Genomic DNA, 55123 nt, shown 5'->3' with positions numbered 1-55123 from the left:
GGAACGGCCCGTCCGCGGCGAGCGCGACCGCGTCGCGCAGCACCCCCTCCGGAGCGACTCCGTGGCGCCCGAAGAAGGCGACCGGATCGCGGCCCTGGTCCTCCAGCACGCCCTCGTGGCTGAGCGTGTCGATGACGACCTCGGCCCCCGAGTCGACGGTGAGCACGGGGGCGTCCGCCGCGCACGGCAGGCGCCCCCACAGCACCGAACCGGGCTCGGCCGGCAGGTAGTCCACCCCCGGCGGCACTCCCTCACCGGGCTGCACCGCCCACTCCGTCCACCGCATGCACGTCCGCCTCCCGCGCGGCCCGTCCGCGCCGTCCGACCCTAACCGCGCCGTGTTTCGAGCATGTGCACGCGTGTGCCACGATTCTCCAGACCCGCCCCCGACGACAGGACTCCCGTGTTCCGACGCCTGCGCACCCGCTCCGAGGGCGCGACCCTCGGCCTGATGCTCGCCCTCACCTTCTCGACCGGCATCATCGACGCCGTCGGGTACCTCGGGCTCGACCGCGTCTTCGCCGGCAACATGACCGGCAACGTCGTCATCCTCGGCATGGCCCTCTCCGGCGCGGCCGACCTGCCCGTGGTCGGCCCCCTGATCGCGCTGGGCGCCTTCATGATCGGCGCCGTGATCGGCGGCCGGGTGCTCCGCCCGGTGAAGAAGGGCTGGACCTCGCGCTCGACCTGGCTCTTCGCGGTGGTCGGCATCCTGCTCGGCGTCCTGGCGATCGTGCTCGCGGTCGTGCCTGAGCACCCCGAGCCGCTCGCCTTCACCGTCACCGGCGTGCTGGGCGGGGCGATGGGCCTCCAGGCCGCGACCGCCCGCCACCTCGCCGTCAAGGACGTCACGACGGTCGTCGTCACCTCGACGATCACGGGCCTCGCTGCGGACTCCCGCCTGGCGGGTGGTTCCGGTCAGCCGTGGTTCCGCCGCGCGGCGGCGATCGTCCTGATCGCCGCGGGTGCCGGAGTCGGCGCGCTCGCCCTGCTGGTCGGACTCTGGCTCGGCCTGGCGATCGCCGCGGTCATCACGCTCGTCGCGACGCTGCTGGGCGAGCTCGTCGTCCACTCCCGGTACGCTCCGGCGCCCGCCGACGCCGCCGCCTGAGGCGGCGCCTCCCGGCGCGTCAGCGCGGCAGCTGCTGGCAGTGCGGGCAGAGGTGCGAGGAGCGGTTCATGAACGGCACCCGCTCGATCGCCGCGCCGCACCGGGCGCACGGCTTCCCCGTCTGCCCGTAGGCGTGCAGGCTGTGCGAGAAGTAGCCGGAGGCACCGTTCACGTTCACGTACTGCGCATCGAAGCTGGTGCCGCCCTCGGCCAGCGCCCGTTCGAGCACCGAGCGCACCTCGGCGAAGAGGCGGCGGATGCGCGCCTCGCCGAGCGACGAGCTCGGCCGCTCCGGGTGCAGCTCCGCCGCCCACAGCGACTCGTCCGCGTAGATGTTCCCGATGCCGCTCACGAGCGTCTGGTCGAGCAGCGCCCGCTTGATCCCGCTGCTCCTCCTCGCCAGCGACGCGACGACCGAGCCCAGGTCGAAGGAGGGGTCGAGCGGATCGCGGGCGATGTGCGCGACCTGCGAGGGCACGGCGCGCAGCCAGCCGCCTCCGCGGGCCTCCACGCCCGCGTAGCCGCCCGGCGCTCCGTCCGGGGTCGGCACCAGAGCGTCGACCGCCATCGAGCCGAAGATCCGCTGGTCGACGAAGTGCAGGGCGAGCTCGCCGTGCTCGGGGTGCTCGATCCCGATCCGGATGCGCGCCAGCCGCGGCAGCGCCGCATCCGCCGTGCGCAGCAGCACCTGGCCGCTCATGCCGAGGTGCACCAGCAGCGCCTCGTCGCGGCCGGCGGGCAGCCAGAGGAACTTGCCTCGCCGCACCGCCGCTTCCAGCGTGCGCCCGACGAGCAGGCGCTCGAAGGTCCCGTGCGGATGCACGTGCCGCTTCAGCGAGCGCTCGTCGACGATCTCGACGCCGGTCACCAGGGAGCCGGTGACCGCGGGAGCGAGGCCCGCCCGCACCACCTCGACCTCGGGCAGCTCGGGCACGGTCAGTCCGAGACCGCGGGAGCGGCGGGTGCGCCGGGGGCCGCCAGACGCGTCCACGCGTCGAGCGCGGCGGCCATCTCGGCCGCCTTCTTGCTCGTCCCCTCGCCGCGGGCGGTGACGAGTCCGCCGACGATCACGGTGGCGACGAACACCTTGTTGTGGTCGGGGCCGGTGGCGGCGATCTCGTAGCGCGGGGCCGGCGCACCGCGCTCGGCGGCCGCCTCCTGGAGGCTCGTCTTCGGGTCCATCGAGACGCCGAAGCGGAGCGGATCGGCCCGCAGAGGGGCGATCAGGCGCAGCACCAGGTCGCGGGCCGCGTCGGGCCCGGTGCCCAGGTAGACGGCGCCGATGATGGCCTCGACGGTGTCGGCGAGGATCGACGCCTTGTCGCGGCCGCCGGTCAGCTCCTCGCCGCGTCCGAGGCGGAGGAACTCGCCCAGGCCGATGCCGCGGGCGATCTCGGCGAGCGCGACGGTCGAGACGAGGCTCGCCCGGCGCTTGGCCAGGTCGCCCTCGCTGAGGGCGGGGTACTCGGTGTAGAGCATGACGGTCACGGCCTGCCCGAGGATCGAGTCGCCGAGGAACTCGAGGCGCTCGTTGTGCGGGATGCCGCCGTGCTCGAAAGCGAACGACCGGTGCGTCAGGGCGAGCTCGAAGAGCTCACCGTCGAGGCTCACGCCGAGCGTGGCCTCCAGACGCGACCGGTCGTCGCTGGAGGGTCGTGCGGAGGTCTGGTTCACCATGGACCGCGGTCCGTTCGTCGAGGGGCGGTGCGCCCCGCGCCGTGCGGACCAGGAGCGGGATCAGACGTCGGCGACCTTGCGGCCCTTGTACTCGAGGAACAGCGCGGTGCCCGCGGAGTCCTCGACGACCTTGGCGCGGTGGGGAAGGCTGTAGACGACCTTGCCGTTCTCGATGGTCTTGACGAGGGTGGGGACCTCGGCCTTCCACTGCGAACGACGGGCGTGGGTGTTCGCGCGGGACTTCTTCCTCTTGGGAACAGCCATGATTCTCTCTTCTCTACCTCTAGTCGGATTCAGTGAGGGCGGTCGCGCCCTCACCGCTGTCTGCGGAAGCTCTGTCGGTGGAAGCTCCGGGCGCTGCGGCCCCGCCGTCCCCCTCGCTCAACCCTGCGAGCGCGGCCCACCGGGAGTCGCGCGGCGCCTCGGGTTCGGGCGTGGAGGAATCGGCCAGCCGCTCCCCCGTGACGGGGTCGAGGCCCGGACAGTCCGGCCGGCAGACCGGCTGGAACGGCAGCGACAGAACCACCGCATCCCTGACCAGAGGTTCAAGATCCACGTGGTCGTCGTGAACCTCATAGTCGAAAGCTTCGTCAGAAGAGTACGCGAAAAGTTCCTGGAACTCGACATCGACAGGCAGGGAGATGTCGGTCAGGCACCGGCTGCACTCGCCGTCGGCCCTCGCCGACACCTCGACACTGGCCAGGATCCCCTCGTGCACGGACTCGAGCCGGACGTCGAGATCGACGGCCGATCCCTTGCGGACCGCGACGATCCCCTCGCCGAACTGCTCCGGCGCCTCGAGCTCGAGGCGGTGCTCGCGCATCTCGCCCGGTCGCCTCACGAGGTCGCGCACGTTCACGGTGAACGGCGTCTTCTTGAAAGTAGTCACAAGGGTCCAGCCTACCCCTCCCGGCCCCCTCCGGGGCCGGAGGGGCCGGGAGAAGCCGGGAGGGGCGGAGTCCGGGCTCAGGCGCCGCCGGCCTCCAGCGTCACGTCGATCGGCGCGTAGTCGGCACCGCTCGTGTCCACTCCCTCGTCGGCGAGCTCCGCGAGCGCCTCCTCGACGTACTCGTTCGAGTAGGCGGTGGCGGGCGGGTCCGCGCTGATGATCGTCGCCCCCGTCTCGTTCTCCGTCTCCTTCGCGATGTCGACCGTCTGCTGCCACGCGGCCTCGTCGATCATCCCGACGCCGCTCGTCGAGGGCCAGATCAGCTTGTTGACCTCGTTGGTCATCCAGAGCTGGTGGCTGGTGCCGAGGGTGGATCCGGCCGCGGTGACGATGTCGGCCGCCGCCTGCGGATCGTCCTTCGCGAAGATCCAGCCCTTGATCGAGGCCTTGATGAAGGCGACCGTCTGCTCGGCGTACGCGTCGTCGTCGGCGAGCCTGCCCGCGTCCGCCCAGATCGCGTCCTGGAGCATCGCGGTGCCCACGTCGTTCCAGCTGATGACGTTCAGATCGTCCGGCTGGTACAGCTCGCCTGTGGCGGGATTCACGGTCTCCAGGACCTGGGCGTACTCGTTGTAGGTCATCGCCTGGGCCGCGTCGATGTCGCCCGCGAGGAAGCCGTTCATGTCGAACTGCTGCTGCACCAGCGAGATGTCGTCGAGGGAGACGCCGTCCTTCTGCATGCCGGCGAACAGCTCCCACTCGTTGCCGTAGCCCCAGCTGCCCACGCTCTTCCCGGCGAGGTCGGCGGGCGAGGTGATCCCCTTGTCCTTGAAGGAGATCTGCGTGGTGGCGCTGCGCTCGAAGATCTGCGCGACGTCGGTGATCCCGGCCCCCTGCTCGATCGAGCCGAGGACCTTGGGCACCCAGGAGATCGCGTAGTCCGCGTCGCCCGAGGCGAGCACGTCCTGGGGGACGATGTCGCCGCCTCCCTCGGCGATCGTCACGTCGAGGCCCTCGTCCTCGTAGTAGCCCTGGTCGAGCGCGGCGTAGTACCCGGCGAACTGCGCCTGGGCCACCCACTGCAGCTGCAGGGTGACCGGCGCGAGGCCGCCGGAGCTGGAAGCCGACCCCGGGTCGGAGCCGCCGGAGGCGCTGCAGCCGGTGAGCGCGAGGCCCACGGCCGCGAAGGCGGCGGTCGTCGTCAGGGTGATGCGGGTGCGTCTGGTCACGGGTCCTCCTGGTGCGGTCTGCGGGGTCGCCGGTGCGGCGCGCCCCGTGGTGCGGCGGTGCAGGTGGTGCTGTGGTGCAGGTGGCGCTGATGATGCGGGCGGTGCGGATGGTGCGTCGGGTGGAGTCGGGAATCGGGAATCGGGAATCGGGAGGATCGAGGAGGGTGCGGGGACGCGCGGCGCCGCGCTCAGCGCAGCCGGCTGCGCCGCAGCGCGAACGCCTCGAGCGCGGCCGTCACGCAGTAGAACGCGAGGCCGACGAGCACGGCGCCCAGGACGTAGGCGTAGGCGAGCGCGTAGTCGCTGCCCGAGGCCGCCGTGGTGATCGACTTGCCGAGCCCGCCCACGGGTCCGCCGAAGTACTCGGCGACCAGCGCCGAGATCACCGCGAGCGAAGAGGCGATGCGGAGCCCCGTGAAGACGTAGGGCACTGCTCCGGGCAGCGTGATCGTGCGGGCGGTCTGCCAGGGGGTCGCCGCGTAGGCCTTCAGCAGGTCGCGGTGCACCGGAGCGGCCTGCCGCAGCCCGCGCAGCGTCGTCACGTACACCGGCACGAACACGGCGAGCGCCGCGACGAGCTGCCTCGCGGTCTCGGCGTTCGCTCCGAACATCGTGTAGAGCACCGGAGCGAGGGCGACGATCGGCACGACGGCGGCCGCGGCCACGATCGGCGCGACCAGTCCGTCGAAGACCCGCGCGAGCGCCGAGAGCCCGGCGACCACGACCGCCAGCACCGCGCCGACCAGCAGGCCGACCAGCGCGTTGCGGCCGGTCACCGCGCTGCCCTCGGCGACGGAGCCGAGGTTCGCGGCGAACTCCTGTCCGATCGCCAGCGGCGACGGGAGCACGAACGGCTGGATCGCCAGAGCGGTGACCCCGGCCTGCCAGAGCAGGACCGCGGCGATCCCGAGCACGAGCGGCGCGAGCACGCTGCGCGCCAGCGCGGTCGTGCTCACCGGTTCTCCACTCCGCGCGGCACGGCGGCGGGATCGCCGTGCAGCAGCTCGCGCACGGCGCTCACGTCGCGGAAGAACGCCGTGTCCTCCCTGACCGCCGCGTCGCGCTCGGATGCTCCGGGGAGTCCGACCGGGAGGACGTCGCGGATCCTGCCCGGCCGCGGCGACATCACCACGACGCGGTCCGAGAGGAACACCGCCTCCGGGATCGAGTGGGTGACGAAGACGACGGCGGCGCCGGTCTCGCGCCGGATCCGCAGCAGCTCCGTCTGCATCCGTTCGCGGGTCATCTCGTCGAGCGCCCCGAACGGCTCGTCCATGAGGAGCAGGCGCGGGCTCTCGGCGAGCGCCCGCGCGATGGCGACGCGCTGCTGCATCCCGCCGGAGAGCTGGTCCGGGTAGGAGTCGGCGAAGTCGCCGAGCCCGACCAGTGCCAGCAGCTCGTCGACGCGCGAGCGCCGGGCGGTCGCGGCGACGCCGTGCAGCTCCAGCGGCAGGGCGATGTTCGCCCGGATCGTGCGCCACGGCAGGAGGCCCGCCTGCTGAAACGCGATCCCGTAGTCCTGGTCGAGCCTCGCCTGCCGGGCCGTCTTGCCGAACACCGCGATCGAGCCGGAGTCCGGCTCGTCGAGGTCGGCGATCAGCCGCAGCAGCGTCGACTTGCCGCAGCCGGACGGGCCGATCAGCGAGACGAACTCCCCCGCGGCCACCTCGAGCGAGACGTCCTGGAGCGCCGTGACGCTCGCGGCGCGGGCGGTGGTGAAGGTCCTCGTGACGGAGTCGACGACGACCGCGGATCCTGCAGGGCTCATGCGGGCTGCTCCCCTCGGCGGTACGGACGGAGGAGGGTGCCGAGCAGAGCGACGGAGCCGGCGGCCGCGAGGCCCACCAGCACCGCCCCGAGGATCGGCGCCCAGGGCTTGGCGGGGTCGCCTCCGGCAGCGGAGGCGAACTCGATGATCATGCGGCCGATCCCGCCGCGCAGGCCGATCGAGACCTCGGCGACGATCGTGCCGACGACGGCGCTGACCGCTCCGAGCCGGAGGGCCGGCAGCAGGTAGGGCACGCTCGCCGGCAGCCTCAGGCGCACCAGCGTCTTCCACCAGCCGACGCCGTAGACGTGCATCAGCTCGACCTGGTGGGCCGTCGGCGAGCCGAGCCCGCGGAGCGCCCCGATCGAGACGGGGAAGAACGCGAGGTAGGAGGCGATCAGGGCCACCGACATCCAGTTCTCCCAGGTCACCGGTCCGAGCTCGAGCTGCGACCCCCAGCGCCGCACCAGTGGCGCGATCGCGATCAGGGGCACCGTCTGGCTCAGCACGATCCAGGGCAGCACCGCCGACTCCGCCGTGCGGAACCGCTGCATCAGGAGAGCCAGGAGCAGCCCCACGACCGTGCCGACGACCCAGCCGACCGCGGCGATCCCGAGCGAGAAGGCGCTCGCCCCCACGACGGCCGACCAGAGCGCCGGGGCGTTCCGCGCTCCGGTGACCGGCTCGCCGAGCCGGGCCGCGATCTCCCAGAGGTGGGGCATCGCGATGGCGCTCGTGCGCGGGAGCACCGTGACTCCTCCGACGACCACCCCGGCCTCGGGCCCGAGCGCCTTCCAGCCCTCCCACACCAGCGCGAGCAGGAGCAGCCCGGCGGCGCCGAGCACGAGCCCGCGCGCGAGGGCCGGTCTCATGCGCGGGCCACGATGTGCTCGCGCAGCTCCGGGATGATCCGCTCGCCGTACACGCGCAGCGTCTCCTCCTTGTTGTCGTGCTGGAGGTAGCCCGCGAACTGCGTCACGCCGATGTCGGCGAGCGCCCGGAGCTTCTCGACGTGCTCGTCCGCCGTGCCCAGCACGCAGAAGCGCTCCACGATCTCGTCCGGCACGAAGGCGGTGTGGCTGTTGCCCGCGCGGCCGTGCTCGTTGTAGTCGTAGCCCTCGCGCCCGGCGATGTAGTCCGTCAGCGCCTGCGGCACCGCTCCGGAGGCGCCGTAGCGGCCCACGATGTCGGCCACGTGGTTGCCGACCATCCCGCCGAACCAGCGGCACTGGTCGCGCATGTGCTCCCGGTCGGTGCCGATGTACATCGGCGCCGCGACGCAGAACTGCAGCGACCCGGGATCCCGGCCGGCGTTCGCCGCCGCCTCCTTGACGGCGCCGATCATCCAGCGCGCGATGTCCACGTCGGCCAGCTGCAGGATGAAGCCGTCGCCGACCTCGCCCGCGAGCTTCAGGGCGAGCGGGCCGTAGGCGGCCACCCACATCTCCAGGGACGAGCCCCGACTCCACGGGAACTGCAGCGTCTGGCCGTTGTACTCGACCGGACGGCTGTTGGCGAGCTCGCGGATGACGTGGATCGACTCCCGCAGCGTCTTGAGCGTCGTCGGAGCTCCTCCGGTCACCCTCACCGCCGAGTCGCCGCGTCCGATCCCGCACACCGTGCGGTTCCCGTACATCTCGTTGAGCGTCGCGTGCAGCGAGGCGATGACCGTCCAGTCGCGCGTGGCGGGGTTGGTGACCATCGGGCCGACCGTGATCCGGTGCGTCCTCTCGAGGATCTGCGAGTAGATCACGTAGGGCTCCTGCCAGAGCAGGTGCGAGTCGAAGGTCCACGCGTAGTCGAAGCCGTGCGTCTCCGCGAGGACGGCGAGCGCGACGGTGCGCGAGGCGGGCGGGTTGGTCTGGAGGACGACTCCGAAGTCCATGGGGTTCCTTCTGCTCGATCAGGTGCTGGCTCGGATCGGGTGCCGGCTCAGATCAGGTACTGGCTCAGACCGCGCGGGATGTACGCCCCGTCGCCCTTCGTGCCGACGTAGGAGCCGTCGTCGACGACGACCCTGCCGCGGGAGATCACCGTGTCGACGTGGCCGTCGATCTCGAAGCCCTCCCAGGCCGAGTAGTCCATGTTCATGTGGTGGCTTCGGCCCTCGCCGATCCCGATCGAGGTGTGCCCGCTCGGGTCGTAGACGACGACGTCGCCGTCGGCCCCGGGCTGGATGACGCCCTTCCTCCCGTACATCCCGAACATCCGCGCCGGGGTGGTCGAGGTGAGCTCGACCCAGCGCGGCAGGGAGATCTGCCCCGACACCACGCCCTGGTACATCAGGTCCATCCGGTGCTCCACCGAGCCGATGCCGTTGGGGATCTTCGAGAAGTCGCCGATCCCCATGTCCTTCTGGCCCTTCATGCAGAAGGGGCAGTGATCGGTCGAGACCATCTGGATGTCGTTGGTGCGCAGCGACTGCCACATGTGGTGCTGATGCCCCTCCGCCTTCGAGCGCAGCGGCGTGGAGCACACCCACTTCGCGCCCTCGAAGCTCGGCGCGCCGAGCTGCTCCTCGAGCGAGAGGTAGAGGTACTGCGGGCAGGTCTCGCCGAAGACGTTCATGCCGCGGTCGCGGGCCTGCGCGATCTGCTCCACCGCCTGCTTCGCGGAGACGTGCACCACGTACAGCGGCGCGCCGGTGAGGTCGGCGATCATGATCGCCCGGTGCGTCGCCTCCTCCTCCGCCTGCCAGGGTCGAGAGGTGCCGTGGAAGTACGGCGCGGTGTTCCCGGCGGCGAGGGTCTGCTTCACCAGTTCGTCGATGAGGGCGCCGTTCTCGGCGTGCATCATCATCATCGCGCCGTTCTCCGCGCCCTTCTGGAACGCCCGGAGGATCTGCCCGTCGTCCGAGAGGAACACGCCCTTGTAGGCCATGAACAGCTTGAAACTGGTCACCCCCTCGCGCATCAGCTCGTCCATCGCGACGAGCGAGGAGTCCTGCACGTCCGAGAGGATCTGGTGGAAGCCGTAGTCGATCGCGCAGTTGCCGGCCGCCTTCTCCTGCCACGCCTGGAACCGGTCGACGACGCTCTCGCCCGGGTACTGCACCACGAAGTCGACGATCGACGTCGTGCCGCCCCAGGCCGCGGCGCGCGTGCCGGTCTCGAAGGTGTCCGAGGCGGAGGTGCCGCCGAACGGCATCTCCATGTGCGTGTGCGCGTCGATCCCGCCCGGGATCACGTACTTGCCGCGCGCGTCGATCACCCGGTCGACGTGGGCCGCCAGATCGAAGCCCAGCAGCGTGGAGCCGGGGGCGAGGACGGCGGCGATGGTCTCGCCGTCGATCAGGACGTCAGCGGCTCCGGTGCCGGTCGCGTTGACGACCGTCCCGCCGGTGATGAGGGTCTTCATCGGTCTTCCCCGTCTCGGTCTGCGGTCACGGCTTCGGGATGCTGGTGTACGACTCCGGCCGGCGGTCCCGGTAGAACTGCCAGTCGTCGCGCATCTCCTGCACCATGTCCATCTCGAGGTCGCGGATCAGGATCTCCTCGGCCTCGCCCGAGCCCCGCTCGCCGACGAACTCCCCGCGCGGATCGATGATCTGGCTGGTGCCGTAGAAGTCGACCGCGAGGTCGCCGTACTCGTTGTCCTCCCGGCCGACGCGGTTGGGCTGCAGCACGAAGTAGCCGTTCGCCACCGCGGCCGCCGGGCCCTCGACCTCCCAGAGGCGGTTCGACAGGCCGGGCTTGGTGGCGTTGGGGTTGAAGACGAGGTGGGCGCCGTTCAGGCCAAGCTCCCGCCAGCCCTCCGGGAAGTGGCGGTCGTAGCAGATGTGGACGCCGACCTTGCCGACGGCGGTGGCGAAGACCGGGTAGCCGAGGTTCCCGGGCCGGAAGTAGAACTTCTCCCAGAAGCGGTCCAGGTGCGGGATGTGGTGCTTGCGGTACTTGCCGAGGATCGTCCCGTCGGCGTCGACCACGACCGCGGTGTTGTAGTAGACGCCGGTCTGCTCCTCCTCGTAGATCGGGAGGATCATCACCACGCCCAGCTCCTTCGCGAGGGCCGCGAAGCGCTGCACGATCGGCCCGTCGGCGGGCTCGGCGTAGCGGTAGTACTTCTTGTCCTGGGTGATGCCGAAGTACGGGCCGTAGAACAGCTCCTGGAAGCAGACGATCTGCGCGCCGTCGGCTGCGGCGTCCCGGGCCATCCGCTCGTGCTTGTCGAGCATCGACTCCTTGTCGCCGGTCCAGGTCGTCTGGGTGATCGCTGCGCGGACGATGGTCATCGGTACCTCCATGCTCGGGCGTCCCTGTCCGGCTCCGGTGTGCTCCGCCGGGCGGTGCGGAGCCGGGGACGTGGACCCACTGTGGTCCCCGCCGGGCCCGAAGGCAATGACGGACCGTCCGGCTCCGGGGACAGGGCTTCATCGTCGGGGTTCGACGTTTCCCCGGTGTTTCCGGCGCGGATCCGCAGCATTAAGGCTCGCCGGGGGAGGAATCCGTCGGTGCCGCTAGCGTGGTCGGATGCGCATCACGATCCTGGCCGGAGGCGTCGGCGGCGCCCGCTTCACCTCGGCGGTCCGCGAGCACCTCAGCGATCTCGAGGCCGCCGGCGGCGAGGTGAGCGAGATCACCGTCGTCGTCAACACCGGCGACGACATGTGGCTCACCGGCCTCAAGGTCTGCCCCGACCTCGACTCGATCACCTACGCGCTCGGCGGAGTGAACGACACGGAGCGCGGCTGGGGGCGGGCCGGCGAGAGCGAGCGGGTCTCGGCCGAGCTCACCGCCTTCGGCGTCGGCTGGCCGTGGTTCACCCTGGGCGACCTCGACCTCGGCACCCACATCGCCCGCAGCTCGATGCTGCGCGACGGCCTCACCCTCTCGGAGGCGACCGCCCGGATCACCGCCCGCTGGCCACTGGGGGTCCGCCTGCTGCCGATGTCGGACCAGGACGTCGAGACCCACGTCGAGGTCGACCTTCCCGGCGAGGGCGTGCGGCTCCTCCACTTCGAGGAGTGGTGGGTGCGGCTTCGGGCGTCAGCGCCCGCGCGCCGCTTCGTCCAGCAGGGGGTGGAGAGCGCCCGCCCCGCCCCGGGCGTGCTGGAGGCGATCGCCGACACCGACGCGGTGCTCGTCGCCCCCTCCAATCCCGTCGTCTCGATCGGCACGATCCTCGGAGTGCCCGGGATCGCGGACGCCCTCCGCCGGACCTCCGCACCCGTCGTGGGCGTCTCCCCCGTCATCGGAGGCGCGGTGGTGCGCGGCATGGCCGACGCCTGCCTCGCCGCGATCGGCGTCGAGACCTCCGCCGAGGCCGTCGGCCGGCACTACGGAGCCCGGAGCGGGGGCGGCCTCCTCGACGCCTGGCTCGTCGGCGAGGAGGACGCGGACGCGGTCCCGGCGCTCGAGTCGGCGGGGCTCCGCGCCCGCTCCGTGCCGCTCTGGCTGACCGGCCGGGACGCCTCCGTGCGGCTCGCCGCCGACGCTCTCGCAGCCGCGAGGGGCTGAGCGGAGCCTCCTCCCCCGGGTCGCGCACCGCGTGTCGCAGCGCGGATGCGGTCACGCCTCCCACGGGGCGCCCCGTTCCCTTGTACGGTCGGAGGCGGACGAACTCCCCGATTCACCCCCGCATCGGATCCGGAGCCCCTCGGTCGCGCGCCCGACCGCGTCCTCACCACGTCTCCGAGCCCTGCGGAACCGCGTGCCGTCCCGTCAGGAGGACACCATGGAGCCCAGCTCGAGGATCAGCACCGAGCGGATCGAGCCCGACATCGTGGTGATCCGCCCCGTCGGCCGGCTCGACCTGTCCACGGCGTGGGAGCTCGAAGCGGTCCTCCAGCGCGCGCTCGAGGCGGGAGAGGTCCGCGTGGTCGTCGACCTGGCGGCCGTCGAGTTCCTCGACTCGTCCGGGCTCGGCGTCCTCGTCGCCGGACTCAAGGAGGCGCGGAAGGCGGGCGGCGAGCTGCGCGTGGCCGCCGCCGGCGAGCAGCCCGCCATGGTGCTCGGCCTGTCCAACCTCGACCGCCTGCTCGGGAGCGCCGAGACCGTCGAGGAGGCCTACCGTGCCTGAGCGCTCCTTCGTCGTGCGCACGCCGCCCGAGGACGGCGTCACCGCCGTCCACGAGGCGCTCGAGGAGCTGTGGCTCGAGGAGCCGGGCGTCGCGCCGGTCGACCGGATGTCGTTCGAGACCGCGCTGGTCGAGCTGACCTCGAACATCGTCCAGCACGCCCGGTCGTACCGGCACATCATCTGCCTGGTCGAGATCCGCGTCGACGCGACCGAGCTGCGCGCCTCGCTCAACGACTCCGCCGAGGAGGCGCCCGCCGAGGTCGCCGATCCCCGCGACATGCCGGACGAGTGGGACGAGGCAGGCCGCGGGATCCCGTTCATCCACGCCCTCGTCACCGAGTTCTCCTACCGCCGTGTCGACGGGCAGAACCTCTGGGCACTCGCCCGGACCCGCACGTGAGCGAGCCGACCGAGCGCGCCCGCCTCGCCGCGATCGCCGAGCTCGGGATCGGCCTGAGCACCCCCCAGGAGCGCTTCGACAGGATCACCCGCATCGCCCGCCGGCTCCTGCGCGTCCCCCTCGCCGAGATCAACATCCTCGAGGAGTCGACGCAGTTCACGAAGTCGCCCCAGCGCTCGGCGCGGGCGAGCAGGATGCTGCGCGCCGACTCGATGTGCGACGTCACGGTCCAGCAGGGCGACATCCTCGTCGTCGAGGACGCCACCGCCGATCCGCGGTTCGCCGACCGCGGAGTCGTCACCGGATCCCCTCACGTGCGCTTCTACGCGGGCCGCCCGCTCGTCGTGGGGGACGGCCTCCGCGTCGGCACGATCTGCATCATCGACAGCGAGGTGCGCGGCTTCTCGGAGGAGGAGCGCGAGATCCTCGAGGACCTCGGCCGGTGGGCGGAGCGGGAGCTGCGCGAGATCGCCTTCTCCGGACGCGCGAGCGAGACGCAGGAGCGGCTCTGGCCCCCGCGCCTCGACCTCGGCGAGTGGAGCCTCGACTCGCTGACCACGCCGCTGCACGACGTCGCCGGCGACTACACGGCGTGGCGTCGCAGCGGGGACGACCTCTCCCTCGAGCTGGTCGACGTGATGGGCAAGGGGGTGTCGGCGGCGATCGTCGCCTCCGCGATCCGCTCCGCGTTCCAGGCGCGGCCGGAGCTCCCTCCCGCGGCAGCCGTCGAGGCCGTCAACCGCCAGCTCCTGCCCGACCTGACCGCGACCGGGATGTTCGCGACCGCGCTGATCGCCCGGGTCGACCTCGCGAGCGGCGCCGTCGCGTTCGTGGACAGCGGCCACGGCCTCACCCTCCTGCTGCGCGCCGACGGCACCACGGAGCGGCTCGCCTCCACCGGCGTCCCGCTCGGCATCGCCGCCGACGTCTCCTGGGAGGAGGAGCAGCGCGTGCTCGCCCCCGGCGACGCGCTCTTCTCCTGCAGCGACGGCCTGCTCGACGTCTTCGGCGGGCGCCTCGACGCGCTCGACCGTCTCGCCGAGCTGGTGCGGAGCAACGACGACCCCGCTCTCTTCGAGCGTCTGCATGCTCTCGCAGACGACGCGCACGACGATGTGACAGCGTTGGTGCTGCGGCGCTCCGCAGCGCCCGCCCCCTCCTGATCCTGATCGAAAGGACCTCCCCCATGCCTGGTGCACTCGTCCTCGCCGGCGGCGGCCTCGCCGGAATCGCCTGGGAGCTCGGCGTCCTCCGCGGCCTCGCAGACGCCTCCCCCGAGGCGGCCCGCCTCCTGCTCGATCCGTCGACGACCTTCATCGGCACCTCCGCGGGCTCCGCGGTCGCCGCGCAGCTGAGCACCGGCACCGGCCTCGACGAGTCGTACGAGGCCCAGCTCCAGGAGGAGTCCGCCGAGATCGGAGCGGACGTCGACGGTGAGCGCCTCCAGGCCCTCTTCGCCGCGGCCGTCGAGGGCGCGACCTCGCCCCAGGACGCGCGGCGCCGCATCGGCACCCTCGCGCTCGAGGCCGAGACGCTCCCCGAGGACACGCGCCGGGCCGTCATCTCGGCCCGCGTGGGCGACGCCGATTGGCCCGAGCAGCGTCTGCTCATCACCGCGGTCGACACGGCCACCGGCGAGCTGCGCGTGTTCGACCGCGAGAGCGGCGTCGGCCTCGTCGACGCGATCTCCGCCAGCTGCGCCGTCCCCGGGGTCTGGCCACCCGTCAGCATCGACGGCGTGCGCTACATGGACGGCGGCGTGCGCTCCGGCAGCAACGCCGACCTCGCCGCGGGAGCCGACTGGGTCCTGATCGTCACTCCGCTGCCGGGAGTCGGCACGCCCGGCGCGGGCCTGATCCCGACCGGCGAGCTCGACGCCCTCGCGGACTCGCGGGTCGAGGTGCTCTACGCCGACGAGGAGTCGGTGCGCGCCTTCGGCCCGAACTCGCTCGACCCGGCCGTCCGCGCCGCCTCCGCCCGCGCCGGACGTGCTCAGGGCGCCCGGCTCGCCTCGCGGATCGCCGCGCTGGTCGGCGCCGAGTAGCCGGTCTCAGCGCCGCACGCTGTAGCGCGTGAAGACCGTGCCGTCGGCGAAGCGGTGCTCCTCGCGCAGGTCGAGGCGCGCATGGAACCCGCACGGGAGGAAGTGGGTCCCGCCGCCCACCGCCACCGGCACCGTGTAGACCTGCACCTCGTCGACGATCCCGGCGAGCAGCGCGTGCCGGGCGAGGGTCGGCCCGCCGATCGAGACGTCGTGGTCGGCGGCGCTGACCTGCGCGGCGACGACGACCGGGTCGAACCCGCCCTCGACGCGGGTGCGGCGGGTCTCGGCCGACTCCAGCGTCGTCGAGTACACGACCTTGTCGGCCGCCCGCCACATCTCCTGGAAGTCGCGGATGAACGCGAACTCCTCCGCCAGTGCCCAGGTCTGCTCCCACGCGCGCATGACCTCGTACATGCGCCGCCCGTACAGGTACGTGCGCACCCGCCCCTCGCGCTCCGTGATGAAGCGGTGCACGGCGGGTCGCGGCTCCGCCCAGGCGAATCCGCCGTCCGCGTCGTTCACGTAGCCGTCGAGCGACGCGATCGAGCTGTAGATGAGCGCGCCCACGTCGGCCTCTCTCCGTGGCCGGCTTCGGGACCGCCCACGGGCGCGACCGTAGGCCTCCCGCCTCCGTCCGGCAATGTCCGCCGGGGCCTCTGGCGCGGATCGACGGGTCGCCGCTGCTCCTGGTGGCGCTCCCGGCGGTCGGCGCCCCCTCCCGGACCGCGTACCGTGGTCGTGCCGCAGGGAGCGGCCGTGAAGGGTTCGGGATGAAGATCAGCCAGCTGCGCCACTTCGTGGCGGTCGCCGAGGAGCTGCACTTCGTGCGCGCCGCCGAGCGCCTCGGCATCTCGCGGCAGAAGCTCGACTCCTCCGTCGCCGCCGTCGAGCTCGACCTCGGCAAGCCGCTCTTCGAGCCCGGTGCCGCCGCCACGACCCTCACCGCGGCCGGGCGGCAGCGCCTCGCCTCGGCCCGCGAGGAGCTCGCCGCGCTCGGCGACGAGCCGGAGGCGGCCCCGAAGTCGGGAGGCAAGGCCAAGGCCTCCAAGGGGACCGGGCGCGCCCCGATCGTCAAGGGCCAGCCGAAGCCCTACAAGCGCCGCCAGTCCCGCTGACGCGCAGTGTCCGATCGTCGGATGTGGTGGGCCCTACCGGGCTCGAACCGATGACATCCACGGTGTAAACGTGGCGCTCTACCAACTGAGCTAAAGGCCCCCGTCGCGGGAGCACCCGCGGACGATCGACTCGATCCTACGGCAGGCGGAGCGGCCCCCTGCGGGCACTAGCCTCGGCACATGACCGCCGACAGCGACTCCCGGGCGAGGCGGCGCGCCGAGAGCCGCTGGCCCGCCTCCGCCGCGATCCTCGTGGCCGTCGCCCTGAACGTGGCCGGCCACAGCGCCGACACCTCGGTGGTCCGCCTCGTCGCCGCCGGCATCACGCTCGCGCTGCTCGTGCCGCTGTTCGTCGTGAACCCGCACCGACTCGACAGCGAGACGCGCTGGTCGCGCGGGGTCTCCATCGCCCTGGCGGTCGTGCTCGCCGTGGCGAACCAGGTGAACGTGGTCGCCGTGGTGATCGACCTCGTCGACGGGACGGCCGACGGCCCTCCGCTGCTGCTCACCGCGCTCCAGGTCTGGGTCACCAACGTCGTCGCGTACGCGCTGCTGTTCTGGGAGCTCGACCGCGGCGGTCCGGTCGCCCGCGGAACGCTTCCCCGCACCGAGCTGCCGGCGGCCGACTTCGCCTTCCCGCAGGACACCTACCGCGACACCGCGCCCGAGGTCGCCGCGACCTCCTCCGAGCGCGCCGACTGGCGGCCCGGCTTCGTCGACTACCTCTCGGTGTCGACGACGAACACCATGGCGTTCAGTCCGACCGACACGATGCCGCTGTCGAGCCGGATGAAGCTCCTGATGATCGCCGAGGCGTTCACCGGATTCGTCCTGCTGGCCCTCGTGATCTCGCGGGCCGTCAACATCCTCAGCTGACGACCGGGGCGGTCCGCCTCCGGAGGGTCAGACGTGCGCGGGGGCGAGCGCGTCGATCGCGGCGCGGTAGGCGTCGATCGAGCGCGCCTCGCCCGGGGCGGTCATGAACGTGTCCCGGATGACGCCGGCCTTGTCGATCAGGAAGGTCGCGCGGGTCGCGTAGCCCTTCGCCTCGGTGAACACGCCGTACTGCTTGGCGACATCGCCGTGCGGCCAGAAGTCGGAGAGGAGCGTGAAGTCGTAGCCCTGCTTCTCGCCCCAGGCGCGCAGCGTGTGCTTGGAGTCGACCGAGATGCCGATCAGCTCCACGTCGGCGTGCTCGAAGAGGGAGAGGTTCTCGCGCAGCGCGCAGAACTCGCCCGTGCAGGTGCCGGAGAAGGCGAGGGGGAAGAACACCAGGGCGACGTTGCGCCGCCCGTGGAAGTCGCCCAGCTGGATGCGCTCGCCGTACTGGTTCGCGAGTTCGAAGTCGGGAGCCAGGGTCAGCTTCTCGAGAGCCATCGGTCCGATGTCCTTCCGTGCGCACGAGAGTCGCGCGAGCACGAGGGGCAATGCTAGACCCGCTCCGCGCAGACTCCAAGGAACGGCCCGTCTCCCCCGATCACGGGCCGGTCGACGCGTCCCGTCTGGCGCTCTCCTACAGTCGTCGGCGCCCATTCCTCGTGGATCACCACAGTGCGATTCCAGGTTCGGGGCACGGGAATCGCTAGGCTGACGGAGGTGCCCGCGCGCGGCTCGTCATCCGAGCCCCGGATCCGCGGATCCGCACCGCTTCATGAGAGTGATGTCTCGGGCACGATCTGCCCCCAGAGAGAGGTCGAGGGTGACTGTTAACGATCAGGACCCGTATTCCGTCGGTCACGTGGACTCGGACCCCGAGGAAACGTCGGAGTGGAACGAGTCGCTCGATGCGCTCGTCGAGGAGCGGGGCCGGGGTCGCGGGCGCGACGTCATGCTCAGCCTCCTCAAGCGCTCCAAGGAGCTCCACCTCGGCGTGCCGATGGTGCCCACCACGGACTACATCAACACCATCGCGCCCGAGAACGAGCCCGACTTCCCGGGCGACGAGGACGTCGAGCGCCGCTACCGCGCGTGGATCCGCTGGAACGCGGCCATCCTCGTGCACCGCGCGCAGCGTCCCGGCATCGGGGTCGGCGGCCACATCTCGACGTACGCGTCGAGCGCCTCGCTGTACGAGGTCGGCTTCAACCACTTCTTCCGCGGCCAGGACCACCCGGGCGGCGGCGACCAGGTCTTCATCCAGGGCCACGCCTCCCCCGGCCCGTACGCGCGGGCCTTCCTCGAGGGACGCCTGAGCGAGCACCAGCTCGACGGCTTCCGCCAGGAGAAGTCGCACCGGGGCGGCGGGCTCTCCAGCTACCCGCACCCGCGGCTCATGCCGGAGTTCTGGCAGTTCCCGACCGTGTCGATGGGCCTCGGCCCGATCAACGCGATCTACCAGGCGCAGGCGAACAAGTACCTCACCAACCGCGGCATCAAGGACGCCTCCGACCAGCAGGTCTGGGCGTTCCTCGGCGACGGCGAGATGGACGAGGTCGAGTCGCGCGGTCAGCTCCAGGTCGCCGCGAACGACGGCCTCGACAACCTGAACTTCATCGTCAACTGCAACCTCCAGCGCCTCGACGGACCCGTCCGCGGCAACGGCAAGATCGTGCAGGAGCTCGAGTCGTACTTCCGCGGCGCTGGCTGGAACGTCATCAAGCTCATCTGGGGCCGCGAGTGGGACGACCTGCTCGCCCGCGACACCGAGGGCGCGCTGCTCGACCTGATGAACAAGACGCCCGACGGCGACTTCCAGACCTACAAGACGGAGGACGGCGCCTACGTCCGCGAGAACTTCTTCGGCCGCGACCCGCGCGCCAAGAAGCTCGTCGAGGGCTACTCCGACGAGCAGATCTGGGGCCTGCGCCGCGGCGGCCACGACTACCGCAAGATCTACGCGGCCATGAAGGCCGCGACGGAGCACAAGGGCCAGCCCACCGTCATCCTCGCCCACACCATCAAGGGCTACGGTCTCGGCCGCAGCTTCGAGGGCCGCAACGCGACCCACCAGATGAAGAAGATGACGCTGGACAACCTCAAGTCGTTCCGCGACACCATGCGCATCCCGATCACGGACGCGCAGCTCGAGGAGAACCCCTACCTCCCGCCGTACTACCACCCCGGTCAGAACGACGAGGCGATCGAGTACCTGCAGGAGCGCCGCCGCGCGCTCGGCGGCTACCTCCCCGAGCGCCGCTCGAAGTACACGCAGCTGAACCTCCCCGAGGACTCGGCGTACGCGGTCGGCAAGAAGGGCTCCGGGACGCAGGAGATCGCCACCACCATGGCGTTCGTCCGCATCCTGAAGGACATCCTCCGCTCGAAGGACTTCGGCAACCGCGTCGTCCCGATCATCCCGGACGAGGCGCGCACCTTCGGCATGGACGCGTTCTTCCCGAACGCGAAGATCTACAACCCGCGCGGCCAGCACTACACGTCGGTCGACCGCGAGCTCCTCCTGGCCTACAAGGAGAGCCCGCAGGGCCAGATCCTCCACGTCGGCATCAACGAGGCGGGCGCCCTCGCGGCGTTCACCGCGATCGGCACCTCGTACTCGACGCAGGGCGAGCCGCTCATCCCGGTCTACGTCTTCTACTCGATGTTCGGGTTCCAGCGCACGGGCGACGCGATCTGGGCGGCCGGCGACATGATGTCGCGCGGCTTCATGATCGGCGCCACCGCGGGACGCACCACGCTGACCGGCGAGGGCCTCCAGCACGCGGACGGGCACTCCCCGATCCTCGCGGCGACCAACCCCGCCGTCGTGAGCTACGACCCGGCCTACGGGTACGAGATCGCGCACATCGTGCAGTCCGGACTCGAGCGCATGTACGGCGGGAAGCACACCGACCCGAACGTCATGTACTACATCACGGTCTACAACGAGCCGATCGTGCAGCCGAAGGAGCCGGAGGACGTCGACGTCGAGGGCATCGTCCGCGGCATCCACCGCATCTCCTGGGGCCAGTGGGACGGGCCGAAGGCCCAGCTCCTCGCCTCAGGCGTCGCGGTGCCGTGGGCGATCGAGGCGCAGAAGCTCCTCGCCGAGGACTGGGGCGTCTCGGCGGACGTCTGGTCGGTCACCTCGTGGAACGAGCTGCGCCGCGACGGCATCAAGGCCGAGCAGCACAACTTCCTCCACCCCGAGGACGCCGAGCAGGTGCCGTACGTGACGCAGAAGCTGGCCGACGCGAAGGGCCCCTTCGTCGCCGTCTCGGACTTCTCGCACCAGGTCCCCGACCAGCTGCGCCAGTTCATCCCGGGCGACTTCGCGACGCTCGGCGCGGACGACTTCGGCTTCTCGGACACCCGTGCGGCGGCGCGGCGCTACTTCCAGATCGACGGCCCCTCGGTCGTCGTGCGGACGCTGCAGCTGCTCGCCAAGCGCGGCGAGGTCGACCCCTCGCTCGCCGTCCAGGCGATCGAGAAGTACCGCCTGCTCGACGTCAACGCCGGCACCACCGGCAACGCGGGCGGCGAGAGCTGACGGACGAGTCCGTGCTCTCGCAGGAACCCGCACCGTCGAGTGCGCGGGGTCCTGCTCCTGCGGCGGAGCGTCCGGCCACCCGGCCGGGCGCTCCCCGCACGAAGGAGCAGACCCTCGCCTGGCTGCGCACCCTCGCCGGTGAGCTCTCGACGCAGACGATCAAGCGACTCGAGGACACGCTGCCCTGGTACGGCAGCATGCCCCCCGGTCGGCGCTCGGCGGTCGGCCTCGTCGCCCAGGCCGGCATCACCTCGTTCATCTCGTGGTTCGACGACCCGTCGGCCACGCCGTGGATCGCGGCGGACGTGTTCGGAGCCGCTCCCCGCGAGCTGCTGCGCTCCGTCTCGCTGACGCAGACGCTGCAGCTGATCAAGGTGACGGTCGAGGTCGTCGAGGACCGGATCAAGAACGGCGGGGAGGACCTCCGCGAGGCGATCCTCCTCTACTCGCGCGAGATCGCCTTCGCCGCGGCCGACGTCTACGCGCGCGCCGCCGAGGCCCGAGGCCTCTGGGACGCGCGCCTGGAGGCGCTGGTCGTCGACTCGATCCTCACGGGCGAGGCCGACGACGAGCTGCCCAGCCGGATCGCCGCCCTCGGCTGGCACGGCCACGGCGAGGTCGCCGTCCTGGTGGGCACCGCCCCCAAGATGCTCGACGTCGACCAGCTGCGCCGCACGGCCCGGCACATGGACGCCGACGTGCTGATCGGCGTGCAGGGCAGCCGGCTCGTCCTGGTCATCGGCCGCGCCGAGCCGAGCGAGAACGCCACGGAGGAGACCGGTCCGCCGGTCGCGTTCCTCGAGATCGCGGAGGCGCTCGAGCCCGGCTTCGGGACGGGCCACCTCGTCCTCGGCCACGAGGTGCCGACCCTGGTCGAGGCGTCCCGCAGCGCCCGCGCGGCCCTCGCCGGGTTCGCGGTCGCCCGCTCCTGGCGGAACGCGCCGCGACCGGTCAACGCCGACGACCTCCTTCCCGAGCGCGCCCTCGCCGGCGACCCGCTCGCCCGGCAGAGCCTCATCACGCAGATCTACCGGCCCCTGCAGAAGCACTCGACCGAGCTTCTGACCACGCTGTGGGCCTACCTCGACAACGGCCGCTCCCTCGAGGCGACCGCCCGCGAGCTGTTCGTGCACCCGAACACGGTGCGCTACCGCCTCAAGCGGGTCGCCGAGGTGATCGGCTGGGACGCGACGGGCGCCCGCGAGGCGCTCATCCTCCAGTCCGCCCTCATCCTCGGCTCCATGAGCGACCCGGACGGCGCCGTCCGCCGGAAGCCGTCCCGACGCTGAGGCCCTCCGCTCGCCGAACCCCTCCCGCCCCTGAACACTTGTAGACCCGCGACAAGCTCTTTGTGCTTTGTCAGTGGCTCCACGCGCCGCACGTGCGAGCGCAGATCGGAAGACTGGATACCGTGATCGTCGTCGTCGCCCCGGGTCAGGGCTCCCAGACCCCCGGATTCCTCGCCCCCTGGCTCGAGATCCCCTCCGTGGCCGAGCAGGTCGCCGCGCACTCGGAGGCGGTCGGCATCGACCTCGCCGCGCACGGCACCGTCTCGGACGCGGACACCATCCGCGACACCGCGGTCGCTCAGCCCCTGATCGTCTCCGCGGGACTCGTGAGCCTCGCCGCCCTCCTCGAGGGTGGACGGCGCGATCGCATCGCGGGCATCGCCGGCCACTCCGTCGGCGAGATCACCGCGGCCGCCGGAGCCGGAGTCCTCACCGAGGCCGACGCGCTGGTGTTCGTCCGCGAGCGCGCCCGTGCCATGGCCGCTGCGGCCGCCGCCGAGCCGACCGCGATGAGCGCGGTCCTCGGCGGCGACGAGCAGGCCCTGATCGCCCGTCTCGACGAGCTCGGCCTCGAGCCGGCCAACTACAACGGCGGCGGGCAGATCGTCGTCGCCGGCGCGGTCGACGCGCTCGAGGCGCTCAAGGCGGAGCCGCTCCGCGGGACCCGCGTGATCCCCCTGCAGGTGGCCGGCGCCTTCCACACCCGCTACATGGCGCCCGCCCGCGACTCCCTCGCCGGCGTCGCAGCCGGGCTGACCCCCTCCGACCCGACGCTCCGGCTCTGGACGAACCGCGACGGGTCGGTCGTCGACTCCGGCGCCGCGTTCCTCGAGCTGCTCGTCGGCCAGGTCGCCTCCCCCGTCCGCTGGGACCTCTGCATGGCGGCCTTCGCCGACGCGGGCGTCACCGGGATCATCGAGCTGGCACCCGCCGGCGCGCTGGTCGGCCTCGCCAAGCGCGGCCTCAAGGGCGTGCCGAGCATCGCCATCACGACCCCCGACGACGTGGACGCCGCCCGCGCCTTCCTCGACGAGCACGCCGCCTAGCAGGAGAGACCCCATGACGACCCCTTCCCTCACCCAGTCCAGCGGCAGCGCGTACACCCGGATCCTCGGCATCGGCGCGGCACGCGGCGACCTCGTCGTCCCGAACGACGACCTGATCGAGCCGATCAACTCCTCCGACGAGTGGATCCGCCAGCGCACCGGCATCATCGAGCGCCGCCGCGCCTCCGCCGACATCCACGCGGTCGACCTCGCGACCACCGCCTCCCTCGAGGCGATCGAGAAGGCGGGCATCCGCCCGGACCAGATCGGCGTCGTGCTCGTCTCCACGATCAGCAACACCGTGCAGACCCCGTCGCTGGCCGCGCTCCTCGCGGACCGCATCGGCGCGAACCCCGCCCCGGCGTACGACATCTCGGCCGCCTGCGCCGGCTACACCTACGGCATCGCCCAGGCCGACTCCTTCATCCGCTCCGGCCTGGCCGAGTACGTGCTCGTCGTCGGAGCCGAGAAGCTGTCCGAGCTGGTCAAGTCGACCGACCGCAGCATCTCCTTCCTCCTCGGCGACGGCGCGGGCGCCGCGGTCGTCGGCCCCAGCGACACCGCCGGCATCTCGAAGACCGTGTGGGGATCCGACGGCTCCAAGTGGGACACCGTCGGCATGGACAACCCGCTCGCGGCCTACCGCGACGGCACCGCCGAATGGCCCACCCTCCGCCAGGACGGCCCGTCGGTCTTCCGCTGGGCGGTCTGGGAGATGGCCAAGGTCGCCAAGCAGGCGCTCGCGGAGGCGGGTGTCCAGCCCGAGGACCTCGCCGCGTTCATCCCCCACCAGGCGAACATGCGCATCATCGACGAGCTCGCGAAGCAGCTGAAGCTCCCCGAGACCGTCGCTATCGGCCGCGACATCGAGACCACCGGCAACACCTCCGCCGCGTCGATCCCGCTCGCCACCCACCGCCTGCTCGAGGAGCACCCGGAGCTGCACGGCGGACTCGCGCTGCAGATCGGCTTCGGCGCCGGACTGGTGTTCGGCGCGCAGGTCGTGGTGCTCCCGTGACCGGCGCGACCCCACCCCTAAACTGACCTACGGTCACTGACGAACACCCGAAGAACCCCCAAGGAGAGAACCATGGCACTGTCCAACGAAGAAGTCCTCGCCGGCCTGGCCGAGCTTGTCAACGACGAGACGGGCATCGCCACCGACTCCGTCGAGATGGACAAGTCGTTCACCGACGACCTCGACATCGACTCCATCTCGATGATGACCATCGTCGTCAACGCCGAGGAGAAGTTCGACGTGAAGATCCCCGACGACGAGGTCAAGAACCTCAAGACGGTCGGCGACGCGGTCCGCTTCATCGTCAAGGCGTCCGAGTAGTCGTCGCCCGCGCACCCCGTCCTCGTGGCGGACACCCCGGCCGGCGATCGTCGGCCGGGGTGAGCCCGGCACCCACCCACACGGAACAGAGAAGCTCGTCATGACCAAGAAGATCGTCGTCACCGGAATCGGTGCCAGCACTCCCCTCGGCGGGACCGCCCGGGAGTCCTGGAACGCACTCCTCGCCGGCGAATCAGGCGTCCGCTCCCTCGAGCAGGACTGGGTCGCCCAGTACGACATCCCGGTCACCTTCGCCGCCCAGGCCAAGGTCCGCCCAGAGGAGGTGCTCTCCCGCCCGGAGGCGAAGCGCCTCGACCCCTCCAGCCAGTTCGCGCTCATCTCGGCCCGCGAGGCCTGGGCCGACTCCGGCATCACCGACGTCGACCCGCTCCGCGTGGGCGTCGACTACTCGACCGGCATCGGCGGCCTCTGGACCCTCGTCGACGCGTGGGACACCCTCCGCGAGCGCGGACCCCGCCGGGTCCTCCCGATGACCATCCCGATGCTCATGCCCAACGCGGCCGCCGCCGCCATCAGCATGGCCATCCCCTCCCGCGCCTACGCCCGCACCGACGTGTCGGCCTGCGCCTCCAGCACCGAGGCCCTCGCGAACGCCTACGAGCACATGCAGCTCGGCCTCGCCGACGTGGTCGTCGCCGGCGGCACGGAGTCGGTCGTCCACCCGCTCCCGATCGCCGCCTTCGCGTCGATGCAGGCCCTCTCGCGCCGCAACGACGACCCGGCGACCGCCTCGCGCCCCTACGACGTCTCCCGCGACGGCTTCGTCCTCGGAGAAGGCGCCGCGACGCTCATCCTCGAGACCGAGGAGCACGCCCTCGCCCGCGGAGCCCGCATCTACGCGGAGCTCGCCGGCGGCGCCGTCACCAGCGACTCGTACCACATCACGGCGCCGGACCCCGAGGGCTCCGCCGCCGCCCGCGCCATGATCGGCGCCCTCGAGCAGGCCGGAGCCGCGCTCACCGACGTCACCCACGTCAACGCCCACGCGACGAGCACCCCGGTCGGCGACATCGCCGAGTACCGCGCCCTGCTGCGCGTCTTCGGCGACCACCTCCCGAACATCGCCGTCTCCGCGACCAAGGCGTCCACCGGCCACCTCCTCGGCGGCACCGGCGCGCTCGAGGCCATCTTCACCGTGCTCGCCCTCCACGAGCGCACCGCACCCCCCACCATCAACCTCTTCGAGCAGGACCCCCAGATCCCCCTCGACGTCGTCACCAGCCCCCGCGCCCTCGGCGACGGACCGCTGGTCGCCATCTCGAACTCGTTCGGGTTCGGGGGGCACAATGCTGTTGCCGCTTTCCGGACGGTGTAGCGGGGCGTAGCCCCGCTCCACCGTGCGGAAAGCGGGCTGCGCCGCTCCTTGCGCGGCGCAGGCGCGTCCGCTGGGGTGGGGGGCGGGGTTCCCGAGGGCCGGTGCGGTGCGGCGACGGTGATCCGCTGGAACGCGGATCCCCGGATACGCCTCGTGCCGCGAGGGATCTGCGCCGCCGTCTGGTGCGGGCTGGTGAGCACGCCGTGCTGGTGGGGAGCGCGGGCTTCGCCGCGACTCGGGTCGGGTACTCCGATTGCGGAAGCTGTCCGGGTGGGAGCGCGGGCTTCGCCGCGGCTCGGGTAGAAGGCTTCGGTTCAAGCAGCTGTGCTCGAGGGGAGCGCGGGCTTCGCCGGGACTCGGGTCGGATGCTCCAATCAACGAAGCCGACCAGGTGGGAGCGCGGGCTTCGCCGAGACTCGGGTTGCACGCTCCAATCAACGAAGCTGTCCGGGTGGGAGCGCGGGCTTCGCCGCGACTCGAGCCTTCGGTGTCGTGCGCAACAGAGGTGCGGGCGGCTCCACGAGCTTTCCGACGCCCTCCGCCGGAACGCGGTGCTCCGCCGACCGTCTGGTCGACGTGCCAGCGAGCGGCAACCGCGAGGTGACGACGCGACTTCGAGGCGGGCCTCTGCCGGAACGGGGGTCCGCTGGCCGCCTGGTTCAGGGAGGCGGGAGCGAGCGGCCCCCGCGAGGCGTATCCGCCGATCCGCGTGCCAGCGGATCGGCGTCGCCGGACGCAAGCCGCTCCACGGAACCCGACCACCCGACCGAGCCGACTGCGCGACGCCGCGCGAGGAGCGGCGTCGAATGAACTCAGCCGACCCCGTGCATCCAGACGACGGGGGCGAAGTCGCCGCCGTAGCGGAAGGGCTCGAGCTCGTCCTCCCAGGCCTGGCCGAGGGCGAGGCGCAGCTCGCGGTGCAGCTCGATGGGGTCGGCGCCGGCGAGCTCCATGGCGGAGCGGATGCGGTCCTCGGGCACGACGGTGTTGCCCGCGCTGTCGGTCTGGGCGTAGAAGATGCCGAGCTCGGGAGTGTGCATCCAGCGGCCTCCGTCGACGCCGGGCGAGGGCTCCTCGGTGACCTCGTAGCGGACGTCGGCCCAGCCGCGGAGAGCGGACGCGATGACGGCACCGGTTCCGACCGGGCCCTCCCAGGCGAACTCGGCGCGCAGGGTGCTGCGGAGCACGGGCTGCTCGATCCAGGCGAAGTTCACGGCACGACCAAGGGCGCGACCTGTCCCCCACTCGAGGTGGGGGCAGAGCGCGCGTGGGGCGGAGTGCACGAAGAGCACACCCCGAGTCTGCTGCGCCACCATGGTGTCCTCCGTTCGTCCCGGTGCGTCTTCCCCAACGACCCGGACCACGGAACACTCTGCGGTGCGCCTTCTTCGATTATGACGGTAGACGTGCCACCACGCCCGATCATGCAGGAGCGGCGGACCTCCGTCAAGGCGGCTCGCCGCGCCTGCTCGACCGGCCGTGGGCGGCTCCTGCCTATACTCGGGTCGTCCGCGCCGCCGGACGCCGCACACCGCCAGACGCCCGCCGGGAGGAGCACCGTGTCCGTCCGCGACGGCCTGCTCGCCCTGCTCACGCTCGGCCCCGCCTACGGCCTCCAGCTGCACGCCGAGCTCCTCGACCGTGCCGCGCACCGGCCCCGGGTCAACGTCGGCCAGATCTACTCGACGCTCGAGCGCCTGCGCGAGCGGGGCCTCGTCGTCTCGGCCGGGTCCACCGACGACGGCCTCCCCCTGCACGCGCTCACCGGCGAGGGCCGCGCGGAGGCGGCCGCCTGGCTGACGGGTGACGGAGCGTCCCCGGAGGAGGACTGGGACGACGTCCTCGACCGGGTGCTGCTGGCCTCGAGCCTGTCCGGCGCCGACCTCGCCGCCGTCCTCGACGCGTACGAGAGCTCGCTGCCCGCCACCGCCGACGAGCAGGCGGAGGAGGAGGACGCGCACCCGCAGCGCCGCCTCGCCGCGATCGCCGCCGGCGTGCGGGAGGAGGCCCTGAGGCGCCTCCTCGAGGCGGCCCGCGACGAGCTCACGGGCGACGGGCCGGGACGGGGCGTCCGCGGATACGCTCTCGAGCGTCCCCGTCGGGGCCGTCGAGCCTCGAGCTAGGACGAGACAGGCGCGGGTGCCGTCGCCTAGGGTGGTTCGCATGTCCCGCACCCCCCTCGGTCTCCGCGTCCCCTCCCGGGCGCGCCGGCGCCTCGTCGCCGCCGGAGCGGGCACGGTCCTCGTCCTGTGCGCCGCCCTCGCCGCCCCGCTCTCCGCGTCCGCCGCCTACGACCCGTCCGACTACCCCTCGTGGTCCGATGTCGAGGCCGCGAAGTCGAGCGAGAGCGCCACCGCCGCCGAGGTCGACCGCATCACCGCCTTCCTCGCCGACCTGCGCGACCAGGCCGCCGCCCTCACCGACGCCGCCATCAGCCGGGCCGCGGAGGCGGACGCCGCGCAGAGCGCTCTCGACGAGGCGACCCAGCGCGTGAGCGTCCTGGAGGAGCGCGCCTCCGCCGCCCGCTCGGACGCCGACGCAGCGAAGGAGCAGGCCGGCCGTCTCGCCGCGCAGCTCTACCGCAACGGCGGGACCGATGCGACGCTCAACCTCCTCATCGGCGGCGACGAGTCGAGCGAGCTGCTCTACCGCCTCGGCACCATGACGCAGCTCACCCAGCAGACCAGCCGGCTCCAGACCGCGGCGCAGTCGACCGAGAACCAGGCCGTCTCCCTCGCCGCTCAGGCCGAGCAGGCCCGGGGCGAGCGCGTCTCCCTCGCCACCGCCGCGGCCGACGCGCTCTCGGTCGCCCGCTCCGCTCAGGCCGAGGCCGACGCCAAGGTCGCCGACCAGGAGAAGTACAGCCAGGAGCTCTACACGCAGCTCGCCTCGCTCAAGAACACCACCGCCGAGATCGAGCGGGAGTACGCCGACGGCCAGGACGCGAAGTCGGCGTTCGAGGAGCAGCAGCGCCTCTCCCGCCTCGCCGCCGAGGCCGAGGCCGCCCGCCAGCGCGCCGCGTCGGCTCCCGCCGCGGCCGCCGCTCCGGCAGCGCCCTCCAACAGCGGAGGCGGCGGAGGCGGACCGGTCGAACTCGGCGACGACGACCCGACCGGCGCGCGCAACAGCTCCGCCAAGACCATCGCCGCCCTCGGCACCTACGCCGGACGCACGGACGGCCTCTCCCCCGCGCAGGCCCAGGCCTACGCCCGCACCGCTGTCGGCCGCTTCGGCTGGGGCGCCGACCAGGTCGACCGGTGCCTCATCCCGCTGTGGAACGGCGAGTCGGGATGGCGCTGGAACGCGCTGAACCGCTCCTCCGGCGCCTACGGCATCCCGCAGGCCCTCCCGGCGAGCAAGATGGCCAACTCGGGAGCCGACTACCAGACGAACGCGGCGACGCAGGTCGACTGGGGCCTCTCGTACATCAAGAGCGCCTACGGCTCGCCCTGCAACGCGTGGTCGAGCTGGAACAACCGCTCGCCGCACTGGTACTGATCCCGCGTCTCACTTCGCCTGGTCGTAGGAGTCGACGACGGCGACGGTGACCGGGAAGTCGACCTCGCCCACTCCGAAGAGCGAGCGTCCGGCGCGCACCGCCGCCTCGCGGACGATCGCGGCGACCCGCTCGCCGACGTCGGCGGGAGCGTGCACGATCACCTCGTCGTGCAGGAAGTAGACGAGGTGCGCCCGGCCGACCGCGCCGCCCTCGGCGCGCAGTCGCGCCCGCAGCTCGCCCATCCAGCAGAGCGCCCACTCGGCCGCGGTCCCCTGCACCACGAAGTTGCGGGTGAAGCGTCCCCACTCGCGCGCTCGCGCCGCATCGGCCGAGAGCCCCTCGGGGCCGGGAGGCGAGCTGCGCCCGAGCCACGTCGAGACGCTCTCGCCACGCTCCCCCGCCCGAGCCGCCGCCTCGACGTGCGCGACCGAGCGCGGGTAGGCACGGGCGAGCCTCGGGAGCAGCCGTCCGGCCTCCCCGCTCGTCGCCCCGTACATCGCCCCCAGCATCGCGACCTTCGCCCTCGGCCGGTCGGGGACCACGCCGGCGTCGACGATGCCCTGGTAGAGGTCGCGGCCCCGCCCGGCGGCGGCCATGGCCGAGTCGCCCGAGAGCGCGGCGAGGATGCGCGGCTCGAGCTGCGCGGCATCCGCGACCACGAGGCTCCAGCCCGGATCCGCGGTGACCGCGGCGCGGATCTGCCGCGGCAGCTGCAGCGCCCCTCCGCCCGAGGTCGCCCAGCGGCCGGTGAGGACGCCGCCCACCACGTACTCCGGCCGGAACCGTCCGTCGCGCACCCACGCGTCGAGCCATGCCCAGCCGTTGGCGGTGAGCAGCCGGGAGAGCTTCTTGTACTCCAGGAGGGGCGGCACCGCGGGATGCTCGAGGGACTGCAGCTCCCAGGAGCGCGTCGACTCGACCGGCAGCCCCGCGCGCCGCAGCGCCTTGAGGAGCTCGGCCGGCGAGTCGGGGTTGAGCTCGGGCGCGCCGAGCTCGTCGCGCAGACGGACGGCCAGCGCCTCCAGCAGGGCCGGGCGGCCGCCGAAGAGCGGGCGGGGGCCGAGCATCCCGGTGAGCACCCGGTCGTGCACATCGGCGCGCCACGGCAGCCCCGCGTGGGCGATCTCGCGAGCGATCAGGGCGCCGACGGACTCGGCGGCGAGCAGCAGGCGGAGCCGGCCGGCCTCGGCGGCGCCGGAGAGCGCCTCCTCCTGCCGGGCCAGCTCGAGGACGGGGTCGAGCTCGTCGGAGCCGCCCGCCGCCTCCTCGAATCCGATCAGCGTGTCCTGCGCGGCGGGAGCCGCGGCTCCCGCGTCCCACGGGTCGAGGGGCGAGCGCGCGAGAGCCGATGCGGCGGCGGAGACCGAGCGGCGGAGGATCGCGCGGGCCAGCCGGAGGTCGTGGCACCGGGCTACGACCACGCCGGCCGACAGCAGTGCGGGGTACCAGCGCGCGGTGTCGTCCCAGACCCAGCGCGGGCGCTCCGGCTCCCGCTCCCGGACGAACGCCGCCAGCTCGGCCGGGCCCCGGCCGCTCCCGGCCTCGGCGACGCCGACGGAGTCGACCGCCCGCCACGCCCCTGTGGGGCCGCCGACGAGTGCGAGGAGCATCGGGCCATTCTCCCCCGTGGCGGACACGGAGGCCGCCGTCGCGGGGACGGCCGGGCCCCCTCTCGCTGAAGGAGTCACGGCGACGGCCGCGAGGGCGGGTAGCCGGGGAAGGGCTTCTCCTGCGCTGTCGGCGGCTGATGGGCCCACAGGGCGGCCGCGATGGTGTCCATCGAGCGGGAGTAGCCCACGAGCGTCCGCCTCTCCGGCTCCGCCGCCCAGGTCACCGCGCGGAACCAGGTCTCGCGGTACGGGCCGGTCTCGATGCGGCGCACCAGGCCGATCCGGCCGGTGCGCAGGGCGTCGACCATCACCCACTCGTCCTGCCCGCTGCTGCGCAGCATCTGGAGCGGACTCCACTCGATCATCGCGCCTCCCACCGGTCGATCCGCGGCCGTGGCGAGCACGAGCGCCGCGGCGTACACTCGCAGACTATCGAACACATGTTCGAACGGCCAACCGGGTCCGGCGAGTGAACGGGAGCACGACGATGGCGGTGATCGACGAGACGGCGCTGGTCTCGACCGACGGCGAGGGAGTGCCGATCGCGCTCGAGTGGCGGGGCGGGAGCTACCGGGTGACCGACCGGCCGACGGTGTGGACCTGCACGAGCGAGTGGTGGGCGCCCCTCGAGGGGTTCCCGCCGACGTTCGGGCGCACACCGGTGAGCATCGGCGGCTGGCGCTTCCAGGCGACGGACCTCGCGACCGGCGGCGCGTTCGTGCTCGACGTGGTCGCGTCGACGGAGCCGCAGTGGAGCGTGGTGCGGATCTACGAGTAGTGCCGGCGCGAGGCCGGCCGGGCGGCTACTTGTCGGCCGACCAGGGCGCCCGCGTCATGGCGATGAGAGCCGCGACTCCGGAGACGAGGCCGACACCGGCGATGGCGGACACGACGAGCCAGAGAACGAGTTCCATGCCACCAGTCTACCGAGCCCCGGAGCGGATCCTCTCCTCCCCGCTTCCATCCCCCGGCTGTGGAATAGCCTGGGCAGAGTGACCGACGCCCCCACCCGCGCGAGTGTCGGACTGCGCTCGGAGCGCGGCCCGATCCTGCTGTCCCTGATGATCTCGACCGCTCTGGTCGCCCTCGACGCCACGATCCTCTCGACGGCCGTGCCGTCCATCGTCGCCGACCTGGGGGGCTTCGAGCAGTTCCCCTGGCTGTTCTCGATCTACCTGCTGGCCCAGGCCGTCTCGGTCCCCCTCTACGGCAAGCTCGCCGACGTGATCGGGCGCAAGCCCATCATGCTGATCGGCATCGCCCTGTTCCTGGTCGGCTCGCTCCTGTGCGGCCTCGCCTGGAGCATGCCCGCGCTGATCGCGTTCCGAGCCCTGCAGGGCCTGGGGGCCGGAGCGATCCAGCCGATGGGCATCACCATCGCCGGCGACATCTACACGGTCGCCGAGCGTGCGAAGACCCAGGGCTACCTCGCGAGCGTCTGGGGCATCTCCTCGGTCGTCGGGCCGACCCTCGGCGGCGTGCTCTCGGACCTGGGCGCCTGGCGCGGCATCTTCCTCGTCAACATCCCCCTGTGCCTCCTGGCGGCGTTCCTCCTGATCCGCAGCTTCCGCGAGACCACGCGGGGCGAGAAGCAGCGGATCGACGTGGCGGGTGCCTCCGTGCTCGCCGTGGGCACCGCGCTGCTCATCCTCGGGCTGCTCGAGGGCGGCAGCGCCTGGCCGTGGCTCTCCCCCGCCGGAGTCGGCGTGTTCGTCGTCTCGGCCCTCGCGTTCGCCGGCTTCGTCGCGATCGAGCGGCGAGCTGCCGCCCCGGTGCTCCCCCTCTGGGTCCTCACGCGGCGCGTGCTGATCTCGACCAGCCTGGTCTCGGTGACCGTCGGCGCGATCACGCTCGGCGTCACCTCGTACTTCCCGACCTTCGCGCAGGGCGTGCTCGGCAGCTCCGCCCTCGGCGCGGGCTTCGCCGTCGCGGCGATGACGCTCGGCTGGCCGGTCGCGGCGAGCCTGTCGGGCCGGCTCTACCTGCGCATCGGCTTCCGCAACACGGGCTTCCTCGGAGCGGGGCTCGTCGTGATCGGCACGGCGCTGACCATCCTGCTCGGCGCCTCCTCGACGCTGTGGGAGATCGCCGGCTTCTGCGTGCTGATCGGCGCCGGCATGGGGCTCGTGGCGACTCCGACGCTGATCCGGGCGCAGTCGAGCGTCGACTGGAACGAGCGCGGAGTGGTCTCCTCGACCAACTTCTTCGCCCGCAACATCGGCAGCGCCGTCGCCGTGGCCGTGTTCGGCGCGATCGTGAACGCGAAGGCGGGCGGCGGCGTCCCCGCACCGGCGGACCTCGCCGAGGGCACCCGCTTCGTCTGCATCGCGCTCACGGTCCTCGCCGTGGGCATGCTCGCCGCGGTCTGGGCGATGCCGAAGGAGGGGCGCCCCGCGCCCGGAGAGGATCGGGCGGCGGAGGCCGAGCCCGACGCGGCCCGGCCGGACGCGGCCCAGCCCTAGCCGTCAGGCGGCGCCGTCGGTTCTCGTCGTCAGCCGGAGCGGCGCGCCGCGGCCGTCGCTCGCAGGCGGTCGCGGTGGGTGCGGCGCACCCGGTGCGTCCAGCGCTGCAGGGACGACCCCATCCCGGGGTGCCGCGCCAGCGTGTGCAGAGCGCGGTCGAACCGGCGGAGCATGTCGGCGAAGGCGCCGAAGGGGCGGGCCGAGATGCCGACCTCGAGGTGGCGGTCGAGCACGATCCGGTGCCGGAGTCCCAGGTGCACGCTGATCTCGACGTCGTCGTGCACGTAGGCGTCGTGCCGGTGCATCTCCTCCGCGATCTCCTCCCACGCCGACCGGCGGACGGCGCAGTTGGAGCCGAAGAGCGGCCAGTTGGCCAGCGCCGACCCCATCAGCACGAAGTAGGCGTCCATGTAGGCGACCCGCGCGATCACCCGGGCGATCGGGCCGAGCTCGTCGAAGCGTCCGGGACCGGTCACCGCTCCGACCTCGGGATCGGCGAAGTGGCCGGCCAGGCGCGCCAGCCAGTCGGGTCCCGGGCGGGAGTCGGCGTCGAGCCGTGCGAGGACGTCGCCGTGCGCCTCGTCGAAGCCGTGCGCCGTGCTCGCCGGGATCCCGGCTCCGTCGTGCCGCACCACCCGCGCGCCCGCCGCTCGCGCGACGGCGGCGCTGTCGTCGGTGCTCCCGTCGTCGACGACGACGATCTCGAACGGAGCGAGCGTCTGCTCGCGGAGGAGCTCGAGCAGCTGCTCGAGGTGGCGGGCGTCGTCCTTCACGGGGACGACGACCGAGATGCGCCGGTGATCCATCCGCCCAGTCAACGCGATCGGGGCGCTCAGCGGGGACACCGCCACGCGTCTCGCGCGAGCCCGGACCTGTCAACCGGCTCCCGAGCGCGTCGGATCCCCTGATGGGATCGACCCGTGTCCGCCGGATCGGCGGCCCGATCGAGACAGGAGACGACATGACCCAGGGACCTCGAGACTTCCGGCCCACCCGTGCACTGGTGACCGCCTCTGACTCCGGCATCGGCCGGGCGACCGCGGTGGCACTGGCCGAGGCGGGCATGGACGTCGGCATCACCTGGCACAGCGACGAGGAGGGCGCGCAGGGCACGGCGGAGGAGGTGCGCTCCCTCGGCCGGCGCGCCGAGATCGCGCGCCTCGACACGACGGATCTGGAGGGCGCGGGCGACGTGATCGACGACCTCGCGGATCGACTGGGCGGGCTCGACGTCGCCGTCAGCAATGCGGGCGGAGGCGGAGGCGAGCCCTTCCTCGAGCAGAGCCTCGACAGCTGGCGCTCGACCGTCGCCCTGAACCTCGACGGAGCGTTCGTCTGCCTCCAGCGCGCCGCGCGGCGCATGGCGGCCCAGGGCACGGGCGGCAGGATCATCGCGGTCACCAGTGTCCACGAGCACCAGCCGCGGGTCGGCTCCGTCGCCTACACCGCTGCCAAGCACGGGCTGGGCGGCCTGCTGAAGGTGGCCGCACTCGAGCTCGGCTCCCTCGGCATCACCGTCAACGCCGTCGCCCCCGGGGAGATCGCGACGCCGATGAACGACGCCGAGGATGTGGACCCCGTCACGATCGACCGCCCCGGCATCCCCCTCGGCCGCCCCGGCGACGCCCGCGAGATCGCGGCGGTGGTCGCCTTCCTGGCCTCTCCCGCCGCCTCCTACATCACCGGATCCTCGTACGTCGTGGACGGCGGGATGCTGCAGATGGGGCCGCAGGCCGGCTCCCACCTCCGGCAGGACGACTGGCGCGAGGCCTGAGCCGCCGACCACGGCGCCCGCCCGCCGGGTACTCTCGAAGAGGTGCTCCGGCGGGCGGGGCGCCTGCTCCGGGATGTAGGTGACGCACGTGTGGTTCCGGCGTCGACGCAGGTTCAAGATGGAGCCGTACGACCCCGATGAGAACCCGTCGCGCGAGCCCGCCTCCGTCGAGGAGGCCGCCGAGGAGGGCCTGATGCTCGCGCAGTACGCGAGCCGGATGGCCGTGAAGAACCGTGTGCTGATGGACGGCCTCGGTGCTGACGTCCCCTTCGACTCGGGCCGCTACTCCGTCGTCGCCGCGGAGGAGCTCGAGAAGCTGGCGCGCGAGTCCGAGGCAGCCGCCGAGCGCCTGCGCGGCATCGCCGCCGACGTGACCTCGGTGGGCGGCCGCTCCGACCACGTGCACGACTACCGCTCGGCCGACGTCGACAACCTCGACCACCGCGAGCGGCTCTCGCTCCTGGTCGCCGACTCCCTCCACAGGCGGGCGCAGGACGAGGAGTACCTCGCGACGCTCGTCGACGACGCCCGTCAGGACGCGTGGCGCGAGCTCGCGCAGTCGATCGAGGAGACCCTCGACCGCACCTCGCGGATCGACCCGGACGACGAGGAGTACCGCCGCGACCGCTCGGTGCGGATGGCGCTCGTGGTCGTCGACGACCTGGTCAAGCTGGCGGAGGAGCGCGGCGTCAGCCTCGAGGACTGACGGGCTCGTCGTGGGACGCCGGGACGGGGCTCAGGCCCAGCCGGCGCGGAACGACTCGGTCGCCTCGGCGGAGCGCTCCCGGACCGACTCCAGCAGCTCCTCCATGGTGGAGCTGCGGAGGAACGCGAGGCGGTCGAGCTCGGTGACCGGTGCGACGCCGGCGAGCTGCCAAGCGTGCGCGGCCGGATCCTCGGCGAGCTCGACGACCGCGCCGTAGCGCTGCTCGACGAACTCGCTCGCGACCGCCAGTGCCGTGCGGACCGCCGACTCCGCCGCAGCCAGCGCGGGGGCGTGCTTCTCGTCCCACTCCAGATCGGGCAGCAGGCGGACCTCGGCGCGCGGGTACGGGTCGTCCTCGTACCAGCGGACGACCTCGAAGCGCTCCTCGCCCACGGAGTCGAGCGTGACGAACGACTCCGCCCCGTCGATGTTCAGGATGCGCGCGCGGGCGCCGACCGCGAACCGCTGGTCGCCGCCGCCCACCTCCTGGCCGCGCTCGATGAGCACGACGCCGAACGCGAGGGTCTCGTCCTCGAGGACGTCGCCGAGCATCCGCAGGTACCGCGGCTCGAACAGCCGGAGCGGGAGCGGCATGTGCGGCAGGAGCACGGAGCCGAGCGGGAACATCGGAAGATCAGGCACAGGATCAGGCAATCACGTCGAGCGGGGAGCGGCCAGTACGGGCGCGGCGCGTCGGGACGTGCTAGCGCATCGCGCCACCGTGTCGTCCGCTCGCGGATGCTCGCCACGCCCCGGACGATCTCCGACGGCCCGGCCTCACCCGCGAGGCGCCCACTCAGACTGGGAGCATGGATCTCGCTGACCTCCGCGCCGTCGTCCGCGCGGACCTGGCCGCCAAGGGCCACGCCTCCGACCGGCTCACCGTCCTCGTCCTCCGACTCGGGCAGTACTCGAGCTCTCGGAGGACCCGGCTCCCCCTCCACCTCGTCTACCGCCTGGTCGATCTCGTCTGGACCCGCATGATCGTCGGAGCCGAGCTGCCGCCGGCCGCTCAGGTCGGGCCCGGCCTGCGGCTCCCCCACTGGGGCCGCGGCGTGATCCTGCACCCGCGCACGGTCATCGGGAGGAACGCGTTCATCTACCACGGCGTCACCATCGGCGAGTCGAAGGGTCGGACGCCCGTCATCGGCGACGACGTCTACATCGGCGCCCGCGCGACGATCGTCGGGGACGTGACCGTCGGCGACCGTGTGCGGGTCGGAGCCGGCGCCGTCGTTGTCCGCGACGTCGCATCCGACTCGTCCGCGGTCGGCGTGCCGGCGAGGACCGCGTCGGCGCCGTCCTGAGGCACGGCCCGTCGGCCTGACGGGGCCGGACCGTCCGCTCCGACGAGAACGACATCAGGTGGAGGCCCGACCCGGCGCTGGAGAGGAGGAACCACCGCGGGTGGAGCGGAGTAGGGCGTACGGGACTTGAACCCGTGACCGACGGATTATGAGTCCGCTGCTCTGACCGGCTGAGCTAACGCCCCGCGGCGGCCGTCCGAGCGGCCGTCAGGTGGCGGCGGGTGCGGACGCTGCGTCGGAGGCCGGATCGGCCACCGGCTCCCCACGATACAGGCTCTCGAAGGTGCTGATCGTGCGGTTGATGTCGTGCGCGGCGACGATTTGGAGGGAGGCGCGCTTCATCGCCTCGAGGTCCTCCTGGTCGGCCGTGAGCACGGCGGTGAGGCGGTCGGCGAGGGCCTCGGCGCTGCCCGGCGCGAAGAGGTAGCCGTTCTCGCCGTCGTGGACGAGGTGCGGGAGGGCCATCGCGTCGGCGGCGACGACGGGGAGGGCCGAGGCCATCGCCTCCATCGTCGCGATGCTCTGCAGCTCGGCGATGGACGGCATGGCGAACACGGTGGCGCGCGTGTACGCCTCCTTGAGCTCGGCGTCCGAGACGTAGCCGGTGAAGCGCACGCGGTCGGCGATGCCGAGGGTCGCGGCGAGCTGCTGGAGGTTGCGCATCTGGTCGCCGCCGCCGACGATCTCGAGCTTCGCGTCGAGCGCCGGATCGAGCAGGGCGACGGCGCGGAGCAGGACGTCGATGTGCTTCTCGCCGGTCACGCGGCCGACGAAGAGGATCGAGTCGCCGGCGCGGGCCGAGAAGTCGGGCGTGTAGTTGTCGGCGTCGATGCCGCAGGAGATGGCGTGGACGCCCCGGAGGCCCGTGTACTTCTCGAGGAACTGCGCGGCCTTGCGGGTCGGCGTGGTGACCGCCTCCGCCCGGCCGAAGGTGCGGCGCGCGGCCCGCCACGCCATTGCCACGGCCTTGGCCTGCACGGCCTTCGGCAGGAGGGTGAACTCGAGCATGTTCTCGGGCATGAAGTGGTTCGTGCCGACGATGCGGATGCCGCGCTTGGCCGCCTCGATCCCGAGGCCGCGGCCGACGATGATGTGCGACTGGAAGTGCACGACGTCGGGCTTCACCTCGTCGAGGATGCGCGCGCTGTTCTGCCGGATGCGCCACGGCATCGCGAAGCGCAGCCAGTCGTGCGGGTACCAGCGCCAGCTGTAGAGCCGGTGCACGATGATCCGCTGGCCCTCGTGCGTCTCGACCCGGGTGCCGCTCCAGCCGTCGGCCGAGGGGGCGACGACGTGGACCTCGTGGCCGCGCTGCGCGAGACCGGCGGCGAGGCGCTCGGCGAACTTCGCGGCTCCGTTCACGTCGGGAGCGAAGGTGTCGCAGCCGATCACGACCGTCAGCGGTCGGGAGTCGGGCGATCCCGGTCGGGACGCGTCGCGGGGATCTGACACGGGAGGTCCTATCGGTGTCGTGCCGCTCGGGGAGAGAAGGGAGCGATCGGCGGAGGTCGGTCGGTTTCGTGGCTCTCGGCGCGGACCCATTGTAGGCAGAGGAGTCCTCACCACTCGGGATCCCGCGCCGTCAGCGCGCCTGCGGGTGGTGCTTGGCGAGGAGGAAGACGCCGTAGATGGCGACGGCACCGGCCGCGATGAAGAGCGGGATCGCCCACGGGGCCGCGTACTGCGCCTCTCCGAGCACGACGATGCCGATCGCGACGGCGACCAGCGGGTCGATGACGGTGAGGCCCGCCACGACGAGGTCCGGCGGGCCGGAGGAGTAGGCGTTCTGAACGAAGTACCCGCCGAGCGCGGTCGCGGCCAGGAGCGCCACGATGCAGACCACCGTCAGCGGGTCGAACTCGCCGTACTTGATGCGGTTGAGCACGACCTTCGCGAGAGTCGCGACGAAGCCGTAGACCACTCCGGCGCCCACGATGTAGAAGATCGCCTTCGCTCCGCGGCGGAAGACGCGGAAGGCGACGACGAAGACCGTGAGCACCACGGCGAGGATCACGAGGATCGTGATGAGCTCGGGCGTCTGGATGGACTTGTCGACCGCGTTGAACGCCGCTACGAGGACGAACGTGCCGACGCCTCCGACGCAGAGCACGATCGCCCGGATCGACGCCGCGTTCAGGCGCACCCGGCTGACCCGCGCGTTGACGACCGCGGTGATCACGAGCGCCACCGCTCCGAGCGGCTGCACCACGATGAGCGGGGAGAAGCCGAGGCTCGTCAGCTGGAAGACGATCGCGAGACCCAGGAGCAGGGTGCCGATCACCCACGAGGGGCGCGAGAGCAGCGCGACCAGCTGGCCGCCGCTGAGCCCGGAGGAGCCGGAGCGCTTCGAGAACCGCTCCACCTTCGCCACTCCCCGGTGCTGGAACTGCGCGCCGAGGGAGAGGAACACCGCGCCCACGAGAGCGATCGGGATGCCGATGAACTTCGCCGGGTCGTTGAGGAGTTCGGCGAGATCGGCGGGCATGGGTCGACCCTACCCAGAACGCCTCCGGGAGTCCTCCGACGCACGGGTGAGGGGCTGAGCCCAGCGGATGATCCTCGCGGACCCGGTCGGCGGCCCCGCGGTACCCTGTCCACCATGGCCGTCCTCCCCATCCGCATCGCCGGCGACCCCGTCCTGCACTCCCCCGCCGCCCCCGTCACCGAGTTCGACGATGCGCTGCGCACCCTCGTCGCCGACATGTTCGAGACGATGGACACCGCCCCCGGAGTCGGCCTCGCCGGCCCGCAGGTCGGCGTCCCGCTGCGCCTGTTCGTCTACGACTACGCCGACGACGACGGCACCCCCCGCCGCGGCGTCGCGATCAACCCCGAGCTGTTCGTCACGCCGACCCCGCTCGGCGAGGCGGACGAGGACACGGAGTCGGAGGGGTGCCTCTCCTTCCCCGGCGAGCGCTTCCCGCTCCGCCGCTCCGAGCGCGCGATCCTCCGCGCGGTCGACCTCGAGCAGGAGCCGTTCGAGATCGTCGCGGACGGCTGGTTCGCCCGCGTGTTCCAGCACGAGTTCGACCACCTCGACGGCGTGCTCTACATCGACCGCCTCGAGCACGACTACCACAAGCCGGTCGCGAAGATCACCCGGAAGCGCGGCTGGGGCGGCCCCGGCGTCTCGTGGCTGCCCGGCGTGGAGCACCTCGAGGACTGACTCAGGCCAGGTCGACCCCGTGCACGCCGTTGTGGTGGCGGATCGCGGGGAACGAGGCGGTGACGCTCCGGCCGACGCCGGGCGTCCGCTTCTCGGTCACGTCACCGCCGAAGAGGGCGGCCCGCTCGCGCAGCTCGGCGAGCGCGGGGCTGTCGATGCGCTCGGTGAGCGAGCGCAGATCCGCCTCGAGAGCGCTGGCGTCCTGCTCCGCAGCGCCGTGCTGCTCGCGGTCGTCGTCGACCTCCACCCGGAGGCCGGTGGTCGTCCATCGGGAGCTGATGCGGACCTCGGTCCCCGCGCCGCCGGTCTCCAGCGCCGAGTCGAAGGCGTACTCGAGCACCCGGAGCACGGCCACCTCGGCGCCGTCCTGCAGCGGGAACGGCTCGCCGAACGACTCCTCGCGGACGCTCAGGCCTCGCTCGCGGGCGCCCTCGATCAGGGGGACGGAGCCGCCGGTGCGCGGCAGCTCCCCCGGATCGACGGAGGCGACGGTCGCGATGCGGCGCAGCTGCGCCATCGAGGCCTCGGCCGCCCGCACTGCCCGCTGCGCCGACCGCGCGGCTGCGGCGGGGTCGCGGTCGATCGTGAGCCGGACGCTCTCGGCCTCCTCGACGACGTGCGCGGCGCTGCGGACCGCGAGCTGCTCGAGCTCGCCGACGATGCGGAGCCTCGCCTCCTGCTCGCCGACCGCCAGCTCGAGGCGGACGACGCGCGCCGCCTCCTCCGCACGGCTCTCGGCGGCACGGCGCTCGGCGCCGACGGCGCGGCGCCACAGCACGACGACCGCGACCAGGGCGATCAGGGCGAGGACGAGGACGACTTCGAGCACGACGGCCTCCGGGGGGGACGGGACGGGTTCGGCACAGGAGCGCCGGAGAGAGATCGTACCCGCGCCGCGGACAGCGGACCTGAGGCCGCGGAGGGGGTTGCGGAGCCGTACTCAGCCGTCGGAGCGCACGGAGCGGGTGACGGTGAAGCGGCGGTCGCGCGCCACCACCGTGGTCGGCCCGACCGCGCGGCGCAGCTCGGCCGGATGCGCGAGGTGGGAGTTGAAGACCGTCCACAGCACGCCTCCGGGGCGCAGCACGCGGCCGGCCGCGCGCAGCATGCGCCGGGCGACGAGGTCGGTGACGGCACCGTCGGAGTGGAACGGCGGATTGCAGAGCACGACGTCGACGGAGGACGCCTCCAGCGTCGAAGCGTTGTCGTCGCGGAGGACGCGGACGGCGAGCCCATTGGCCGCCGCGGTCGCCCGGGCGGACTCGACCGCGGCACGCGAGGTGTCCGTCGCGATCACGGCGAGGTCGGGGCGGGCCCGGGCCACCACGGCGGCGAGCACGCCGGTTCCGCAGCCGAGGTCGAGTGCGGTGCCCGGGGGGAGGGAGTCGAGATCGAGGGCGGCGAGGAGGGCGCGGGTGCCGAGGTCCAGTCGTGCACCTGCGAAGGCTCCCGGCAGTGCGACGACCTCGAGGTCGAGCTCGTCCAGACGGCGCCGCTCGGGCCCGGGCGCGGGCGGCTGGTCGGGGAGCGCGCCGCTCGCGAGCAGGGCGCGCGACTTCTGCCGGGCGAGGGAGACGTCGATCCGCTCGTAGCGCACGGCGAGCACGTCGTTCATCGTGCGGGTCATGTGCTTGATGCGGCCGGCGCCGATCAGGGTCGCCGCCGGGTTCGCGAGTGCGGTCCCGGCCGCGACGGCGGCCAGGGCGTCGAGTGAGCGCGGCAGGCGCAGGAGCACCGCGTCGGCGTCGCGGACGGCCTCCGCGACGGAGTCGACGATCTCGATCGGCGCGAGGTCGACGCCCGACCCCCGCACCGTCTCGAGATTCTGCGCCAGAGCGCGCTCGGCGGTGATCGAGTCCTGCACGACGCGCACGGCACGTCCGTCGGCGGCGAGGCCGAGGCTCAGCGCCCCGTAGGCGTCCCCGATCACGGCGAGGCGGCCGCGATCGGCGGCGAGGTCGAGCAGCAGGCGGTCGCTGGCGTCGACGGCGACGAGATCCGGCGCCTCGACGTCGGGGCGGCGGCGCAGGAGACCGAGCACGTCCTCGCGCATCGCGCCTCCGATCGTCGGTCCGAGCGGGTGGGCCCTCGAGAGCGACCGCTCGCGGGCACGAAAAAAGGGCCCGAGAGTGGAGTCCCGGACCCTTCGCTCCCCGACTTGGACTCGAACCAAGAACCTACCGGTTAACAGCCGATTGCTCTGCCAATTGAGCTATCGAGGATCATCCGACCACCCGGAGGCGATCAGCGCGGTACTACTTTAGCAAACTCTCCGCGAACGCAAAATCGGGCGCGCACTCAGTAGCCGGAGCCCGGGTCGACGCGGCCGACGAACGGCCCGCCGGCGGCACAGGCGGCCACGTTGGCGCGCACGCGCTCGGCCAGGAGCGGCGCGGTGATCTCGGGGGTGTCCGCGCTGTGGGGCGTGATCAGGCACCGGGGCTCGCTCCAGAGCGGATGCCCGTCCGGCAGCGGCTCGGGGTCCGTCACGTCGAGCGCGGCGCCCGCGAGACGGCCTTCGGCGAGGGCCGCGACGAGCGCGTCCGTGTCGACGAGGCTCCCCCGGGCGACGTTGACGAGCACGGCGTGGGCGGGGAGCCGCGCGAGCAGACCCGCGTCGACCATCCGCTCCGTGCCCGCGGTGGCGGCGGCGGCAAGGACCAGCACGTCGGCGTCCGCCGCGGCCTCGGCGAGCCGCGACGCCGGCAGGGTGCGGGCCGCGCCCTCCACCGGCTCGTCTCCGCGGCGGACGATCGTCACCCGGCAGTCGAAGACGGCGAGCAGCCGCAGGAGCTCGCGAGCGATCCCTCCTGCTCCGACGATCACCACGGAGGCGCGGTGCAGCGTGACCGCCTTCTTCGGCCCCCACGACGCGGCGCGCGCCCGCTCCGGCAGCGAGCGCAGGAGGGCGAGCACCAGCGCGAGCGCGTGCTCCGCCACCGGCTCCGCGTAGGCGCCCTTGGCGCTGGTCCAGACCACGTCCGCGCGAGACGCGGCGAGCACGGGCGCGAAGACGTCGACGCCGGCCCAGGGCAGCTGCACCCAGCGGATCGACGGGTGCTCCTCCAGCACAGCGGCCAGCTCGTCCGTGCGGCCGTAGGACAGCCAGAGCAGCGCGTCCGGACTCCCGTCGAGTCCGACGACCACTCCACCGCCCGACTCGACCGCCTCGGCGAACACCGGCTTCGGCCGCGGGAGCACCGCGACGCGCGGGACGGTCACTGGTCGGCCGCCTCGACGCGCTGCGCTCGGGAGGCGTCGAAGCGCTCGTACTCGGCGAAGGCCGCTCCGAGCTCGCGCACGTAGGGGTGCCGGGCCTCGATCAGCACGTCCAGCAGCGGCCCGTACGCGACGACCTCGCCGCCGACGAGCACGGCGATCCGGTCGGTCGCCCGGCTCAGCACGTCGATGTCGTGGCTGACCACGACGGCCGCGAATCCCTCCCGGCGCCGCAGGTCGGCGAGGAGGTCGACGATCGACTCGCGCACCGTCGCGTCGATGCCCGAGGTCGGCTCGTCGGCGATCAGCACCTTCGGCCCGAGCACGAGCGAGCGGGCCACGGCCACGCGCTGGCGCTGGCCGCTGGAGAGCTCGTAGGGGTAGCGGTCGAGCAGGAACAGCGGCAGGTGCACGGAGTCGAGCAGCGTCGCCACCCGCACCGCCGCGGCCTTCGGGTCGTAGTGGCGGTCGCGGAGGAAGATCGGCTCGGCGATCAGCTCCGAGACGGTCAGCTCGGGGCGGAGGGCCGCTCCGGCGTCCTGCGCGAGATGCGCGACGTCGACGGTGAAGCGCTTGAGCTCGCGGGCGGGGAGCGAGCGGAGGCGGTGCCCCGCGACCGTCGCGTCCCCTCCGATGATCACCGGGCGCGTGCGGCCTCCGTCGTGCCCCAGGCCGTCGCCGCCGAGCACGCGCGCGAGCGTGGACTTGCCCGAGCCGCTGCCTCCGAGGATCCCGAGCACCTCCCCCGGCTCCACGCGGAGGCTCACTCCCCGCAGCGCCGTCCACCGGCGGCTGATGCCGCGCGGCGGGTACTCGACGCTGAGGTCGTCGACGACGATGGGGGCCTGATCTTCGGCGGTCCGGCTCACGCCCGGCGCTCCGCCTCGACGATGCTGCGCAGGAGCTCGCGCCTCGAGGCCTGCTCGACCGGGTCGGGCACGGGCAGGGAGGCGAGCAGGCGCTGCGTGTAGGGGTGCTTCGGCGCGGCGAGCACCTCGGCCCCCGTCCCCTCCTCGACCAGCTCGCCGCGGTAGAGCACCGCGATGCGGTCGGCGAGCAGGTCGACCACGGCGAGGTCGTGGCTGATGAACAGCGAGGCGAAGCCGAACTCGCGCTGCAGCTCGGCGAACAGCTCGAGCACGCGGGCCTGCACCGACACGTCGAGCGCCGAGGTCGGCTCGTCGGCGATCAGCAGCTTCGGCTCGAGGGCGAGGGCCCGGGCGAGGCTGGCGCGCTGGCGCTGGCCGCCGGAGAGCTCGTGCGGGTAGCGGTCGCCGTAGGAGCGCGGCAGCTGCACCGCCTCCAGGAGCTCGTCGACGCGCGAGCGCGCCCCGGCGGCGTCGCCGGCCCGCCCGTGCACGATCAGCGGCTCGGCCACGCACTCCGCGATGGTGAGCAGCGGGTTGAAGCTCGACGCCGGGTCCTGGAACACGAAGCCGATGTCGCCGCGGACCGGCCGGAAGGCGCGCTCGCGGATGCCGCGCATCTCCTTGCCGAGGACCTTCAGCGACCCGCCGGTCACCGGCGTCAGGCCCGCGATGGCGCGCCCGATGGTGGTCTTGCCCGAGCCGCTCTCGCCGACGAGGCCCAGCACCTCGCCCGCTCGGATGCGCAGCGAGACGCCGTCGACCGCGACGAAGCCGGGACGGCCGAGCCGGCCGGGGTACTGGATCCGCAGGCCCTCGGCGGCGACGAGCGTCTCGGCCTCGGGGGCCTCGGCGCGCTCGACGGCGCGGACGCGGGCGCGCTCGACGCCCTGGCCCACGTGCGGGACGGCGGCGAGGAGCTTCCTCGTGTACTCGGCCTTCGGCGCCGAGAACAGCTCGGAGACCGTCGCCTCCTCGACCAGCTCGCCCTGGTACATCACGGCGACGCGGTCGGCCAGATCGGCGACGACGCCCATGTTGTGGGTGATCAGCACGATCGAGGTGCCGAACTCGTCGCGGCACCGGCGGAGCAGGTCGAGGATCTCGGCCTGCACGGTCACGTCGAGCGCGGTGGTCGGCTCGTCCGCGACGATCAGGCCGGGATCCAGGACCAGGGCCATCGCGATGACGACGCGCTGCTTCTGGCCGCCCGAGAACTGGTGCGGGTAGTAGTCGACCCGCTTCTCCGGCTCCGGGATGCCGACGGTGCGCAGGACGTCGACCGCGCGCTTGCGCGCCTCCTTCTTTGAGACGGAGCCGTGAGCGCGCAGTCCCTCCGCGATCTGCCAGCCCACCGTGAAGACCGGGTTGAGGGCGGTGCCCGGCTCCTGGAAGACCATGGCGACGTCGGTGCCGCGCAGCTCCCGGAGGCGGGCCTTCGGCACGGAGACGACATCGGTCGCCGCGCTGCCGTCCTTCTTCGAGAGCAGGACCACTCCGGAGGCGGTGGCCGTCTCGGGCAGGAGGCCGAGGATGGTCTTCGCGGTCACGGTCTTGCCGCTGCCGGACTCTCCGACGATCGCCAGGACCTCGCCGCGCTCGACGCGCAGGCTCACCCCGGCGACGGCGCGGACGGCGCCGCGGTCGCTCGCGAAGGCGACCTCGAGGTCGGTGATGTCCACGATCGGACGCGCTGAGGCGTCCCGGACGATGCGCTGGTCGCTCATCGCGTCTCCTCCACTTCGGCGACGGGGTCGTGCCCCGGCGTCTCCAGGCCGTCGGCGGCGAGGACGCCGCCCGGCACGACGGACGTCGCGGCGACGTCGCCGGCACCGGCGGCCACCGCGCGCCGACCGCGCAGGCGCGGGTCGGCGAGGTCGTTCAGGCTCTCGCCCACGAGGGTGATGCCCAGCACCACGAGCACGATCGCCAGGCCCGGGAAGACCGAGGTCCACCAGATGCCGCTCGTGACGTCCGACAGCGCCTTGTTGAGGTCGTAGCCCCACTCCGCGGCCGACGTCGGCTCGATGCCGAAGCCGAGGAAGCCCAGGCCGGCGAGGGTCAGGATCGCCTCGGAGGAGTTCAGCGTGAAGATCAGCGGCAGCGTGCGCGTCGCGTTCCGCAGGACGTGGCGGAACATGATCCGGGGCGTCGACGCTCCGATGACCTTCGCCGACTCGACGAAGGCGTCGCCCTTGATCCGCACGGTCTCGGCCCGGATCACGCGGAAGTACTGCGGGATGTAGACCACGGTGATCGAGACCGCCGCGGCGAAGATGCCGGCCCAGAGGTTCGACTGCCCGCCGGAGATGACGATCGACATCACGATCGCCAGCAGCAGGGTCGGGAACGCGTAGATCGCGTCGCAGATCACGACGAGCACGCGGTCGAGCCAACCGCCGAGGTAGCCGGAGACAAGGCCGAGGAAGACGCCGAGGAAGATCGACAGGACCACGGCGACGACGATCACGAGGAACGCGGTCTGCGCTCCCCAGATCACTCGCGAGAGGACGTCGTAGCCGCCGACGGTGGTGCCGAGCAGATGCTCCGCGCTCGGCGGCTCCTGCGCGCCGAACGACTCGCCGCCCGAGCGCAGCTGCGAGTATCCGTAGGGCGCGATGAGGGGCGCGAACAGGGCCACCAGCAGGAACGCGCCGGTGATGATCAGGCCGGTGACGAGCATCCCCCGCTGGAGGCCGACGCTCTGCCGGAGCTGGTGGACGACCGGCAGACGGTCGACGAGACGGCGGCGCGGACGCGCCGGGGAGGTGGTGCTCATGCTCAGTACCTCACTCGCGGGTCGATGAGCGCCGCGATGACGTCGACGATGAAGTTGGTCAGCGCCACGATGACGGCGAGCAGGGCGACGATGCCCTGCACGGCCACGAAGTCGCGGGCCTGGAGGTACTCGGCGAGCTGGAAGCCGAGGCCCTTCCACTCGAAGGTGGTCTCGGTGAGGACGGCGCCGCCGAGCAGCAGGGCGATCTGCAGGCCGATCACAGTGATGATCGGGATGAGCGCGGGCCGGTAGGCGTGGGTGCGGACGAGCCGGAACTCGCTGACGCCGCGCGAGCGCGCCGCGTCCACGTAATCGGTGCCGAGCGTGCCGATCACGTTGGTGCGCACCAGGCGCAGGAAGATGCCCGCGGTGAGCAGTCCCAGTGCGACGGCGGGGAGCACCGCGTGCGAGAGCACGTCCGAGATCGCGGCCGGGTCGCCGGTCTGGATCGCGTCGATCAGGTAGATGCCGGTCTTGTTCTCGAGGAACTGGAGCGAGAGCTCGGTGCTCGTCGAGGCGCGCCCGGCGACGGGGAACCACTTCAGCCAGACGGAGAACACCAGCTTCAGCAGCAGGCCCGCGAAGAACACCGGAGTCGCGTAGCAGAGGATCGCGAAGATGCGCAGCACCGCGTCGGGGGTGCGGTCGCGGTGGTAGGCGGCGAGCATCCCGAGCGGGATGCCGACCAGGAACGCCACGATCAGGGCGTAGAAGGCGAGCTCGACCGTCGCGGCGCCGTAGGTGAGGAGCACCTCGGTCACGGGGCGGTTGTCGCTCAGAGTGGTGCCGAAGTCGCCGGTCAGCAGCTTGCCGAGGTACTCGAGGTACTGCACGATCAGCGGCCGGTCGTAGCCGGCGGCGGCCACACGCTCGGCGAGCTGGTCCGCGGTCAGGCGGCCGCCGAGGGCCGCCGTGATCGGGTCGCCCGTGGAGCGCATGAGGAGGAACACCAGCGTCACGAGGATGAAGACGGTGGGGATGATGAGCAGGAAGCGGACGAGCAGGTAGCGCCCGAGTCCGCCCCCGGAGCCGCGCGGTCGCCGGGTGGGCGCCGTCGCCGCAGCCGTCGTGGCTGTCGTCACGTGATGCCTTTCGTGGAGAACGGCCGGCGCCTCCTGTCGGGGAGGCGCCGGCCGCGAGGGGGGTGGATCAGCCCTTGCTGAGTGCCGCGTAGCGGAACTTGAACGAGGCGTCGAGGGTGTCCTCGGCTCCGCTCACGGTGCTGCCGACGACCGCGACCTGCGAGCCCTGCAGGTAGGGGACGGTCGAGAGCTGCGCCGCGACCTTCTCCTGGATCTGCTCGATCAGCGCGGTGCGCGCGTCGGCGTCGGTGGTCGAGACCTGCTGTGCGATCAGGCTCTGCACCTCGGCGTCGTCGAAGTGGTTCGCGAGGAAGTTCTCCTTGATGAAGAACGGCGAGAGGTAGTTGTCGGCGTCGGAGTAGTCGGGGAACCAGCCGAGCTGGTAGGCCGGGTAGACGTCGCTCGAGCGGTCCTTCGAGTACTGCACCCACTCCGTGGTCTGCAGGTTCACGGTGAAGAGGCCGGTCGACTCCAGCTGGTCCTTGATCAGCGCGTACTCGTCGCCCGAGGACGGACCGTAGTGGTCGTTCGAGTACTGCAGGTTCAGGGTGACCGGAGCGGTGACGCCGGCGGCCTCGAGGGTCGCCTTCGCCTTGTCGGCGTCGGGCGCGCCGTTGCCGTCGCCGTAGAGCGACTTGAGCGGCTCGACCGCGCCGGTCAGGCCTGCGGGGACGTAGGAGTAGAGGGGGGTGTAGGTGCCCTTGTAGACCTGGTCGGCGATCTCGTCGCGGTCGATCAGGTCGGCGACGGCCTGGCGCACGGCGAGGGCCTTGGCGCTGTCGGCCTCACCGGTCGTCGCGCCGAAGGGCTGGGTGTCGAAGTTGAAGACGATGTAGCGGATCTCGCCGCCGGGGCCGTCCACGACCTTGACCGTGTCGTTGCCGCGGAGGTCGTCGATGTCCGTCGCCGAGAGGCTGCGGAACGCGACGTCGATGTTCCCCTCCTGGATGTCCAGCTTGAGGTTGGACGAGTCGGCGTAGTACTTGACGTTGACGGTGTCCGTCTTCGCCTCGCCGAGAACGCCCTGGTAGTCCGGGTACGCCTTGTACTGGATGAGGTTGTTCACGTCGTAGTTCGCGATCGTGTACTGGCCGGCGAAGGCGTCGCCCGAGACGATGTCGGCGTCCGCGGTCAGCTCGTCGGCCGAGAAGACCTCCTCGTCCACGATCGGGCCGGCGGGGCTCGAGAGGATCTGGGGGAAGGTCTGGTCGTTCTCGGACTTGAGCGTGAAGACCACGGTCGTGTCGTCCGGAGCCGCGACGCTGTCGAGGTTCGCCAGGAGCGAGGACGGGCCGTTCTCAGCCGCGATGCCGACCTGGCGGTCGAAGGAGAACTTCACGTCGGAGGAGGTGAGGTCGTGGCCGTTGGCCCACTTCAGTCCCTCCTTCAACTTCACGGTGTACTCCGTGGGAGCGGTGAACTCCGCCGACTCGGCGATGTCGGGCTCGACGTCCGGGCTGCCGTACGGGGTGTTCATCAGGAACGGGAACACCTGGTTCATCACGGCGAACGAGCCGTTGTCGTAGGAGCCCGCGGGGTCGAGCGTCGTGATCTTGTCGGTGGTGCCGATGGTCAGGGCCCCTCCGGCGCTGCCGCCGGACGAGTCGTTCCCGCCGGCGGCGCAGCCCGTCAGCACGAGCGCGACCGCGGCGAAGCCTGCGGCGGCGGCCAGTGCGCGGGTGCCGCGAGTGGATGCGGAATTCATCTCCGTCTGCCTCTTCCTGTCAAGGATGGGATGCGGGCGCGCTCCGGGCGCGCGGACTCTCGGCACACAGATCTCCTGTGGGCTGTGGCGTCACGACACTGGACGCCCGCATTGCTGTTCCTCATAGGTAACACAGTTGGAAGCGCTCTCCGAACCGGCACGGGCGTGCGGCCGATTTCTTCACACGACCGCAACACGCTCACTCCGTGCGCAGCGCCCGCTTCTCGCGCTCGAGCTCGACCAGGCGCACCTGCACCGCGCGCGCCATCACCGGATCGGCGGACGCGCGCTGGAGCGCCCCGCGCAGCTCGGCGATCTCGCGGAGCAGGTCGCGCTCGATGAGCGAGATCGCCACGTCGCGGGAGTAGCGGGCGAGCCCCTCCTCGTCGGCGGCCGGGATCGGCGCCACCGCGAGCTGGCGCACCAGCGAGGCGAAGGGGCCGGGGACGTCGTCGGCGACGTGCTCGACCCAGTCGCGGTCCTCCGCCCGCTCGAGGTTCGCGACCACGGCGTCGCGGACCACGCGGAGGGTCTCGTTGGTGACCGCCGCGTGCGCCGCCCGGGCCAGGAGCTCCGGACCCATCGCCTGCGGAAGCTGGAGCATCGCCATCAGCGCCTCGCGCTCGATGCGCGTGACGACGTCGACGGGGAGGTCGGCGATGCGCGCGCCGAGGGGCGCCTCGGCCGCGGACGATTCGCCGCCGCCCCGCCCGCCCTGCTGGTCGCGGCCCTCGGGTCCGGAGGAGCGGGGCCGGGATCCGGCGGAGCGCACGGCGGAGTTGACCTCGGCCATGTCCAGGCCGAGCATCCGGGCGAGCTCGCGGGAGTAGCCGGGCCGCAGCGCCGGGTCGCGGATCTCGGCGACGACCGGGGCGGCCGCGCGCAGGGCCGCGATCCGGCCCTCGACCGTCTCGAGGTCGTAGCGGTCCAGCAGCTGCCGGATCACGAACTCGAACATCGGCTTCTTGTCGTCGATGAGGCGGCGGACGGCGTCGTCTCCGCGGTTCAGGCGGAGGTCGCAGGGGTCCAGGCCCTCGGGCGCGACGGCGACGAAGGTCTGCGCGGCGAAACGGTGCTCCTCCTGGAACGCGCGCATCGCCGCCTTCTGGCCCGCCGCGTCGGGGTCGAAGGTGAAGACGACCTCGCCGACGCCGCTGTCGTCGCCCAGCACCCGGCGCAGCACCTTGATGTGGTCGACGCCGAAGGAGGTGCCGCAGGTGGCGACCGCGGTGGTGACGCCGGCGAGGTGGCAGGCCATGACGTCCGTGTAGCCCTCGACGACGACCACTCGGTGCCCGCGGGAGATGTCCCGCTTGGCGAGGTCGAGCCCGTAGAGCACCTGGGACTTGTGGTAGACGGGCGTCTCGGGGGTGTTGAGGTACTTGGGGCCCTTGTCCTCCTCGAGGAGGCGGCGGGCGCCGAAGCCGACGGTCTGGCCGGTCACGTCGCGGATCGGCCAGACGAGGCGGCCGCGGAAGCGGTCGTAGACGCCGCCGCGGTTGTTGCTGCTGACCAGGCCGGCCGTGGTCAGCTCCTCCTCCGAGAAGCCGCGGCGCTTGAGCGCGGTGGTGAGCCCGTCCCAGCCGTCGGGTGCGAAGCCGACGCCGAAGCGGTCGGCGGCGGCGCGGTCGAAGCCCCGCTCGCCGAGGAAGCGCCGACCGACGTCGGCGCCCGGGGTCGCGAGCTGCTCGCGGAAGTACTCCTCCGCGGCGTCGTTCGCGGCGAGGAGGCGCGCTCGCCCGCCGGTCTCGGGCGCGCGGCCGTCGCCGTCCTCGTACTGCAGCGGGAAACCGATCCGCCCGGCGAGGCGCTCGACGGTCTCGCTGAACGAGCTGTGGTCCATCTTCATGACGAAGCTGTAGACGTCGCCCGACTCCTGGCAGCCGAAGCAGTGGTAGAAGCCGGCCTGCGGGCGGACGTGGAAGCTGGGGCTGCGCTCGTCGTGGAAGGGGCAGAGGCCCTTCAGCGAGCCGATGCCGGCCGACTTCAGCGTGACGTACTCGCCGATCACGTCGCCGATGTTCACCCGCGCCTTGACCTCCTCGACATCTGACTGTCGGATCCGAGGCATGGGGTCCATCGTATCGGCCGCCGGGGCCGCCGAGCCGGGGTGGGGAGAACTGCACCAGGGCGGCGCGGATCACCCCAAGACCTGTGATCCACCCGCACCCCGAGATCAGGGTCATCCCTGATCCGCACCCGCCCGCCGTCTCCGAGAATCGACCCATGCCCCCTGCCGCCTCCCGCCCGCCTCTCCTGCGTGCTCTGCTCGTCGCCCTGCTCGGCGGTCTCGTCCTGGGCGGGCTCACCAGCCTGCTGCAGGGCTTCCTCCCGCCGTCGGTGAGCTCGTTCGCCAACTCCTCCGGGGGCTGGTCCATGCTCGTGTTCGCGCTCGTGCGCCTCGGCGGCGCCCGACCGGCAGCGGGGGCCGCGCTCGGCCTGCTGAGCTTCTGGGCGCTTCTCGAGGGCTACGACCTGGTGACCGCGGCGCGCGGCTTCGGCTACTCGCCTCCCTTCACGGACGTCTTCTGGCTGCTCGCCGTCCCCGCCGGGCCGATCCTGGGCGCCGCCGCCGCACTCACCCTCCACGGCTCGAGGACGTGGCGCGTCCTGGCCGTCGCGCCGCTCTCGGGCGTGCTGATCGGCGAGGGCGTCTGGGCGCTGGGCGCGGTCGCCGACACCACGAGTCCGGTGTACTGGTGGCTCCAGATCGTCCTGGGCGCGGGCTTCCTCGTCCTGGCCGTCGTGCGGAGGAGGCCTCGGGCACTCGTCTCGCTCGCGGCGCTCGGCGTCACCGCGGCGGCCGCCGTCGCCTTCTCCGTCGTCTACTCCGCGCTGTGAACCGCTCGAGAGGGTCGTCGCGGACCCTCCGCGCACTCGCGAGTTCCGCCCTCCTCCTGGCCCTCGCAGGGTGCACCACCACGGCGGACACCCCGGTCGCGCCGCCGTCGTCCGCCTCGGTGCCGTCGTCGGTGTCCTCCGCCACCCCTCCTCCGATCGACGTCTCCGCCGAGCTGGCCGCGCTCGAGAACGAGTTCGACGCCCGGATCGGCGTCAGCGCCGTCGACACCGGCTCGGGCCGCCGGGTCCATCACCGGGCCGACGAGCGCTTCGGCTTCGCCTCGAGCCTCAAAGCCCTCGCCGCAGCGGAGTTCCTGCGCACCGTCCCCGCCGCCGAGCGGGACGAGGTGGTCACCTGGACCGTCGCCGACGTCGAGGCGGCGGGCTACTCCCCCGTCACGGAGGAGAGCACCGCCACCGGCCTGCCGCTGTCGCAGCTCGCCGAGGCGGCCGTCCGCCGGAGCGACAACACAGCGCTGAATCTCGTCCTCCGGCGCCTCGGCGGACCCTCCGCCCTCGACCGTGGACTCGAGGCTCTCGGCGACACCACCACCGAGGTGGTGAACGAGGAGCCCGCTCTGAACACGATCGAGCCCGGCAGCATCGACGACACCACCACCCCGGCCGCGTTCACGGCGGACCTCGCCGCGGTCGCCACAGGTGACGTGCTGTCCGCGGAGGACCGGGCGCTCCTGCTCGACTGGATGAGCGGCAACGCGACCGGCGACACTCTCGTCCGGGCGGGCGCTCCGGCCGGCTGGAGCGTCGCGGACAAGTCCGGGGGCGCCGGCGGGATCCGCAACGACGTCGCCGTGGTGACGCCTCCCAGGCGGGACGCGGTCGTGCTGTCGATCCTCTCGACGCGCAACGACCCCGAGGCGGACTACGACGACGCGCTGGTCGCCCGCGCCGCGGCCGTCGTGCTGGGAGCCCTGCGGTAGCGTCCGCCCGGCGTCAGCAGTGCCGGTTCACGTAGCCCGGTGCGCCACGGGGGACGACGTCGCGGTCGCGGAGGGTGACCGAGATGCTCCGGCCCTGCGCGGCGCAGGCCTCGGAGTAGGCGGACCGGCCGTTGTCGGTGTACTCGATCTCGTAGACCTGGCGCCCGTAGACGTCCGTGTACGCCGCGCACTCGTCGTAGACCTGGCACTCCTCGACGACGGCGAAGTCGAAGCCGACCGTCCTCTTCCCGGCAGCGGCGAGATCGGCTCCGTTCTTCTGGCCGATCGCCAGGCCGGAGCGGTGAGCGCGCGCCGTCAGGAGGGTGGCGAACGCCAGCGCCTGCGACTTCGTCAGCCTCCCGCCCGAGCGGGTGTAGCTGTCCAGATTGTCGGCCTCGACGGCGTCGAAGCCGTCCTCGGCGCATCCGTCGATCCAGGCGCCGACGATCGCGAGCAGAGCGGTCCGCTTCGCGGAGGTCGAGACGTCGAAGAGGTACTCGTCCGGCCAGCCCGGATCGGCGAGGGGCTTCCCGTCCGCTCGCCTCACCAGGAGCTCGGGGTGCCGCTTCGCGAAGGCGGCGCTCTCGCCGGGCTGGGTCTGGAAGGCGTTCACGTAGCAGATGCTGTAGCGGCCGGCGGCGGGCGCGTCCGTGCGGTCGCGGTCGACGATGGTGACGCTCGACGCCGGAGCGTAGGCGCCTCCCAGCTGGTAGTCGAGGACGCCGTTCGCGGGAGGGAGCAGCGGTGCCGCCGAGGCCGCGGCGGGCTGGACCAGCAGCAGCCCCGCGACGACCAGGGCGAGGAGGCCGAGACGCGGCCGACGCAGTCTCATCCGGGAGCTCCCGGCGTGCGCCCTGCGGCTCGCACGCCCGTGGCCGCCGGCAGCGCGCCGAGTGCGAGCTCGCCGATCACCGCGATGCGGTCCGCCGGTGCTCCGTCGCGGGCCTGCGTCGACATCCCGCTGAGCACGGCGACGACGAAGGCGGCGACGGATCCGGCGTCCGTCTCCGGCGGCACGTCGCCCTCCTCGATCCCGCGTTCGACCCGGGCAGCGACGAGCGCCTCCATCTCGCGGTGACGGGCCTCGAGCCGCGGCTCGCTCAGCACGAAGCAGCCGGCAGGAGTGCCGGGCGCGGAGTACCCCTCCGCGCTGACGCGGACGACGGCGGCGACGGCCTCGCGCGCCGTCGGCCGGTGCGAGTACAGCATCGGCTTGCTCATCCCCGACCGTGCCGCGATGCGGTCGACCCGCGCTCCCGCCAGCCCGTGCGCCGCGAACTCCTCCGTCGCCGCCTCGAGGATCCGCTGCCGTGTCCGCTCCGCTCCCACGCCCTCACCGTACCCGCCGCCCCGCGCCCCTCCGCGCCTCGCGGTGCGGCGGGTACGGTGAGGGCGTGGGAGCGGAGCGGACACGGCACCGGATCCTCGAGGCTGCCACGGAGGCGCTGCCGACGCACAGGCTCGCGGCCGCGCGGGTCC

56 protein-coding genes and 3 tRNA genes (1 of these 59 cut by a window edge) are annotated in these 55123 nt (G+C 72.4%); 24 read left to right on the top strand and 35 right to left on the bottom strand.

Features of this window, described 5'->3' with window-relative positions:
- Positions 1-286, bottom strand: the 5' end (the start) of a protein-coding gene (locus C5C56_RS12940; RefSeq protein WP_104226656.1) for an acetamidase/formamidase family protein. Its footprint begins 806 nt before the window's first position; only the first 286 of its 1092 coding nucleotides appear in the window; the start codon lies at positions 284-286; its stop codon lies beyond the left edge, outside the window.
- 117 nt (positions 287-403) lie between these two features.
- On the opposite strand from C5C56_RS12940, the gene C5C56_RS12935 reads away from it, so the two are divergent.
- Positions 404-1111: a YoaK family protein gene (locus C5C56_RS12935; protein ID WP_308470741.1), complete on the top strand. Its 708-nt coding sequence runs from the start codon at positions 404-406 to the stop codon at positions 1109-1111.
- A 19-nt stretch (positions 1112-1130) separates the two neighbouring features.
- Here the strand turns inward: C5C56_RS12935 and mutM are convergent, their stop codons facing one another.
- From mutM to C5C56_RS12880, 11 genes are all read right to left on the bottom strand, one after another.
- Positions 1131-2045 (bottom strand): bifunctional DNA-formamidopyrimidine glycosylase/DNA-(apurinic or apyrimidinic site) lyase, encoded by a 915-nt coding sequence (gene mutM, locus C5C56_RS12930; protein WP_104319740.1) that lies wholly within the window; start codon positions 2043-2045, stop codon positions 1131-1133.
- A gap of 2 nt (positions 2046-2047) precedes the next feature.
- Complete coding sequence (gene rnc, locus C5C56_RS12925) at positions 2048-2788, bottom strand: ribonuclease III (RefSeq protein WP_104250952.1); 741 nt, start codon at positions 2786-2788, stop codon at positions 2048-2050.
- 60 nt (positions 2789-2848) lie between these two features.
- Positions 2849-3052, bottom strand: a complete 204-nt coding sequence (gene rpmF / locus C5C56_RS12920) for a 50S ribosomal protein L32 (RefSeq protein ID WP_104223482.1) — start codon at positions 3050-3052, stop codon at positions 2849-2851.
- A 19-nt stretch (positions 3053-3071) separates the two neighbouring features.
- Positions 3072-3611 carry a DUF177 domain-containing protein gene (locus tag C5C56_RS12915; protein WP_104263018.1) on the bottom strand — a complete coding sequence of 180 codons (540 nt, stop codon included), beginning with the start codon at positions 3609-3611 and terminating at the stop codon, positions 3072-3074.
- 143 nt (positions 3612-3754) lie between these two features.
- A complete protein-coding gene (locus C5C56_RS12910; RefSeq protein ID WP_258063325.1) occupies positions 3755-4906 on the bottom strand; it encodes an ABC transporter substrate-binding protein in 1152 nt (383 codons plus the stop codon).
- A 188-nt stretch (positions 4907-5094) separates the two neighbouring features.
- Positions 5095-5862 carry an ABC transporter permease gene (locus C5C56_RS12905; RefSeq protein WP_104226660.1) on the bottom strand — a complete coding sequence of 256 codons (768 nt, stop codon included), beginning with the start codon at positions 5860-5862 and terminating at the stop codon, positions 5095-5097.
- Positions 5859-6674, bottom strand: a complete 816-nt coding sequence (locus tag C5C56_RS12900) for an ABC transporter ATP-binding protein (protein ID WP_104226661.1) — start codon at positions 6672-6674, stop codon at positions 5859-5861. The genes C5C56_RS12905 and C5C56_RS12900 overlap by 4 nt, the downstream gene beginning before the upstream one ends.
- The gene (locus C5C56_RS12895; RefSeq protein WP_104226662.1) at positions 6671-7546 is read right to left on the bottom strand and encodes an ABC transporter permease; all 876 of its coding nucleotides are present in this window, start codon (positions 7544-7546) and stop codon (positions 6671-6673) included. Before C5C56_RS12895 ends, C5C56_RS12900 begins: the two co-directional genes overlap by 4 nt.
- Positions 7543-8559 carry a TIGR03842 family LLM class F420-dependent oxidoreductase gene (locus tag C5C56_RS12890; protein WP_104319736.1) on the bottom strand — a complete coding sequence of 339 codons (1017 nt, stop codon included), beginning with the start codon at positions 8557-8559 and terminating at the stop codon, positions 7543-7545. The genes C5C56_RS12895 and C5C56_RS12890 overlap by 4 nt, the downstream gene beginning before the upstream one ends.
- Before the next feature lie 47 nt (positions 8560-8606).
- Positions 8607-10031, bottom strand: a complete 1425-nt coding sequence (gene hydA, locus C5C56_RS12885; protein ID WP_104319735.1) for a dihydropyrimidinase — start codon at positions 10029-10031, stop codon at positions 8607-8609.
- A 25-nt stretch (positions 10032-10056) separates the two neighbouring features.
- The gene (locus tag C5C56_RS12880) at positions 10057-10905 is read right to left on the bottom strand and encodes a nitrilase-related carbon-nitrogen hydrolase (protein ID WP_104288498.1); all 849 of its coding nucleotides are present in this window, start codon (positions 10903-10905) and stop codon (positions 10057-10059) included.
- Positions 10906-11143: 238 nt separating this feature from the next.
- Here C5C56_RS12880 and cofD point away from each other — a divergent pair, with 238 nt between their 5' ends.
- The 5 genes from cofD (at position 11144) to C5C56_RS12855 (ending at position 15136) form a co-directional block, all read left to right on the top strand.
- Entirely contained in the window at positions 11144-12130 is a 987-nt protein-coding gene (gene cofD, locus C5C56_RS12875) for a 2-phospho-L-lactate transferase (RefSeq protein ID WP_104288497.1), read from the top strand.
- 217 nt (positions 12131-12347) lie between these two features.
- The gene (locus C5C56_RS12870) at positions 12348-12692 is read left to right on the top strand and encodes an STAS domain-containing protein (RefSeq protein ID WP_104223474.1); all 345 of its coding nucleotides are present in this window, start codon (positions 12348-12350) and stop codon (positions 12690-12692) included.
- A complete protein-coding gene (locus C5C56_RS12865) occupies positions 12685-13092 on the top strand; it encodes an ATP-binding protein (protein ID WP_104223473.1) in 408 nt (135 codons plus the stop codon). Before C5C56_RS12870 ends, C5C56_RS12865 begins: the two co-directional genes overlap by 8 nt.
- A complete protein-coding gene (locus C5C56_RS12860) occupies positions 13089-14255 on the top strand; it encodes a PP2C family protein-serine/threonine phosphatase (RefSeq protein WP_181125651.1) in 1167 nt (388 codons plus the stop codon). The genes C5C56_RS12865 and C5C56_RS12860 overlap by 4 nt, the downstream gene beginning before the upstream one ends.
- Before the next feature lie 23 nt (positions 14256-14278).
- A complete protein-coding gene (locus C5C56_RS12855; RefSeq protein ID WP_104238200.1) occupies positions 14279-15136 on the top strand; it encodes a patatin-like phospholipase family protein in 858 nt (285 codons plus the stop codon).
- Between the two features lie 6 nt (positions 15137-15142).
- On the opposite strand, the gene C5C56_RS12850 is transcribed toward C5C56_RS12855, so the two are convergent.
- Positions 15143-15703, bottom strand: a complete 561-nt coding sequence (locus C5C56_RS12850) for a dihydrofolate reductase family protein (RefSeq protein ID WP_104226668.1) — start codon at positions 15701-15703, stop codon at positions 15143-15145.
- Between the two features lie 203 nt (positions 15704-15906).
- Here C5C56_RS12850 and C5C56_RS12845 point away from each other — a divergent pair, with 203 nt between their 5' ends.
- On the top strand, positions 15907-16251 hold the full coding sequence (locus tag C5C56_RS12845) for a LysR family transcriptional regulator (protein ID WP_104223469.1): 345 nt from the start codon (positions 15907-15909) through the stop codon (positions 16249-16251).
- Positions 16252-16275: 24 nt separating this feature from the next.
- Here the strand turns inward: C5C56_RS12845 and C5C56_RS12840 are convergent.
- Positions 16276-16351 (bottom strand) — tRNA-Val (locus C5C56_RS12840).
- 80 nt (positions 16352-16431) lie between these two features.
- On the opposite strand from C5C56_RS12840, the gene C5C56_RS12835 reads away from it, so the two are divergent.
- Entirely contained in the window at positions 16432-17127 is a 696-nt protein-coding gene (locus C5C56_RS12835; RefSeq protein WP_104226669.1) for a hypothetical protein, read from the top strand.
- Positions 17128-17154: 27 nt separating this feature from the next.
- Here C5C56_RS12835 and C5C56_RS12830 read toward each other — a convergent pair whose 3' ends face one another.
- Positions 17155-17628, bottom strand: a complete 474-nt coding sequence (locus C5C56_RS12830) for a peroxiredoxin (protein ID WP_104223507.1) — start codon at positions 17626-17628, stop codon at positions 17155-17157.
- 322 nt (positions 17629-17950) lie between these two features.
- On the opposite strand from C5C56_RS12830, the gene aceE reads away from it, so the two are divergent.
- The 6 genes from aceE to C5C56_RS12800 all read left to right on the top strand — a co-directional run bounded on the left by aceE (position 17951) and on the right by C5C56_RS12800 (position 25687).
- Positions 17951-20677: a pyruvate dehydrogenase (acetyl-transferring), homodimeric type gene (gene aceE, locus C5C56_RS12825; protein ID WP_104247522.1), complete on the top strand. Its 2727-nt coding sequence runs from the start codon at positions 17951-17953 to the stop codon at positions 20675-20677.
- Positions 20678-20799: 122 nt separating this feature from the next.
- On the top strand, positions 20800-21966 hold the full coding sequence (locus C5C56_RS12820) for a CdaR family transcriptional regulator (protein ID WP_181027189.1): 1167 nt from the start codon (positions 20800-20802) through the stop codon (positions 21964-21966).
- A gap of 122 nt (positions 21967-22088) precedes the next feature.
- Positions 22089-23012, top strand: a complete 924-nt coding sequence (locus C5C56_RS12815; RefSeq protein WP_104250961.1) for an ACP S-malonyltransferase — start codon at positions 22089-22091, stop codon at positions 23010-23012.
- 13 nt (positions 23013-23025) lie between these two features.
- Positions 23026-24030 (top strand): beta-ketoacyl-ACP synthase III, encoded by a 1005-nt coding sequence (locus tag C5C56_RS12810; protein WP_104223464.1) that lies wholly within the window; start codon positions 23026-23028, stop codon positions 24028-24030.
- A gap of 72 nt (positions 24031-24102) precedes the next feature.
- A complete protein-coding gene (locus C5C56_RS12805) occupies positions 24103-24351 on the top strand; it encodes an acyl carrier protein (RefSeq protein ID WP_104223463.1) in 249 nt (82 codons plus the stop codon).
- Positions 24352-24451: 100 nt separating this feature from the next.
- On the top strand, positions 24452-25687 hold the full coding sequence (locus C5C56_RS12800) for a beta-ketoacyl synthase (RefSeq protein WP_104226673.1): 1236 nt from the start codon (positions 24452-24454) through the stop codon (positions 25685-25687).
- 812 nt (positions 25688-26499) lie between these two features.
- Here the strand turns inward: C5C56_RS12800 and C5C56_RS12795 are convergent.
- Positions 26500-27003: a DUF3145 domain-containing protein gene (locus C5C56_RS12795; RefSeq protein ID WP_104226674.1), complete on the bottom strand. Its 504-nt coding sequence runs from the start codon at positions 27001-27003 to the stop codon at positions 26500-26502.
- Between the two features lie 243 nt (positions 27004-27246).
- Between C5C56_RS12795 and C5C56_RS12790 the strand changes: the two genes are divergently transcribed.
- Together C5C56_RS12790 and C5C56_RS12785 are read left to right on the top strand one after the other, a co-directional pair.
- The gene (locus C5C56_RS12790; RefSeq protein WP_181127891.1) at positions 27247-27810 is read left to right on the top strand and encodes a PadR family transcriptional regulator; all 564 of its coding nucleotides are present in this window, start codon (positions 27247-27249) and stop codon (positions 27808-27810) included.
- Positions 27811-27850: 40 nt separating this feature from the next.
- Positions 27851-29185 carry a hypothetical protein gene (locus tag C5C56_RS12785; protein ID WP_104319734.1) on the top strand — a complete coding sequence of 445 codons (1335 nt, stop codon included), beginning with the start codon at positions 27851-27853 and terminating at the stop codon, positions 29183-29185.
- 9 nt (positions 29186-29194) lie between these two features.
- Here C5C56_RS12785 and C5C56_RS12780 read toward each other — a convergent pair whose 3' ends face one another.
- Both C5C56_RS12780 and C5C56_RS12775 read right to left on the bottom strand, forming a co-directional pair.
- Entirely contained in the window at positions 29195-30796 is a 1602-nt protein-coding gene (locus C5C56_RS12780; RefSeq protein WP_104319733.1) for a bifunctional 3'-5' exonuclease/DNA polymerase, read from the bottom strand.
- Positions 30797-30870: 74 nt separating this feature from the next.
- Positions 30871-31161, bottom strand: coding sequence for a hypothetical protein (locus C5C56_RS12775; protein WP_146076962.1), 291 nt, complete (start codon positions 31159-31161; stop codon positions 30871-30873).
- Between the two features lie 128 nt (positions 31162-31289).
- Between C5C56_RS12775 and C5C56_RS12770 the strand changes: the two genes are divergently transcribed.
- Together C5C56_RS12770 and C5C56_RS12765 are read left to right on the top strand one after the other, a co-directional pair.
- Positions 31290-31574, top strand: a complete 285-nt coding sequence (locus C5C56_RS12770) for a hypothetical protein (protein WP_146076961.1) — start codon at positions 31290-31292, stop codon at positions 31572-31574.
- A gap of 283 nt (positions 31575-31857) precedes the next feature.
- On the top strand, positions 31858-33258 hold the full coding sequence (locus C5C56_RS12765) for an MDR family MFS transporter (RefSeq protein WP_104260996.1): 1401 nt from the start codon (positions 31858-31860) through the stop codon (positions 33256-33258).
- Between the two features lie 29 nt (positions 33259-33287).
- Here C5C56_RS12765 and C5C56_RS12760 read toward each other — a convergent pair whose 3' ends face one another.
- A complete protein-coding gene (locus tag C5C56_RS12760) occupies positions 33288-34064 on the bottom strand; it encodes a glycosyltransferase family 2 protein (RefSeq protein WP_104223456.1) in 777 nt (258 codons plus the stop codon).
- Positions 34065-34219: 155 nt separating this feature from the next.
- Here C5C56_RS12760 and C5C56_RS12755 point away from each other — a divergent pair, with 155 nt between their 5' ends.
- Both C5C56_RS12755 and C5C56_RS12750 read left to right on the top strand, forming a co-directional pair.
- Positions 34220-35032: an SDR family oxidoreductase gene (locus C5C56_RS12755; protein WP_104226704.1), complete on the top strand. Its 813-nt coding sequence runs from the start codon at positions 34220-34222 to the stop codon at positions 35030-35032.
- Between the two features lie 118 nt (positions 35033-35150).
- Positions 35151-35738: a hypothetical protein gene (locus C5C56_RS12750; RefSeq protein ID WP_104223455.1), complete on the top strand. Its 588-nt coding sequence runs from the start codon at positions 35151-35153 to the stop codon at positions 35736-35738.
- Positions 35739-35768: 30 nt separating this feature from the next.
- Here the strand turns inward: C5C56_RS12750 and C5C56_RS12745 are convergent, their stop codons facing one another.
- Positions 35769-36380 (bottom strand): LON peptidase substrate-binding domain-containing protein, encoded by a 612-nt coding sequence (locus tag C5C56_RS12745; protein WP_244229436.1) that lies wholly within the window; start codon positions 36378-36380, stop codon positions 35769-35771.
- A gap of 167 nt (positions 36381-36547) precedes the next feature.
- On the opposite strand from C5C56_RS12745, the gene C5C56_RS12740 reads away from it, so the two are divergent.
- Positions 36548-37045 (top strand): DapH/DapD/GlmU-related protein, encoded by a 498-nt coding sequence (locus C5C56_RS12740; RefSeq protein WP_104247517.1) that lies wholly within the window; start codon positions 36548-36550, stop codon positions 37043-37045.
- 111 nt (positions 37046-37156) lie between these two features.
- Here C5C56_RS12740 and C5C56_RS12735 read toward each other — a convergent pair.
- The 3 genes from C5C56_RS12735 to C5C56_RS12725 all read right to left on the bottom strand — a co-directional run bounded on the left by C5C56_RS12735 (position 37157) and on the right by C5C56_RS12725 (position 39530).
- Positions 37157-37230, bottom strand: a tRNA-Ile gene (locus tag C5C56_RS12735).
- 22 nt (positions 37231-37252) lie between these two features.
- Positions 37253-38497, bottom strand: a complete 1245-nt coding sequence (locus tag C5C56_RS12730; RefSeq protein WP_258063521.1) for a glycosyltransferase — start codon at positions 38495-38497, stop codon at positions 37253-37255.
- Between the two features lie 130 nt (positions 38498-38627).
- A complete protein-coding gene (locus tag C5C56_RS12725) occupies positions 38628-39530 on the bottom strand; it encodes a DMT family transporter (protein WP_104234188.1) in 903 nt (300 codons plus the stop codon).
- 114 nt (positions 39531-39644) lie between these two features.
- On the opposite strand from C5C56_RS12725, the gene def reads away from it, so the two are divergent.
- A complete protein-coding gene (gene def, locus C5C56_RS12720; protein ID WP_104223450.1) occupies positions 39645-40211 on the top strand; it encodes a peptide deformylase in 567 nt (188 codons plus the stop codon).
- A gap of 1 nt (position 40212) precedes the next feature.
- On the opposite strand, the gene C5C56_RS12715 is transcribed toward def, so the two are convergent.
- From C5C56_RS12715 to dnaG, 10 genes are all read right to left on the bottom strand, one after another.
- Positions 40213-41040 carry a hypothetical protein gene (locus tag C5C56_RS12715; protein WP_104319732.1) on the bottom strand — a complete coding sequence of 276 codons (828 nt, stop codon included), beginning with the start codon at positions 41038-41040 and terminating at the stop codon, positions 40213-40215.
- 111 nt (positions 41041-41151) lie between these two features.
- Complete coding sequence (locus C5C56_RS12710; protein ID WP_104319731.1) at positions 41152-42264, bottom strand: class I SAM-dependent methyltransferase; 1113 nt, start codon at positions 42262-42264, stop codon at positions 41152-41154.
- Between the two features lie 96 nt (positions 42265-42360).
- Positions 42361-42433: transfer RNA gene (locus C5C56_RS12705), tRNA-Asn, on the bottom strand.
- 76 nt (positions 42434-42509) lie between these two features.
- Positions 42510-43433: an NAD(P)-dependent oxidoreductase gene (locus tag C5C56_RS12700; protein WP_258064092.1), complete on the bottom strand. Its 924-nt coding sequence runs from the start codon at positions 43431-43433 to the stop codon at positions 42510-42512.
- A complete protein-coding gene (locus C5C56_RS12695; RefSeq protein ID WP_167305248.1) occupies positions 43430-44299 on the bottom strand; it encodes an ATP-binding cassette domain-containing protein in 870 nt (289 codons plus the stop codon). Before C5C56_RS12695 ends, C5C56_RS12700 begins: the two co-directional genes overlap by 4 nt.
- Complete coding sequence (locus tag C5C56_RS12690; RefSeq protein ID WP_104308348.1) at positions 44296-46023, bottom strand: ABC transporter ATP-binding protein; 1728 nt, start codon at positions 46021-46023, stop codon at positions 44296-44298. The genes C5C56_RS12695 and C5C56_RS12690 overlap by 4 nt, the downstream gene beginning before the upstream one ends.
- A complete protein-coding gene (locus C5C56_RS12685; RefSeq protein ID WP_104319730.1) occupies positions 46020-47075 on the bottom strand; it encodes an ABC transporter permease in 1056 nt (351 codons plus the stop codon). The genes C5C56_RS12690 and C5C56_RS12685 overlap by 4 nt, the downstream gene beginning before the upstream one ends.
- A 2-nt stretch (positions 47076-47077) precedes the next feature.
- Positions 47078-48157, bottom strand: a complete 1080-nt coding sequence (locus tag C5C56_RS12680) for an ABC transporter permease (RefSeq protein ID WP_104223444.1) — start codon at positions 48155-48157, stop codon at positions 47078-47080.
- Positions 48158-48224: 67 nt separating this feature from the next.
- Positions 48225-49862: an ABC transporter substrate-binding protein gene (locus tag C5C56_RS12675; protein ID WP_104223443.1), complete on the bottom strand. Its 1638-nt coding sequence runs from the start codon at positions 49860-49862 to the stop codon at positions 48225-48227.
- 199 nt (positions 49863-50061) lie between these two features.
- Positions 50062-51933: a DNA primase gene (dnaG, locus tag C5C56_RS12670; RefSeq protein ID WP_104269262.1), complete on the bottom strand. Its 1872-nt coding sequence runs from the start codon at positions 51931-51933 to the stop codon at positions 50062-50064.
- A gap of 155 nt (positions 51934-52088) precedes the next feature.
- Between dnaG and C5C56_RS12665 the strand changes: the two genes are divergently transcribed.
- Both C5C56_RS12665 and bla read left to right on the top strand, forming a co-directional pair.
- Positions 52089-52703 (top strand): DUF6518 family protein, encoded by a 615-nt coding sequence (locus C5C56_RS12665; protein WP_181137604.1) that lies wholly within the window; start codon positions 52089-52091, stop codon positions 52701-52703.
- Entirely contained in the window at positions 52700-53644 is a 945-nt protein-coding gene (gene bla, locus C5C56_RS12660) for a class A beta-lactamase (protein WP_104319729.1), read from the top strand. Before C5C56_RS12665 ends, bla begins: the two co-directional genes overlap by 4 nt.
- A 13-nt stretch (positions 53645-53657) precedes the next feature.
- Here the strand turns inward: bla and C5C56_RS12655 are convergent, their stop codons facing one another.
- Together C5C56_RS12655 and C5C56_RS18335 are read right to left on the bottom strand one after the other, a co-directional pair.
- Complete coding sequence (locus tag C5C56_RS12655; RefSeq protein WP_104247510.1) at positions 53658-54476, bottom strand: endo alpha-1,4 polygalactosaminidase; 819 nt, start codon at positions 54474-54476, stop codon at positions 53658-53660.
- Positions 54473-54973 (bottom strand): TetR family transcriptional regulator, encoded by a 501-nt coding sequence (locus C5C56_RS18335; protein WP_181027184.1) that lies wholly within the window; start codon positions 54971-54973, stop codon positions 54473-54475. Before C5C56_RS18335 ends, C5C56_RS12655 begins: the two co-directional genes overlap by 4 nt.
- Between the last annotated feature and the right edge of the window lie 150 nt (positions 54974-55123).

This window comes from Rathayibacter sp. AY1D1, assembly GCF_002932635.1.
Lineage (GTDB): Bacteria > Actinomycetota > Actinomycetes > Actinomycetales > Microbacteriaceae > Rathayibacter.
This window is presented reverse-complemented; position numbering and strand designations above follow the sequence as displayed.

Excerpts from the sequence above, each read along its gene's own strand:
- C5C56_RS12795 (WP_104226674.1), bottom strand. The coding sequence starts at position 27,003 with ATGGTGGCGCAGCAGACTCGGGGTGTGCTCTTCGTGCACTCCGCCCCA.
- C5C56_RS12830 (WP_104223507.1), bottom strand. The coding sequence starts at position 17,628 with ATGGCTCTCGAGAAGCTGACCCTGGCTCCCGACTTCGAACTCGCGAAC.
- C5C56_RS12890 (WP_104319736.1), bottom strand. The coding sequence starts at position 8,559 with ATGGACTTCGGAGTCGTCCTCCAGACCAACCCGCCCGCCTCGCGCACC.
- C5C56_RS12785 (WP_104319734.1), top strand. The coding sequence starts at position 27,851 with ATGTCCCGCACCCCCCTCGGTCTCCGCGTCCCCTCCCGGGCGCGCCGG.
- C5C56_RS12685 (WP_104319730.1), bottom strand. The coding sequence starts at position 47,075 with ATGAGCACCACCTCCCCGGCGCGTCCGCGCCGCCGTCTCGTCGACCGT.
- C5C56_RS12675 (WP_104223443.1), bottom strand. The coding sequence starts at position 49,862 with ATGAATTCCGCATCCACTCGCGGCACCCGCGCACTGGCCGCCGCCGCA.
- cofD (WP_104288497.1), top strand. The coding sequence starts at position 11,144 with ATGCGCATCACGATCCTGGCCGGAGGCGTCGGCGGCGCCCGCTTCACC.
- C5C56_RS12655 (WP_104247510.1), bottom strand. The coding sequence starts at position 54,476 with ATGAGACTGCGTCGGCCGCGTCTCGGCCTCCTCGCCCTGGTCGTCGCG.
- C5C56_RS12895 (WP_104226662.1), bottom strand. The coding sequence starts at position 7,546 with ATGAGACCGGCCCTCGCGCGCGGGCTCGTGCTCGGCGCCGCCGGGCTG.
- C5C56_RS12915 (WP_104263018.1), bottom strand. The coding sequence starts at position 3,611 with ATGCGCGAGCACCGCCTCGAGCTCGAGGCGCCGGAGCAGTTCGGCGAG.
- C5C56_RS12755 (WP_104226704.1), top strand. The coding sequence starts at position 34,220 with ATGACCCAGGGACCTCGAGACTTCCGGCCCACCCGTGCACTGGTGACC.
- C5C56_RS12775 (WP_146076962.1), bottom strand. The coding sequence starts at position 31,161 with ATGATCGAGTGGAGTCCGCTCCAGATGCTGCGCAGCAGCGGGCAGGAC.
- C5C56_RS12665 (WP_181137604.1), top strand. The coding sequence starts at position 52,089 with ATGCCCCCTGCCGCCTCCCGCCCGCCTCTCCTGCGTGCTCTGCTCGTC.
- C5C56_RS12765 (WP_104260996.1), top strand. The coding sequence starts at position 31,858 with ATGATCTCGACCGCTCTGGTCGCCCTCGACGCCACGATCCTCTCGACG.
- C5C56_RS12835 (WP_104226669.1), top strand. The coding sequence starts at position 16,432 with ATGACCGCCGACAGCGACTCCCGGGCGAGGCGGCGCGCCGAGAGCCGC.
- C5C56_RS12855 (WP_104238200.1), top strand. The coding sequence starts at position 14,279 with ATGCCTGGTGCACTCGTCCTCGCCGGCGGCGGCCTCGCCGGAATCGCC.
- C5C56_RS12805 (WP_104223463.1), top strand. The coding sequence starts at position 24,103 with ATGGCACTGTCCAACGAAGAAGTCCTCGCCGGCCTGGCCGAGCTTGTC.
- C5C56_RS12880 (WP_104288498.1), bottom strand. The coding sequence starts at position 10,905 with ATGACCATCGTCCGCGCAGCGATCACCCAGACGACCTGGACCGGCGAC.
- C5C56_RS12725 (WP_104234188.1), bottom strand. The coding sequence starts at position 39,530 with ATGCCCGCCGATCTCGCCGAACTCCTCAACGACCCGGCGAAGTTCATC.
- C5C56_RS12750 (WP_104223455.1), top strand. The coding sequence starts at position 35,151 with ATGGAGCCGTACGACCCCGATGAGAACCCGTCGCGCGAGCCCGCCTCC.
- C5C56_RS12780 (WP_104319733.1), bottom strand. The coding sequence starts at position 30,796 with ATGCTCCTCGCACTCGTCGGCGGCCCCACAGGGGCGTGGCGGGCGGTC.
- C5C56_RS12740 (WP_104247517.1), top strand. The coding sequence starts at position 36,548 with ATGGATCTCGCTGACCTCCGCGCCGTCGTCCGCGCGGACCTGGCCGCC.
- C5C56_RS12710 (WP_104319731.1), bottom strand. The coding sequence starts at position 42,264 with ATGCGCGAGGACGTGCTCGGTCTCCTGCGCCGCCGCCCCGACGTCGAG.
- C5C56_RS12870 (WP_104223474.1), top strand. The coding sequence starts at position 12,348 with ATGGAGCCCAGCTCGAGGATCAGCACCGAGCGGATCGAGCCCGACATC.
- C5C56_RS12760 (WP_104223456.1), bottom strand. The coding sequence starts at position 34,064 with ATGGATCACCGGCGCATCTCGGTCGTCGTCCCCGTGAAGGACGACGCC.
- C5C56_RS12690 (WP_104308348.1), bottom strand. The coding sequence starts at position 46,023 with ATGAGCGACCAGCGCATCGTCCGGGACGCCTCAGCGCGTCCGATCGTG.
- rpmF (WP_104223482.1), bottom strand. The coding sequence starts at position 3,052 with ATGGCTGTTCCCAAGAGGAAGAAGTCCCGCGCGAACACCCACGCCCGT.
- C5C56_RS12800 (WP_104226673.1), top strand. The coding sequence starts at position 24,452 with ATGACCAAGAAGATCGTCGTCACCGGAATCGGTGCCAGCACTCCCCTC.
- C5C56_RS12810 (WP_104223464.1), top strand. The coding sequence starts at position 23,026 with ATGACGACCCCTTCCCTCACCCAGTCCAGCGGCAGCGCGTACACCCGG.
- hydA (WP_104319735.1), bottom strand. The coding sequence starts at position 10,031 with ATGAAGACCCTCATCACCGGCGGGACGGTCGTCAACGCGACCGGCACC.
- dnaG (WP_104269262.1), bottom strand. The coding sequence starts at position 51,933 with ATGCCTCGGATCCGACAGTCAGATGTCGAGGAGGTCAAGGCGCGGGTG.
- C5C56_RS12845 (WP_104223469.1), top strand. The coding sequence starts at position 15,907 with ATGAAGATCAGCCAGCTGCGCCACTTCGTGGCGGTCGCCGAGGAGCTG.
- rnc (WP_104250952.1), bottom strand. The coding sequence starts at position 2,788 with ATGGTGAACCAGACCTCCGCACGACCCTCCAGCGACGACCGGTCGCGT.
- C5C56_RS12900 (WP_104226661.1), bottom strand. The coding sequence starts at position 6,674 with ATGAGCCCTGCAGGATCCGCGGTCGTCGTCGACTCCGTCACGAGGACC.
- def (WP_104223450.1), top strand. The coding sequence starts at position 39,645 with ATGGCCGTCCTCCCCATCCGCATCGCCGGCGACCCCGTCCTGCACTCC.